Below are 54,009 nucleotides of genomic sequence, written 5' to 3'. Positions count from 1 at the left end.
CATACGTGCCCGCCGACCTCGAACCGGATGAGCGACGCCACAGACGAGTTCACGGCGGTCTTCCGGGAGTTCGCGGGAACGGGACTGCGCGATGTCTGGAGCTTCGACGTGGAGTCGGAGCGGTGTCTCTACATCCGGCGGGACGTGGCCGAACGACTCGAGGGGCACGACCCGGCGCGGTACATCGACAACGAGCGGTACGGGTTCATCACCCGGCACACGTACGACGACCTCACGTACGCCGACTACGAGTACACAGTGCGCGGGTTCGACGAGTTCACGACGTTCCGGACGTTCTTCGACGGGTTCGGCGTGCTCGCGAGCGTCGACGCCGACGCCGATATCGCGTTCGACGCGCTGTACGAGACGCTCCGAAACACGGAGTACGCTCACGGCGACGATACGGGACTCATCGACGACTACACGGCGGCGGCGGACGACTGAAAGAAATCGGGAAGTCGGGGAACTGCCTTACTCGAACAGCTCGGTGACCGTCTGGTACTCCTCTTCGACCTTGTCCCAGTTCACGACGTCGAAGAACGCGTCGATGAACGAGCCGCGGTCGGGACCGTAGTCGTAGTAGTAGGAGTGCTCCCAGACGTCGAGCGCGAGGATGGGGTGGGCACCCCACAGCGCGCCCTGGTCGTGCTTGTCGACGACGATGTTGCGGAGCTGTTTGGCCACCGGGTCGTAGACGAGCAGGGCCCAGCCGCCAGCCGCGGACGCCGCGGCCTCGAACTCGCCCTTCCAGGCGTCGTAGGAGCCGAAGTCCTCGTCGATGCGGGCCGCGAGGTCACCGTCGGGCGTGCCGCCGCCGTTGGGGTCCATGTTCTCCCAGAACAGCGTGTGGAGATAGTGGCCACAGCCGTTGTGGGTGACGTTGCGGATGGCCGACCCCGAGGAGGAGAAGTCGCCCTCCTCGCGGTTCTCCTCGAGCGTGGCCTCCGCGGAATCGAGCCCGTTCACGTACCCCTGATGGTGGGTGTCGTGATGCCACGTCAGCACCTGCTCGCTGATGGACGGTTCGAGTGCGTCGTAGTCGTACGGGAGCGGTGCGAGTTCGGGGTTGGAACGTTCGCTCATGGTATCTCCTCCGTCGGGAGACACGTCGGGGTCGCTCAAAAAGATTGAGGAGTCAGGCACCCTCCACCTCTACTGAATTTAAGTACGGTTCGTGACAGGTTTGCGCCGCGTCACTCCTCGCTGTCGCCCCGAGCGCGCTCGAACATCGCCAGCGCCTCCTCTCGGCGTTCGGAGTGGTCGACGACGGGCGCGGGGTAGTCGGGGGCGGCCGCCTCCCGGGTTTCGTCGTCGAGTTCGTGCCACGAGTGGACCGTCTCGGGGTCGACGCCCCGGAGTTCGGGCACGTAGCGGGCGACGTACTCGGCGTCGGGGTCGTACCGCTCCCCCTGGGTCATCGGGTTGAAGATACGGAAGTACGGCTGGGCGTCGGTCCCGGTGGAGGCCGCCCACTGCCAGCCACCGTTGTCGTTGGCGGTGTCGTGGTCGACGAGATGCTCGCGGAACTGCGCGTAGCCGTGGCGCCAGTCGGCGAGCAGGTCCTTCGTGAGGAAGGAGGCGACTATCATCCGCACGCGGTTGTGCATGAACCCCTCCTCGCGGAGCTGTCGCATCCCGGCGTCGACGATGGGGTAGCCCGTCTCGCCGGCCGTCCACGCGGCTATCTCGTCGGGGTCGTTGCGCCACTCGATTGGGTTCTCGTAGCTCTTGAAGTTCTCCGTCACCACCTCGGGGCTGAAGTGGAGGACGTGGTGGTAGAACTCCCGCCACGCCAACTGCGACTGGAACTCCTCGACCGACTCCCGCGCCTCGTCGTCGGGCGCGTCGGCCATCGCCGCCTCGGTGGCGGCGTACACCTCGCGGACGCCGACGGTCCCCCACCGGAGATGCGCCGACAGCCGCGAGGTGGCGCCCTCGGCCACGTCGTCGCGGGCGTCGGCGTACTCGAATATCGGGCCGTCACAGAACGACTCGAGTCGGTCGCGGGCCGCGTCCATCCCGGCCGCCGGAACGTCCGCATCGGGCTCCTCGAACCCCAGGTCCTCGAGCGTCGGTAGCTCCTCGCCCGACACGTCCGCGATGGCCGACGGTGCGTCGTGCGGGTCGGCCTTCTCGCGGTCGCGCCACTTCTTCCAGAAGTAGGTGTACACCTGGTACGGGTCGCCGTCGTTCGTCAGGATGGAACCGGGTTCGTGGAGCAGGCGGTCCGAGTGCTCGTGGACCGCGACGCCGGCGTCCTCCAGTGCCGCGGTGACCGCACGGTCGCGCTCGCGGGCCAGTCCCGAGTGGTCGGCGGCGTAGTGGACGGCCTCGACTCCATGGTCGGCCGCCAGCTCAGGTAGGACCGCCGAAGGGTCGCCCCGGGCGACGTACAGGTCGCCACCACGCTCGCGATACCACTCGCGCAGTTCCGCGAGCGCGTCGAGCATGAACGCCACGCGCGGCGGCGAGCCGTACCGGAGCACGCCGTCGTCGAACACGAACACCGGCATGACCTCCCCCTCGGCGGCCACCAGCCCCGTGTTGTCGGTGGCCCGGAGGTCGCTCCGGTGCCAGTGAATCTCCATGCCGACTCGACGGACGCCGACCGGGTATAGCTACCCCTCCGATGGCGATAGCCTCAAGCGGCCGCCCCGAGGAGTGCCTCCATGGACGAGTTCGACCTGTCCGGACGTACGGCAGTCGTGACCGGTGGCTCCCGCGGCATCGGGCGCGCAGTCGCACACGGATTAGCGGAGGCGGGCGCCGACGTCGCGCCCCTGTCCAGGTCGGAAGACGACCTGACCCAGGTCGCCGAGGAGGTGCGCGACCGCGGCCGGGAGTCGTGTGTCGTCACCTGCGACGTGTCCGACCCCGACGACGTGACGGCGGCGTTCGACGAGGTGCGCGACGCGCTCGGGCCGCTCGACGTGGTGGTGAACAACGCGGGCGTCAACCCCGACGAGGCGCTCGGCCTCCCGGAGGACATCGACGACGAGGCGCTCGACTGGGTGCTCGACGTGAACGTCGGTGGCGCGTTCACCTGCGCGCGCGTCGCCGCAGAGGACCTCGCGGAGACCGGCGGCTGTGTCGTCAACGTCGCCTCCGTCGGCGGCGTCGTCGGTCTGCCGCGCCAGCATCCGTACGTCGCCTCCAAACACGGCCTCGTGGGGCTGACCAAGAGCCTCGCGCTCGACTGGGCGCCCGACGTACGCGTGAACTGCGTCGCGCCCGGCTACGTCGCCACGGAGTTCATCGACGAGGTGACGAGCAACGAACGGCTCGCGGACTCCGTGCGCGACCGGACGCCGCTCGACCGGTTCGCGGAGCCGCGCGAAATCGCCGGCCCCGTCGCCTTCCTCGCCAGCGACGCCGCCTCCTACGTCACGGGGTCGGTGCTGTCGGTCGACGGCGGCTGGACCGCTCGCTGACGAGTAGTATTTAACACCGCCGCCGGTTCAAGCCCGTATATTTATCTGTCCGCTATTGAAAACTGTTACCGGCCACCATGGTTAACGATGGTAAGGGTACGGGCAGTAACGCTGAGACTGGAAAAGCGAGTGACGACATGTCGAACGATGAAAACGTCGGGCGGCGGTCGTTCCTGAAGGCGACGGGCGTCAGTGCCACCGCTGCTGCGCTGGCCGGGTGTACGGACACCATCGGGGGCGGCGGGGGCGGCGGCGTGCCGGAGACGATAAAGGTCGGCGTGCTGGGGCCGGCCGACTCCCCGATGGGGTCGTCCATCCTCAACACGGCGAAACTGGCGGCAGGGCAGATAAACGACGCCGGCGGCATCGCTGGCTCGGACGTCGAGGTGTTCACCAAGGACACGAAGGACGACCCCGCGACCACGCGCTCGGCGTACCAGGAGTTGACGACCGGGCAGAACGTCCACGCGACGACCGGCATCTTCGGCTCCGAGAACCTGCTGTCCATCATGGGCAACATCGCGGAGGCGGGGACCCCACACCTGACCGCGGGTGCGGCGACGCCGGAGGCGCCCCGCCGAGTGAAGGAGGACTACGAGAAGTTCAAGTACTGGTTCCGGACCGGCCCGGTCAACTCCAACTTCCTCGCGGAGTCGCTCATCCAGTTCGCCAACGACCGCTTCGAGTCGATGGGCTGGGAGAAGGTCGCGTTCATCGCCGAGGACTTCAAATGGACCGAACCGGTCACCCAGCGGATGCAGTCGGACCTCGCCTCGACCGGCGTCGAGGTGTCGTCGGTCAAACGCGTCGCGGAGGGGACGGAGGACTTCACCCCCATCTACGACGAACTCGAGGGGAACGACGTGGACGGCGCGTTCACGGCGCTTGCCCACATCGGCACCACGTCGCTCGTCCAGTGGGCGAAACAGCAGCGCTCGTTCGGCTACGGCGGCATCCACGTCCCGACGCAGTTGCCGTCGTTCTACAAGGCGACGAAGGGAGCGGCCATCTCGACGTTCTCGCAGACGACGGCGACGCCACAGTCGGAGATTACCGAGAAGACCGTGCCGTACGCGAACGCCTACCAGGAGGAGTTCGGCGGCTACCCCGTCTATACGGGCTACTCCGTGCAGGACGCGATGTACATGCTGAAGAACGCCATCGAGGGCGCGGAGTCGGTCAACGGCGACGACATCGTCTCCGAACTGGAGGGGATGTCGTACACCGGGACCGCGGGCACGGTGGAGTTCTACGGCCAGGACGCCGAGTTCCCCCACGACGTGAAGTACGGCGAGGAGTTCACTCGCGGCGTCTACTTCCAGTGGCAACAGCAGAACGACTCGGGCACCCAGCAGGTCATCTGGCCCGACAAGTACGCCACCAGCGAGTACACGAGTCCGCCCTGGGTCTGAACCATGGCCGGTCTCGCAAACCTCGCAACGCAGGTCCTGATGCTCGGGGCCCTCTACTCGCTGGTCGCCATCGGATTCACCCTCATCTTCGGGGTCGGCGGGGTGTTGAACCTCGCGCACGGCGCCATCCTCACCATCGGGGCCTACTCGGCGCTGGCCGTCGGTGAGATTGTCGCCGGCCCTGCCGGCGTGTGGGTCGGCCTCGTGGCCGCCGCCGTCGTTCCCGCCGGGTTGAGTCTCGCGTTCTACAAGGGACTCATCCGGCCCGCACGGCACAACCCGGTGACGGTGCTGATACTGACGCTCGTGATGGGGCTCATCGTCGAGCAGGTGGTGCTGGTCGTCTGGGGCGGCCAGGACATCGTCGTCTCCAGTCTCATCGCCGGACAGACCACCGTGCTCGGTCAGCAGTTGCAGTCGAACCGCATCGTCGTGTTCGTGCTGTCGTGGGTGCTCATCGGTGCGCTGTTCTACTTCGTCAACCGGACGCGGACGGGGCAGGCCATCCTCGCCACCTCGATGTCCGAGAAGGGCGCATCCCTGGTCGGCATCGACCCGGACGATGTCTACTCGTACACCTGGATACTGGCGGGCGCGCTCGCCGGCATCGCGGGCGTGTTCCTCGCGTCGTTCCAGACGGCCAGTCCGTTCATGGGGCGGTCGCCGCTGCTTTTGTCGTTCGCCATCGTCGTCGTCGGCGGCCTCGGCTCCATCCGGGGCTCCGTCATCGGCGCGTACCTCATCAGCCTGCTCGACACGCTGACCATCGAGTTCGTCAGCACGCGGCTCGCGGGCGTATCCGCACTCGTCGTGCTCGTGCTCGTACTGCTCGTCAAACCCGAGGGCCTGTTCGGGCGTGAACTCGCCGAATGACCATGGCAGGAGAAACCGAATCCGACACCAAGACGTGGGAGGACCTGTTGAACCCCCGGACGATGGCGACCCACCACCAGTTCGGCCTGCTCGGACTGGCGGTGCTGTTCGTGCTTCCGTTCGTGGCTCCCGCCATCACCACGCTCCAGTTCGCGCAGGCGCTGTTCTTCGCGACGTTCGTGATGAGCTGGGACCTCGTCTCGGGCTACACCGGCGAGATATCGTTCGGCCACGGGCTGTTCTTCGGCGTGGGCGGCTACGCCGCCGGGATGGCGAACCTGCATCTCGGCATCAACCCGTGGCTCGCCGTGCCCATCGGCGCGCTGGCGGCCGCGGCCGCCGGTCTGCTCATCGGCTTCCCGAGCCTCCGGCTCAAGGGGCCGTACTTCTCGCTCGTGACGCTCGTGACGCCCATCATCCTCATCTCGGTGTTCAAGTTCTACCCGGACCTCACGGGCGGGGAACTGGGGCTGGTGAGCGTCGGCACCGTCGACAACTTCGGCGCCATCGGCCCCATCGCTAGCCCCGCCTACGACCCGCTCTCCGGGTTCTATCTCGGGCTGGCCGTGTTCCTGCTCGCGCTGGTGGTGTTCCTCGCGGTCACGCGGTCGGACGCGGGGACCGTGTTCACCGCCATCCGCGAAGACGAGATAGCCGTCGCCGCGACTGGCAAGAACCCCGCGAAGTTCAAACTGTTCGCGTTCCTGCTGTCGGGGCTCGTCGGCGGCTTCGCCGGCGCGATGTACGGGTTCAGCGTCGGCTCGTTCACCACCTCGGAACTGCTGGCGCTGGTCGTCAGCATCGAGGTCATCGTCGCGGCCATCCTCGGCGGGATGGGAACCATCACCGGTGCCGCGTTCGGCGGCCTCTTCTTCTACATGTTGCGGACGTGGCTCCGCAACCTGGAGATAGTCGTACCGATAGTCAACCGCTCCGTCGGGGAGTTCTACTTCCTCGTGTTCCTCGTCGTGACGCTACTGTTCCTGTTCTTCCTCCCGGAGGGCATCGTCCCGCGGGTGGTGCGCTCGGCCCGCTCCAGAGTCGGTCGGACCGCCGGCGACCCGGTTCCGGACGGCGGCACCGCACCCGTCCAGCGAGTCCTGCGGAAGTGGGTCGACGAGCTACAGGCCATCCTCGGGGGTGACGACCGATGAGTAGCGAACCCCGGGAGCCGAGCGCGGACGCTCTCGACGACAGCTACGGCCCCGACGACGGCGTGCTCGTCGCCGATGGGCTGACGAAGCGGTTCGGCGGCCTCACGGCCGTCGACGACCTCTCGTTTGCGGTGCAGGAACAGGAGATTCTCGGGTTCATCGGCCCGAACGGCGCCGGCAAGTCGACCACGTTCAACTGCATCACCGGCCGCTATCCGCCGACGGAGGGAACGGTGTACTACCGCGGCGAGGACGTCACCGGCGCCGCGGCCTACGAGATGGTCGACCGCGGCCTCGCCCGCACGTTCCAGGAGTTCCGACCGTTCCGGGACCGGACGGTGCTGGCGAACCTCGAGACGGCGCTCGTGCCCGACGAGTTGTTCTCCACGTCGGGGCTCCGCGGCGAGACACGCGCACAGGCCATCGACCTCTGTGAGCGGGTCGGACTCGGTGACGACCTCTACCGGACGCCGGACGAACTCCCCCACGCGGGGATGTTGCGGCTCGAAATCGGACGAGCGATGGCGACGAGTCCCGACCTGATGCTGGTCGACGAGCCGTTCGCCGGGCTCGCGGAAAGCGAGATCGGTCAGCTCTCGGAGCTGCTGGAGCAGTTGCGCGACGAGGGGACGACGCTCGTCGTCGTCGACCACAACATGCGCGGGCTCCTGTCGCTGATAGACAGGGCTATCGTCATCAACTTCGGCGCCAAGATAGCCGAGGGACCACCCGAAGAAATCCGGCAGAACACCGCGGTACAGGAGGCGTATCTCGGCGCCGACGACGGGAGCTAACCCCGTCTCACCGCCGTCCGAGCACGACCAGCCCAGCACCGACGAGCGCGACGAGGGCCAGGAGCGTCCCGAACCCGGGCCCCTCCGCGACGGTGGGCGTGACCGGCACGCTCCCGTCGGTCGTGGTCCGACGCGCCGGGCGGTCGGCGTCCGCTCTCTGCTGGGTCGCGGTCCGGGCGGCGCCGCCCGTCGAGCCGTCGTCTGAACCGCCCGAGTCGCTTCCGCCGTCACCGCCCCCGCCACCGGCCGCGGGCTCGTCCGCCGGCGTGGCGGTGGACCGCTGTGGGGTGGGCGTGTCGCTCGACGCCGGCGTCGTCGAGCTACCGGCGTCAGGCGTCGGGGTGGGCGTGGCCGTCGCGCTCGGCGTCGCGGTCGAGTCGGGCGTCGAACTCCCGCCGCTGGACCCGGAGTCGGCGCCCGGCGGCGGCCCGAGCGTCTGGCGGGCCTCCTCGCGGCTCGAACAGTCACAGACGTATATCCACTGCGTCGCCGCCTGAATCGTGTAGTCGGTCTGCGTGTCCATCTTCGTCGACCCGTTTATCATCCCGTCGACGCGGTACCAGCCGCTCTGCTCGGGGTTGTCGTAGCAAGCGGTCTGGGCGGCGACGATCTGGTCCTCGACGTTGATACGCACGGGCCCGCCGGCCAGCGCGTCCTCCTTGTAGTAGGCTATCTGGATGGCGTTCGGTTTGGAGTTGTAGCTCTTGTAGGAGGTGAGCAGACTCTCGTCCGTCTGGGTGCCCTCGTTGTCGTTGCCGCGGTCGATGCCGAACGCGTTGGTGTCGCTCGGCTCGCAGTTGCCGAAGCCGAAGTCCGGCGAGGTGACGACGATCCAGTGGAGCCGGATGTCCTCGGTGAGCCCGACGGCGAAGTGTTTCGCCTCGCCGTCCACGTTCCCGGGCTGACGGTCGACCGGGAAGAACGTGTAGTTCAGCGGGTACTTCTGCTGTTCGTTGTCCTCCCGTCCCTCGTCGACGGAGCCGGTGTGGCCGTCGGCGACGGTCGTGTCCTCCTGGGCGGCGACCGCGGCGGCGGGCACGAGCGCCGCCGCCACCAGCAGGACCGCAAGCGCCACCGCGACGGCCGCGCGTCCGAACTGTTCGTGTTGCACGGACGGCGACTAGAAGCGGCCCAGTATCCAGTTAGTGCGGCGGATACACGGGCCTTTTTTCCATGGATCGTCGCCGTGAGCGGTAGTCGTCCGTCGTGAACGATGGTGGAGTCTGCCCCCGGCAAGGTTTACAATCTATGCGCGTCAGTCACGGACGCATGAGCAACAACACGCTCGTCCTCGACGTGGAGGACGGGGTCGCGGAGCTGACGCTGAACCGTCCGGACAACTACAACGCCCTGACCGCCGATATGTCGGCGGCCATCGTCGACGCCATCGACGAGCTCGAAGCCCGCGACGACGTGCGCTGTCTCGTCGTCACCGGAACCGAAGGCACGTTCTGTGCCGGCGGCGATATCAACGCGATGATGGAGATGCTGTCGGGCTCCGCGGAGCTCCACGAGGCCGTCGAGCGCATCCAGCACGAGACCTCGCGGGCGGTGCGGCGCCTCTACGAGTTCCACCTCCCGACCATCGCCAAGATCGACGGCGTCGCGTACGGCGCCGGCGGCAACCTCGCGCTCGCCTGCGACGTGTTGCTGGCCAGCGAGGACGCCCGCATCTCCTTCGGGTTCCGACAGGTCGGGCTGGCCGTCGACACCGGCACTTCCTACCTCCTGCCCCGCGTCGTCGGCGAGAACGTCGCCAAGGAACTGGTGTTCACCGGGGAGCAGGTGGACGCCGACCGCGCCGCCGACCTGGGGCTGTTCAATCACGTGTACGACGCCGACGAGTTCGAGACCGAGGCCGCGGAGTTCATCGAGGGGGTCGCAACCGGCCCGACCGTCGCCCTCCGGACCTCGAAGAACGTCATCAACCAGGGGTTCGACGCCTCGTTAAAGCAGGCACAGGACAACGAAGCGGCCGCGCAGGCCGCGGTGTTCGAGACGCACGACCACGAGGAGGGGGCCACCGCGTTCATGGAGGGCCGCGCCCCCGAGTTCGAGGGCGAGTAGCCCGCATATCGACGGACATACTTAAGCAGCCGACCATCGCGCGGAGAACGTTTATGCGACGCGATGCTGTCACTCGCTAGCATGAGCCGAAAGCTCCGACTGGAGCGGTCCGACCGCTCGTTCCGCTACTACCGGAACGCCGTCGAACGCCACTGGGACCCCGCCGAGATAGACCTCTCGGGCGATGCCGCGGGCCTCGTGGAACTGGACGACGACCAGTTCGACGGGTTCCGGGCCGGCATCGCCAAGTTCGGCGCCGGCGAGGAGGCGGTCACCGAGGACCTCGCGCCGCTTGCGGTCGTGCTCGACGAGCCGGAGGAGGAGATGTTCCTCACGACCCAGCTGTACGAGGAGGCGAAACACACCGACTTCTTCGACCGGTACTGGCGGGAGGTGATCCACCCGGCGGAGGACGAACGCGGCGTCGAGCGCTCCTCGCCCCACGCCGACGAGTGGTTCGACGACGACTACGTCGAACTGTTCGACCGGATGGCGGACGCGATGGACCGCCTGCTCGTCGAGGACACTCCCGAGACGCGCGCGGAGGCGCTGTGTCACTACCACCTCACCATCGAGGGCATCCTCGCACAGACCGCCTACTACGGCCTCCAGACGACCTACAGCGACCGCACCGACGAGACGCCGAACCTCGACGGCCTCTGTGCCGGGATGGACCTCATCCGGCGCGACGAGGGCCGGCACGTCGGCTTCGGGATGCTGAAGCTCAAGCAACTCGTCCGGGAGGAGGGCGTCGACCCGCAACTGCTCCACGACACGGTCAACGAACTGGTCCCGCTCGTCAACGGCATCACCACCGCCTCGTTCGACGAGGACGACGACGAGGAGATATACGGCCCGGGGCCGGAGGACCTCACCGCGTACGCCACCGGCAAGCACACCCAGCGGATGAAACAGATAACGAGCGCCTCCGCGGACATCCCCGACGTGGAGACGCTCACCCAACTCGAGGGCGACTGAGCCGGCGGCAGGCGGCGCTCACGCCTAAACCGCTTAACGACGTTCGGCTCTCGGCGATGCTTATTTAACACCGTAACGCCCACTGTCCGCCATGTCATTCAGACTCACGGCGGAGCACGACGCCGTGCGCCAGGCCGTCCGGGAGTTCGGCGAGGAGGAGATACGCCCGGTCGCGGACCACCACGACGAGAACAAGGCGTACCCCGAGGACCTCAGACGGCAGGCCGCCGAACTCGACTTCGTGGCGCCACACATCCCCGAAGAGTACGGCGGTGCGGGGATGGACCCACTCTCGCGGGTCATCGTCACGGAGGAACTGTGGCGTGCCGACCCCGGCATCGGCTCGGCGGTCGGGAGCGCCGGGTTCGGCTCCTCGATGCTCCTGGAGTACGGCGATGAGTGGATGAAAGAGGAGTGGCTTCCCCGTATCGCTTCCGGCGAATCGGCGTCCTGTTCGTGCATCTCGGAGCCCGCTCACGGTTCGAACGTCGCCGGCATGGAGACGCGAGCCGAGCAGGACGGCGACGAGTGGGTCATCGACGGCACCAAGATGTGGATAACGAACGGCACCGTCGCGGACGTGGCCGTCGTGATGGCGAAGACCGACCCCGGCGCGGGCCATCAGGGCATCACGGCGTTCCTCGTGCCGACCGACACCGACGGGTTCCAGCCCACGAAGATAGACAACAAGCTCGGCATCCGGGCGTCGGACCTCGCCGAAATCGTGCTCGACGGGGTCCGCGTCCCCGAGGAGAACGTCGTCGGCGAGGTGAACCAGGGGTTCTACCAGCTGATGGAGTTCTTCGCGTCCGGGCGGACCAGCGTCGCGGCGCAGGCCGTCGGTGCCGCACAGGGCGCGCTCGATGCGGCCCGCGAGTACGCCACCGACCGCGAGCAGTTCGACCAGCCCATCTCGGAGTTCCAGGCCATCCAGCACAAGATAGCGGAGATGGCGACCCAGGTGGAGGCGGCCCGCTCGCTGACCTACCGAGCGGCCAGCCACGTCGCCGAGAACACCGACGACGAGGCCGTCCGGCTGGCGTCGATGGCGAAGCTGTTCGCCAGCGAAACCTCCGTCGACGTGGCCGACGAGGGCCTGCAGGTCCACGGGGGTGCGGGCTACGTCACCGACCACCCGGCCGAGCGGTTCTACCGCGACACCCGTATCACCAAGATATACGAGGGGACGAGCGAAATCCAGAAGAACATCATCGCGGACCGACTACTGTGATGGACCACGAGGACTGGACGGCCGCACAGGAGACCGCGACGGTCTCCGTCGACGGCCACGACGTCGAGATGGCGTACCGTTCCGAGGGCGATGGTGAGCCGGTCGTGTTCCTCCACGGCGTTCCGACGTGGGGGTTCCTCTGGCGCGGGGTCGCTCCCCACCTCGAAGACGACTACCGTACTGTCGTCCCCGACCTGGTGGGGTACGGCAACTCCTCGTTCGCGGAGGGGTTCGACCGGTCCATCCGGGCACAGGAGGGCGCGCTCGAGGACCTGCTCGACCACCTCGGCGTGGAGTCAGCCCACGTCGTCTGTCACGACATCGGGGGCGGCGTCGCGCTCCGTTTTGCCGCGCACAACCCGGAGCGCGTCCGCTCGCTCGTCTGCTCAAACGTCGTCTGTTACGACTCCTGGCCCGTCGAGTTCATCTCGACGCTCGGGCTCCCCCGCACGGCCGACATGGACGACGAGGAGTTCGAGGGGAAACTCGACTTCGCCTTCGACGAGGGCGCCTACGGCGAGGCGGACCCCGCGTTCGTCGCGGGCATGAAGTACCCGTGGATGCAGGAGGGCGGCAAGCGGGCGCTGGCCCGGGCGGCAGTGGCGACGAACACGAACCACACGACCGAGATACAGTACGACGACATCGACTGCCCGCTGCTGTGTCTGTGGGCGGAAGACGACGTGATGCAACCCATCGCGTACGGCGAGCGACTCGCCGCCGATGTCGGTGGCGAGGTGGAACCGCTCGACCAGGCGTACCACTGGGTCGTCGAGGACCGCGCCGAGCGGTACCGCGACCGGGTGGCGACGTTCCTCGCCGAAACGGGGGGTGCCTGACCGATGCGAGAGGAGACGAACGACGCGCCGGACTGGGAGTTCAAGGAACGGGACGTGCTGGTGTTGCGCGAACTGTCCCGGGACCCACAGCTATCGTCGCGGGACTTGGCGACCCTGCTCGACGAGAAGTACGACATCCAGGTGAGCCACGTCACCGTCAGCGAGTCCATCCGCGGGATGCGCGAGCACGGCGTGTTCCGCGAGGCCATCATCCCGAACGAGGAGTACTTCATCTTCGGGCTGTTCGAGTTCAAGTTCAACGCCGAACATTTCGCCGAGGGGTGGCGCGAGGCTATGGAGTACATTCGCGACTCCCCGAACACCCTCTTCTACTTCCTGTCGGACGGCGAGTACCAGTGGAAGTCGGTGATGATGTTCTCGAACCGCACTGCGGAGTCACGGTGGATACACGAGTGCTACAAGGAACACGGCGACGTCATCGCCAACATCCGCAACAGCGTCATCCACAACGTCCTGAAGTTCCGGACGGACCCGGAGATACTGGCGACGCTCCACGACGAGGACGGCGCCTAATCCGTCTCGGCGGTCGCCGCAACCAGCATCTCCAGGGCCAACCACCACAGCACCCACCAGACGACGGTGGCGACGACCAGGGCCGTCGTCGACAGCACCCCCAGCGCGGAGAACACGTCCACGAACCAGGCGAACCCGAGATACAGCACCGCGAGGGTGATGGCCGTCCCGACGGCGCCACACGCGACGTGCTCGACGGTCGGCCGCTCCCAGATGTGGCGTGTGGTAGCGAGAGGCATATCTCACCGTACATCGCAGACAATAATTAATATTGATGCAGGTTACTCGCGTAGGGGTGGACCCTCACTCCAGGGCCGACGCCGCCCGCACGATGGTCTCCTCGCCGAACGCCGGCCCCACGAGCTGGAGTCCGACCGGTCCCTCGTCGGTCTCGCCTGCCGGAACCGAGATGGCCGGCAGGTTCGCGAGGTTCACGGGGACGGTGTTGGCGTCCGCGAGATACATCTGCAGGGGGTCGTCGAGGCTCTCGCCGAGTTCGAACGGCGGGACGGGCATCGTGGGGGACGCGACCACGTCGACATCCTCGAACGCCTCGTCGAAATCGCGTTTCACCCACGCCCTGGCGTCCTGTGCCTGCTTGTAGTACTTGTCGTGGTAGCCCGCCGACAGCGCGTACGTGCCGAGCAGGACCCGCCGCTTGACCTCCTCGCCGAACCCCTCCTCACGTGCGTTGGCGAACGACTCGTTCCAGTCGCCCTCGTAGCCGCCGCTCGTACCGTAGCGGACGCCGTCGAACCGCGCGAGGTTCGACGACGCCTCGCTCATGGCGATGACGTAATACGCCTGCACAGCGGTCTCGACGGAGGGAAGCGACACCTCCTCGTAGGTGGCTCCCTGCGCTTCGAGGTCGTCCAGAGCGTCGTAGAACGCCGCCTCGACCGCCTCGTCGGCGCCCTCGACGAGTTCCGTCGGCACGCCGATGGAGAGCCCGTCCACGTCGCCGTCCGCGGCGGCCGCGTAGTCGCTGTCCGCCGCCGTCTCATGGGCTTCGCCCGTTCGACTGTTCGAGGCGCTCCGCGCCTCGCTCGCCTCGCGGGTCGTCGCGTCGTTCGGGTCGGGGCCGGCGATGACGTCGAGCAGTTCGGCGGCCGCTTCGACCGTGGGGGCGATGGGCCCTATCTGCTCCAGCGAGTTGGCGTACGCGATGAGTCCGTACCGCGACACCAGCCCGTACGTCGGCTTGATGCCGACGACGCCGCAGAACGCCGCGGGACAGCGGACCGAGCCGCCGGTGTCGGTACCGAGCGCCACGTCGGCCTCGCCAGCGGCGACTGCGGCCGCCGAACCACCCGAAGAGCCGCCCGGGACGCGTTCGGGGTCGACCGGGTTCCGGGTCGGACCGAACGCCGACGTCTCCGTCGTCGTTCCCATCCCGAACTCGTCCATGTTCGCCTTCCCGACGATGGTGGCGCCGGCTTCTTTCAGCCGTTCGACCACGGTGGCGTCGTACGGCGGGACGTACTCCGCGAGCATCTCCGACCCACAGGTCGTGCGCACGCCCTCCGTCGAGATGTTGTCCTTGACGGCGACGGTCGTTCCCGAGAGCGGGCCCTCGCCGGTGGGCTCGATGCGCTCGCTGGTGACGAAGGCGTTGTACTCGTCGTCGGCGCTCATGAGACCTTCGGCCCCTTGAAGTAGCCGTCCTCGGTCTCGGGGGCGTTCCGTAGCGCCTCTTCCTGGGTCAGCCCCTCGCGCACCTCGTCGGGGCGGAACACGTTCGACAGCTCCGCCTCGCGCTCCGTCTCGGGCACGTCGTCGAGCGCGTCGAAGTACTCGAGGATGTCGTCGAACTGCGCCGCGAACCGCTCTATCTCCTCGTCGTCGAGGTGGATGCGAGCGAGGTCGGCGACGTGTTCGACCTCGTCGTGGTCGACCATACCCGCCGACAACCCCGCGCCGGCACTAAGGGTTTCGGATGCGACCTCGAAACCGGCGAAATCGCCCGCAAGCGGCCCCAGATTTTAAGTTGGCGCGACGCCAACAGTGAAGCGAACGGTAGTTCTACCGCTCTCGGGTCACCCCGGTATTCAGTATCATGTCCGACACCAACGTGAGACGGTTCCAGCGCGACGAGGACGAGGGGGAGCGAGCGGACGAATCGACCGACGAGAAGGAGGAACTGGTCTGTCCGGAGTGTGGCGGCAACGTGGCGACCGATACGGAACACGGCGAAATCGTCTGCGAGGACTGCGGGCTCGTCATCGAGGAGGACAACATCGACCGCGGGCCGGAGTGGCGCGCGTTCGACGCCAAGGAGAAAGACGAGAAGTCCCGGGTCGGCGCCCCGACGACGAACATGATGCACGACAAGGGGCTCTCGACCAACATCGGCTGGCAGGACAAGGACGCCTACGGCAACCAGCTATCGAACAAACAGCGCCAGAAGATGCAGCGGCTCCGGACCTGGAACGAGCGATTCCGGACGCGTGACAGCAAGGAGCGGAACCTGAAGCAGGCGCTCGGCGAAATCGACCGGATGGCCTCCGCGCTGGGCCTGCCCGACAACGTCCGGGAGACGGCCAGCGTCATCTACCGGCGTGCGCTCGACGAGGACCTCCTGCCCGGCCGCTCCATCGAGGGCGTCGCCACGTCCTCGCTGTACGCCGCCGCACGGCAGGCGGGGACGCCCCGCTCGCTCGACGAGATAACGGGCGTCTCCCGCGTCGAAAAGGACGAAATCGCTCGCACCTACCGATACGTCGTCCGCGAACTCGGCCTGGAGATTCGGCCCGCGGACCCGGAGAGCTACGTCCCCCGGTTCGCCAGCGACCTCGACCTCTCGGACGAGGCCGAGCGGCGCGCCCGCCAACTGCTCCAGTCCGCCAAGGACGCCGGCATCCACTCCGGCAAGAGCCCCGTGGGGCTCGCGGCCGCCGCGGTGTACGCCGCCTCCCTGCTGACCAACGAGAAGGTCACTCAAAGCGAGGTGTCGGAGGTCGCCAACATCTCCGAGGTGACCATCCGCAACCGCTACCACGAACTGCTGGAGGCCGAGGACAGTATCAAGACCGCCTGAGCGTGCGAACCTACGAGTACGTCTGTCCGGACTGCGGCAACACGGTCGAGCGCGACTACCGCGTCCCCTCAATCGTCCGCTCCTGCGAGAACGACTGTGGCTGGGACCACTACGTCCGCGTCGACCTGTTCGAGAAGGTCGAGCAGGTGCCGGAGTCGGCCCGTCCAGACGACTGGAACGACCTTTCGGAGAGCCGCAAGCTCCTCGTCGCAATGCGGGAGGGACTGGTCGACCTCTCGGACGTGCAGTAGGGTCCAGTTCCGCCGCGGTCGGCGAACGCTTTTCCCCGCCGCCTCGCTTCGCCGCGTATGGAGACGACCCGCCACTTCGTCGCCACCGTCTACGTCGTCAACGACGGCGCGACCCTCCTGCACGAACACGACCGCCTCGACATGTGGCTCCCTCCGGGGGGCCACATCGACCGCGACGAACTGCCACACGAGGCCGCACTCCGGGAGTGCCACGAGGAGACCGGGCTGGAGGCGGACCTCGTCGCGCCACGCGGGAGCGTCGAGAGCGACGCCGCCCGCTCGATTCCCCAGCCACAGCAGTTCCTGCTGGAGGACATCAACGTCCACGACGACGAGGTCGGTCACCAACACGTCGACTTCGTGTTCTACGGAAGCGTCGACCGACGGACGGTGGAGCCGGCGGGCCACGACGAGGCCCACCCGGAGGTCTGGGAGTGGTTCTCCGCCGCCGACCTGGAGGCGCGGGCCGACGAACTACCCGCGGACGTGGTCGAGGTGGGCCGGGAGGCCATCGCGACGGTCTCACAGTAGCGACTCGACGTACGTCCCGACGTGGTCGTCCATCCGGCGCTTGAAGCCGTTCTGCCGGGCGAGCCGGTCGAGTTCCCGCGACACGTAGGTGCCGTACTGGACGGCCTTCTTCTCGCGGCTCCGGACCGACTCCGGGAGCCAGTCGGTCGCCCGACGGAGCGCCGCCTTGCGCTCGTCGCCGTCGACCAAGAGGTCGTCGGGGAGACGGAGCGCGGCCGCGACCACCTGGTCGTGCAACAGCGGCGCGACCGGCTCGACGCCGGCCGCGCGGAGCGCCCGGACGTCGCGTTCGAGTTGGTCCGGAAGCGTCAGGACCGTCTCCCGACGCGCCGCGCGCACCGAGTCGGCGTCGACGCGGTCGTCCGACTCGTAGTTCGCCACCTTCGAGTAGCCGCCGAACAGTTCGTCCGCGCCCTGTCCGACCGCGAGCCGGTCGTAGCCGTCGGCGGCGACGCGCTCGGCGACCAGATACAGCGGGAGCGCGATGGACACGTCCATCGGGTTCGTCCGGCCGACGGCGCGGGCCACCTCCGGCGTGGCGCGCCGCAGGTCCTCGTGGGTGAGTTCGACGACGCGGATGTCGCGGCCGAGCGTAGCGGCGGCGCTCCGGGCCGCCGCGACGTCGTGACAGCCCTCGAAGCCGCCCACGTACAGCGGGCCGTCGGTGCGAGCGGCGATGGCCGCGCTGTCGAGACCGCCGGAGAACGCCACCGGCGTCGCGTCGTCCACCGCGGCGTCGATGCTCCGACGGAGCGCGTCGCGGACCGAGCCGACCGCACGCGACTCGTCGGCCACGGGGTCGGGGTCGGGAAGCGACCAGAGCCGTTCGTCGCCCGTCTCGTCGCGGGCGTGGCCCGCGGGGACGAGCGACGGCGCCGACAGGTCGTCGGGGTCGTGGCTCCATGCCGTCGGGTCCTCACGCTCGGAGTAGAGAAGTTCGCGACCGAGCACGTCCCGGACGAGGCGTCCGTCGAGTTCACCGGCGAACCCGCAGGTTCCGGGCAACGGATTCCTGGCCTCGACGGCCGCGCGAACGCGGGCGCGGTCGGCGCCCCGCACGGTCAGAACGGCGCCATGAGCGCTCGCTTCAGCCGTCGGACGACGCCGCCGCCGAACTGTCGGAGGCTGATGCGCCACGGCGTCCGTTGGCCGACGACTGACGTGCGACCCTCGGTGATGGCCTCGAGGACGGCCTCGACAGTCCGTTCGTCGGCGTCGATTTCGGTGACCGCTTGTCCGACCATCTCCGCGATGTGGGCGTCGCTCCCGGCGGTCATCGGACAGCGATGGGCGGCGGCGAACCGCTCGGCCCGGCGGTTCGACCGCCCCGTCAGCAGTCTGGAGTTGTACACCTCGATGGCGTCGGCGCCCGCGAGTTCCTCGCTGGTGACGTGGGCGGCGACGCCGTGGCGTGACTTCTGGAACGGGTGGGGGACGACGGCGATGCCACCCTGCTCGCGGATTCGTTCGAGCGTCTCGGTGAATGGGAGTCCCGCCGGCACCAGCTCTTCGACGCCGAGCGCGAGCACGTGGCCCGCCTCGCTGGTCACCTCCATCCCAGGGATGCCGACCAGCCCGTAGTCGGGGGCGCGCTTCGCCGCCGTGACCGAGGCGTCGATCTCGTCGTGGTCGGTGACGGCGATGGCGTCGAGGCCGACGGCCTCCGCCTGGCCGAGCAACAGGTCGACGGGGTCGCGCCCGTCGTAGGAGAGCGACGAGTGGCAGTGGAGCTCGGCCCGCAGCACGTCTCCGGGTAGACGCGGGGGAGAGAAAAGGCCCCCGGTTCGCGGTGTCGTCGACGAAGCGTCGCCCGGCGTCGGCCCCCCAACACCGACACATCGACGGGCAACCAAATCCCTGCCCGGACTTGGCCACCACAAAACGGTGCATCCCCCGGAACACGGCCGCGCCGCCCGGCCGTGTCGGCCCCCCCCCGGCAGTCGGGGTTCCGTTCCGAACCGCCCGCCTGCACTCGGAAGACGTGGCATCGGGATATAGCTAATCGGTCGTTAATTCGGGAGTATCCGGAGTCCAACGCGAACCGACGCCGCGCGACTGCCGGGCGCACCACGTTGCTACGGTGAGACGCTGACGGGTGATGCCGGCGCCGATAATCACGAACGTGCACATGAAAAGCGATTTATCCGGGCGAAGTCAGCAAACAGATGAATGAGCCTGTCGCCGTCGGACCGCGAACTCGTGGTCGGTGAACTCGGCCGGGAGCCGACTCCCGCGGAGGAGGAACTGTTCGAGAACCTCTGGAGCGAGCACTGTGCCTACCGGTCCTCCCAGCCCCTGCTCTCGGCGTTCGACAGCGAGGGCGAACAGGTCGTCGTCGGCCCCGGCGACGACGCGGCGGTCGTCGCCCTCGACGACTCGACGTACGTGACGATGGGCGTCGAGAGCCACAACCACCCGTCGTACGTCGACCCGTTCGACGGCGCCGCCACCGGCGTCGGCGGCATCGTCCGCGATACGATGAGCATGGGTGCGTACCCCATCGCGCTGGCCGACTCGCTGTACTTCGGCGAGTTCGACGACGAGCACGCACGCTACCTGTTCGAGGGGGTCGTCGAGGGCATCTCACATTACGGCAACTGCATCGGCGTCCCGACGGTCACTGGGTCCGTCGCCTTCCACGACGACTACGAGGGAAACCCCCTCGTGAACGTCGCCTGCGTCGGCCTGCTCGAGTCGGACCGACTCGTCACGGCCGCGGTGAAGGAGCCGGGGAACAAACTCGTCCTGTTCGGCAACGCGACCGGCCGCGACGGCCTCGGTGGCGCCTCCTTCGCCAGCGAGGACCTCGCGGAGGACGCCGAGACGGAGGACCGCCCCGCGGTGCAGGTGGGCGACCCCTACGCCGAGAAGCGACTCATCGAGGCCAACGAGGAACTGCTCGACGGCGACCTCGTCGAGGCGGCCCGCGACCTCGGGGCCGCCGGCCTCGGCGGCGCCTCCTCGGAGATGGTCGCGAAGGGTGGCCTCGGCGCGCGTATCGACCTCGAACGCGTCCACCAGCGCGAACCGAACATGAACGCGCTCGAAATCCTGCTGGCGGAGTCACAGGAGCGGATGTGCTACGAGGTGCGCCCCGGGAACGTCGACGCCGTCCGGGCGCTCGCCGAGAAGTACGACCTCGGCTGTTCGGTCATCGGCGAGGTGACCGAGTCGGGCTACGTCTGCACGTTCCAGGGGGATGTCGTGGTCGACGTGCCCGCGGAGTACCTCGCCGACGGCGCGCCGATGAACGACCTCGACCACGTCGAGCCGCCCGAACCGGAGCGGGACCTGCCCGACTCGGACCTTCGCGAGGCGTTCGAGACGGTGCTCGAACACCCCAACACCGCCTCGAAGCGGTGGGTGTACCGCCAGTACGACCACGAGGTCGGCACGCGGACGGCCTTGCGACCCGGCGACGATGCCGCCCTGATGGCGATTAGGGAAGCGAACACGGGGCTGGCGTTCTCGTCGGGCGCGGACCCCAACTGGACGACTGCGGCGCCGTACGACGGCGCCCGCGCCGTCGCGCTCGAGAACGTCACGAACCTCGCGGCGGTGGGCGCGACGCCGCTCGCGGCCGTCGACTGTCTCAACGGCGGTAACCCCGAGAAACCCGACGTATACGGCGGCTTCCGCGCCATCGTCGACGGTCTCGCCGACATGTGCCGCACGCTCGACACGCCGGTCGTCGGTGGTAACGTCTCGCTGTACAACGATTCGGCCGCGGGCCCGGTGCCGCCGACGCCGACGCTCGCAGTCACCGGCACGAAGGACGGCTACGACGCGCCGGGGTCGGCCGTCGAGGGCGACGCCACGCTCCTCTTGGTCGGCGCATCGAGCGGTTCGCTCGGTGGGTCGCAGTATCTCGCCTCGCACGGTGGCTCCGACGCGTTCCCGGACCTCCCCGACGAGCCAGGGGCCGTCGTCGAGGCCATCGCGGCCGTCGCCAACGACGAATCGACGACGGCGGTCCACGACGTCTCCCACGGCGGGCTTGCGGTCACGCTCGCCGAGATGGTGAGCGGGGACGCCGGCCTCGCGGCGGCGCTCGACGCCGACGCCCGCCCCGAGGAACTGCTGTTCTCGGAAGCCGTGGGCCGGGCCGTCGTGGAGACCACCGACCCCGACGCGGTGCGCGAGGCGGTGGGCGAGGCCGCCCCCGTCACGGACCTCGGGACGACCGACGACTCGGGAACGCTGTCGCTGTCGGTCGGTGACCTGTCGCTCGAATACGACGCCGGCGATATCGCCGCGGCCCGCGCGACCATCGAGCGCGAGATGGCGTAGTCAGAACGCGACCGTCTCGCCCGCGTCCGTTTTCTCGGCCCGTTCGCAGAGGTGGGCGGCCGTCGCCGCGTCCAGCACCGCCGAACCGACGCTCTCGACGACGAGCATCTCGTCGGCCGATTCGCGGCCGGTCCGTCCCTCGAACACCTCCGAGAGCGCCACCGGGTCGTCGACGCCCGCCGCGAGCAGGTCACCGGTCTCGGTCGCCTCCTCGGGCACGTCGGCGAACACGCGGGGGGCGCGGTCGAGGACCGCGGCGTCGAGTTCCTGCATCTCCGGGCTGTAGGCGCCGACGGCCACGACGAGCGTGCCGTCCGCGAGCGCGTCGGCCGGAAACACCGGCTCCGTCGCCGTCGTCGCGGTCACGACCACGTCCGCGTCCGAGACGGCCGCGCGCGCCGACCCAACGGCCTCGGCGTCGATGCCCCGCTCGCGGAGTTCCGCCGCGCACCGTTCGCGTGAGTCGCTCGGCGAGAAGATACGTGCGGTGGCGACGCCGCGTGCGGCGTCGATGGCGCGGGTCTGCCAGCGTGCCTGCTGGCCCGCGCCGACGACGCCGAGGGTGACGGGGCCGGAGCCGACCGCGAGGTCGCGGGCCGTGAGGCCGCCGATACAGCCGGTGCGTGCGTTCGTGACCCGCTCGCCGGCGACGAGTGCCAGCGGGTCGCCGGTGGCGGCGTCGGTGACGGCCACCTGCGCTTGCACGGTCGGGCGGTCCGGTGGGTTCGCCTCGTGGACCGAGACGAGTTTCGTCGCGTACGTCGCTTCGCCGTGGAGGTACGCCGGCATGACGAGCCCGGTGCCCGCCGGGTCGTTCCCGTCGTCGTCGGTGCCCACGGGAAAATGCGGCCGCTCTGGGCGCTCGACGGCGCTGCGGCCCTGCCGCCGGAAGGCGTCCTCGACGACCGGGAGCAGTGCGTCCAGCGAGAGGAGGTCCGCGACCGCCCCGTCCGGGAGGATACGCACGCTTACAGCGTCAGCGCCAGCGGGACGCCGAACACGACGGCCATCCCGACCAGCGCGACGACGAATCCGACCGCCACGTCGCGGCCCGTGTAGTCGGACTGGGGGGCGGTCGTCCGCTCGGTCGCGTACTCGCTGTCGTGCTCCTCGTCACCGTGGTCGGTCATGTCCGGACGTACCCCGAGCGGGCCCTTTGCTCTGTCGGACCGTCGCCACACCGGTTATGTCGGTCGCCGTCGTAGTAGCTCGCCCCGATGCGAGGGTCCATCCCGTCCCTCTGGCTGGTCGTCGTCGTCGCCACCGGACTGGTTGGCGGCGGCGCGGCCACCGCACAGGCCCCCGCCGGCGCGCTCACCGATGGCCCCGTCTACCTCGGTACCGCCGCCGGCGAGAACGGCCCCGTCGAGGGGTACGCGTTCGTGTTGACCGAGGACGAACTTCGGCAGGTCGACGAGGACGAGGCGGCCGACGACGACTGTTATGAACTGTTCGCGGCGGGCGTCCGCTGGCGCACCGTCGAGCCGTACCGGTTCGATGCGACGAACGACGAGGGGCTGGACGCGACCGTGCTGGCATCGAACTTCGCCGGCGCCATCGCCCGCTGGGAGCGGGCCGCGGGGACGGACATCCTCGGCGGTCCGCTCGCGCCGGGTGACGACGTGACCGTCGACCGGGACGGCCCGGACGGGCGAAACGAGGTCGTCTTCGGGTCGGTGGCCGCACAGGACGCGGTGGCGGTGACGGTCATCTGGGGCGAGTTCAGCGGCCCCGAGGAGCGCCGCGAGATAACGGAGTGGGACATGGCGTTCGACGCCGACGACTACGACTGGTCGCTGACGGGCGCCGAGGGGACGCTCGACTTCGACAGTGTCGCCACCCACGAACTCGGGCACGCGATGGGGCTGGCCCACCCGGACCCGGACTGCACCGAGGAGACGATGTACCAGTTCACCGAACCGGGGACGACCAGCGCGCGGTCGCTGGAAGACGGTGACCGCACCGGCATCAGGGCGCTGTACGTGACGGACGACGGCGAGGAGGACGACGACGCGGGGCCGTGACGCGTCGGCGGTCGAAACCGTGAAACCCCGCGTGTGCCAAGCGTGGGGCACCGAATGACGCTCACCAAGCGGATCATCCCCTGCATCGACGTGGACCTCGACGAGGACGGCAACGCCGCCGTCTACACCGGGGTCAACTTCGAGGACCTCGAGTACACCGGCGACCCCGTCGAGATGGCCAAGAAGTACAACCGCGCGGGCGCCGACGAGTTCGTCTTCCTCGACATCACCGCCAGCGCGGAGGGCCGCGAGACGATGCTCGACACCGTCTCGGCGGTCGCCGACGAGGTGTTCATCCCGCTCACCGTCGGCGGGGGAATCCGCACCCGCGAGGACATCAAGGAGACCCTGCGCGCCGGTGCGGACAAGGTCTCTATCAACAGTGGCGCCATCGCGCGCCCCGAACTCATCGGCGAGGGTGCCCGTTCGTTCGGGTCGCAGTGCATCGTCATTTCCGTGGACGCGCGCCGGCGGTTCGACGAGGGGGGCGAACACTACGTCGAGGTGGACGGCGAGTCCTGCTGGTTCGAGTGCACCGTCAAGGGCGGCCGCGAGGGGACCGACCTCGACGTAATCGAGTGGGCCGCGGAGGCCGAATCTCGGGGCGCCGGCGAACTGTTCGTCAACTCCATCGACGCCGACGGCACGAAGGACGGCTACGACATCCCGCTGACGAAGGCGGTCTGTGACACCGTCTCGACGCCGGTCATCGCCTCCTCCGGCTGTGGTGGTCCGGAGGACATGTACGAGGTGTTCACCGACGCCGGCGCCGACGCGGCGCTCGCGGCGTCCATCTTCCACTTCGACGAGTTCGGCATCGGCGAGGTGAAGCAGTATCTCGACGAGCGGGACGTGCCGGTCCGTCTGTGAGCCCCGTGGGCGAAACTGAACGTCCCCGGTAACTACCCGGTAGGGAGCCGACGCCGGGGAACCCCGCCCGAGTATAGTTTCACTTTCACTCCGCGGTAGGCCGCACCTTTTGCGTGACTGGGACCGAGTAACGGCGTCTCCGGGCCCGCCCGACGGGCCGGAGCGAGAGCATCCCATGAAACGACACGCTCTCCCGCAGACGACCGGGCCGCGTTCGGCCCAGAACCGAGACGGTCGACACGACTCCAGGCGAGGCGCGTCGTGGCGGCCAGCGACGACCGACCCGGCGCGGAGGTGGTCGCGTGCCGAGTGACGGCGACACCCCGAGCGGTGGCTGGAAGGCGGTGTATGCGGCGATGGATGCCGCTACTGGGACAGAAGAGTCATCCCCGGGGACCCCCGAGGCGACGGAACGGGTTGACGGCCGGCGGGCGACCCCGCCCGACCACTTCGCACCCGCCGACTGAGTTACGCGGCCTCGAACGCGTCGCGGAACGCGCTCGTCTTGTCCTTCACGTTGCCGGTCGCGGCCTCCAGCGCGTCCAGCGGCGCGGTCCCGTCCTCGGTTTTGATGGCGAGGATGGGGTCGGTCTGACCCCCGGACTGCTCGGGGTTCATGTCGTAGGTCGCGGCGGCGACGCCCTCCGTCTCCAGGAGCGCGCCCTTGAGGACGTTCATGAACGTGTGGTCCTCGCCGGCTATCTCGATGGAGAGTTCGGTCTCCTCGTTTTCGATGACGCGAAGGTCCATTACCGTTCAGTAGCCCGAACGCGGGCAAGAACCTTACGACACGGGGAGCGGCCGTATGGGGATGCCGCTGGTCGCCGGGGAAGAACTATGGTGTGGCCTTCGCTGTCGTAGGCCATGCAGCCCACTCTGCGTGACATCCTCGAGTCGTCGGCCGAGAAGTTCCCCGAGAAGGACGCCATCGTCTACCCCGAGCGGGACCAGCGGTGGACGTACGCCGAGTTCGACGAGAAGGCGAACCGACTGGCGAACGCGCTCGCCGAACGCGGCATCGGCCACGGCGACCGGGTGTCGACCCTGCTGTTCAACGGGAGCGAGATAATCCTCACCGTGTTCGCCTGCGCCAAGCTCGGCGCGGTGTTCAACCCGCTGAACTTCCGGCTGAAGGCCGGCGAGGTGGAGTACATCCTCAACGACGCCGACTCGAAGGCGCTGGTGTTCGAGGGGGCGACCCGCGAAGCCGTCGAGGGCGCCCGCGACGACCTCGACACCGTCGAGACGTTCGTGAGCATCGACGACGCCAGCGACGACGAGGCGGACTTCTACGAGTTGCTCGAGTCGGGCAGTCCCGACCGCCCGGAGACGGCGGTGGCCGAGGACGACGTGTACGCGTTCATCTACACCTCGGGGACGACGGGCCGGCCGAAGGGCGTCGTCCACGAACACCGCGACATGATGGAGCACAACCTCATCTGCATCTCGGAGGGCGGCTACCGCCGCGACGACGTGGGGCTGTCGGCGCTTCCCCTCTATCACTGCGCCGAGTTGCAGGCCGCGCTGTTCCCCCGCATCCAGTTGGGGGCGACCAACGTCGTCGTCCACGAGTTCGAGCCGGGCGACGTGCTGGCGGCCATCGAGGAGCACGACGTGTCGCTGATGTTCGCCGCGCCGACGGCGTGGAACGCGCTGGCGCTCACGCAGGCGAAGGCCGACGCCGACGTCTCCTCGCTTCGCCTCGGCCTGTACGGTGCCGCACCGATGCCCGCCGACGTGCTCGACAACTGCATGGAGCAGTTGTGCGAGAACTACCTGCAGGCGTACGGGATGACCGAAATCGGCCCCTGTGGCGCCTTCCAGCATCCGGAGGAACAGCGCCCGAAGCAGGGCTCTGCGGGCCTGCCGGCCCTGAACCACCGCATCCGCATCGTCGAACCCGACGCGGACCCGGACGCGACGGTCGAGCAGGGTGAGGTCGGCGAGATACTGTTCGCCGGGCCGTGTACGATGCGTGAGTACTGGAACCGACCCGACGCGACCGCGGAGTCGCTCCGTGAGGCCGACGGGAAGGAGTGGTACTACACCGGCGACCTGGGCTACCGCGACGAGGACGGCTACCTCTACGTCGTCGACCGGAAGGACGACATGATAATCTCCGGCGGCGAGAACATCTACCCGACCGAGGTCGAGGACGTCCTCTTCTCGCACCCGGACGTGACCGAAGCCGCTGTCGTCGGCGAACCGAGCGACGAGTGGGGGGAGGCCGTCGTCGCGTACGTCGTGGGCGATGTCACTGCCGAGGAACTGGACGATTTCTGCCGACAGAACGACGCACTCGCCGACTTCAAGCGCCCCCGCGAGTACAGTTTCGTCGAGGAGCTACCGAAGAACCCCAGCGGCAAGGTCCAGAAGTTCAAACTGCGCGACGAGTAGTCGTCGACCCTGCATTTTACAGCGATAGCGGCACCCCGGTATTGACCTAACATCGCTAAAGAACGGCGGTGGAGTTAAGGCGCTTCCAGCGACAGTTCCCGTCGCATGAACGTCGACGACATCGACCGCGTCGCGGTGCTGGGCGCAGGGAGCATGGGTCACGGAATCACGGAGGTCGTCGCGCTCGCCGGCTACGAGGTCACGATGCGCGACATCGAGCAGGAGCTCGTCGACGAGGGGTACGAGAACATCGAGTGGTCGGTCGAGAAGCTCGCAGAGAAGGGCCTGGTCGACCAGAGTCCGGACGAGGTGATGGCACGAATCGACACCGAGGTGGACCTGGAGACCGCCGTCGAGGACGTCGACATGGTTATCGAGGCGGCCCCCGAGAAGATGGACCTGAAGAAGGACATCTTCGGCGACCTCGACGAGTTCGCACCCGAGGAGACCGTCCTCGCGTCGAACACCTCCTCGCTGTCCATCACGGAGATAGCGAGCGCCACCTCGCGCCCGGAGCAGGTCGTCGGGATGCACTTCTTCAACCCGCCGGTGAAGATGGACCTCGTCGAGGTCATCTACGGCGACGAAACCTCTGACGAAACCGCCGAGTGCGCCTACGAGTTCGTCGAGGCCATCGACAAGACGCCCATCTACGTCCGCAAGGACGTCAACGGCTTCGTCGTCAACAGCGTGCTGGGGCCGTTCGGCGACGAGGCGGCGTGGATGGCAAGCGAGGGCGTCGCCACCGTCGAGGAGATAGACGCCGCGATGGTCCACGGGCGCGGCTACCCGATGGGGCCGTTCGAGCTGTCGGACATGACCGGCATCGACATCGGCTACCACGTCCGCAAGGAGGCCGGCCAGCCCATCCCGCCCATCGTTCAGGAGAAGGTCGACAACGACAACCTCGGGCAGAAGACCGGCAAGGGGTACTACGACTACGAGGACGGCGAGGGGACCACCTACGAGGCCGGGCAGGGCGAGAGCGTCGACACGCTCCGCATCGAGGCGCGCATCGTCAACGAGGCGGCGAAGCTCATCGGGAACGACGTGGCCACCGCCGAGGCCATCGACACGGGGATGCGTCTCGGTGCGGGGTTCCCCGAAGGCCCCTGTCGTCGCGCGGACAAGACGGGTCTGGATACGGTCCTCGACAAGCTCCGCAAACTCCACGAGGAGTACGGTGAGGACCGCTACGAGCCCGCGGCGTATCTGGTCGAACTCGTCGAGGCCGGCGACACCGGCGAGGACGCCGGCGCCGGCTTCTACGACTACGGCGGCGAGGACGGCGAGCGCGACTACACGACGCTCAACTACTCGCTGTCCGACGAGGGGCTTCTCGAAATCGAACTCGACCGGCCCGAGCGGCTCAACGCGCTCAACGAGGACCTGATGGACGAAATCGTCCACCTGCTGGAGACGACCGACGAGGACGACGTGCGGGCGGTCACCTTCGAGGGTGCCGGCGACCGCGCGTTCTCCGCGGGCGCGGACGTGACCGGGTTCGCGGGCATCCAGCCCCACGAGGTCGAGGTGACGCCGATGTTCAAGACGGTCGCGGAGTACCCGCGGCCGACGCTCGCGAAGATAGACGGCTTCTGTCTCGGCGGCGGTCACGAACTCGCGCTGGCGTGTGACCTGCGTATCGCCACCGAGGGGTCGGAGTTCGGCTTCCCCGAGATAGACCTCGGGCTCATCCCCGGTGGTGGTGGCACCCAGCGGGCCATTCGGATGCTCTCCGATGCCCGGGCGAAGGAACTCGTGTTCCGCGGGGAGCGCATCGACGCCGAAACGGCCGAGGAGTGGGGGCTCATCAACCGCGCCGTCACGGACGACGAGTTCGACGACACCGTCGAGGCGTTCGTCGACGACCTCGTGTCCGGGCCGCCCATCGCACTCCGGAAGGCGAAACAGGTGATGAACGCGGGCCGCGACCAGGACCTCTCGGCGGGGTTGGAACTCGAATCCCAGGCGTTCGGCCTCCTGCTGTCGACCGACGACATGATGGAGGGCGCATCGGCATTCATGGAGGACCGCGAACCGGAGTTCGAGGGCAAATGAGCTCCGACCCCGTAGAGGAGGAGCTTGCCGCGGGCCTGCGCGAGCACGGCCTGTTCCAGTGGCTCGACCTCGACATCGAGACCGCGGAGCCCGGCCGGGCCGTGTTCCACCTCCCGTTCGACGAGAAGTTCGCCAACCTCGCGTCCGGCACCGTCCACGGCGGCATTACCGCGACGGTCATCGACACCGCGTCGGGGTTCGCGCTCCGGTCGACGTTCGACGACCCGGCGGCCGCGGCGCTGACGACGACGGACCTCAACGTCCGCTACGTCCGCCCCGCCACCTCCGACGTCAGGGTCGAGGCCGAGGTGGTCCGTGCGGGCGACTCGATGGGCGTCACCGACTGCGAGGTGACGAGCGTCCACGAGGGCGACCGGAAGGTGGTCGCCACCGGCGGCACCACCTACCGGCTGTTCCGCGACCGGACGTTCGGCGGCGAGACCACCGAGGAGGGGTCGGCATGACCGACGAGAGCGACGAGAGCGACGCCTCGGTGTACGACGACATCGAGGTGGGCGACACCACCGTCACGGGCGGGCGCACCATCACCGAAGCGGACGTGGTCAACTTCGCCGGCGTCTCGGGCGACTTCAACCACATCCACCTCGACGACGAGCGGATGGAGGAGTCGATGTTCGGCGAGCGCATCGCCCACGGAATGTTGGTGCTGTCAGCGGCGACCGGTTTGCTGTGGCAGTCCCGGACGCAGGAGGAACGCGACGCCGTCGTCGCGTTCTACGGCATGGACGAAGTTCGCTTCCGTGCGCCCGTGTTCTTCGGCGACCGCATCCACGTCGAACTGGAGGTCGTCGAGAAGCGGGAGACGGACAGCCCGATGGGGAAAGGCACCGTGAAGTACGACGCCGAGGTGAAGAAGCAGGACGGCTCGACGGTCATCTCCTGTTCGATGCTGTCGCTTTTGGAGTAGCTCCCCAACGCTTAGTTGCTCCCTCCGTCTGCCGTCGCACATGGGTTTCGTGGAGCTGTGGGGACTCGACTCGCTGTGGCTTCCCCGCCTCCTGCTGAAACGCGGCGTCGCCGTCACGTACCTGCTCGCCTTCCTCGTCGCCGCGCGCCAGTTCCGCCCGCTCGCCGGCGAGGACGGCCTGCTTCCCATCGACCGCTACGTCGAACACGCGACGCTCCGCGAGGAGCCGTCGCTGTTTTACCTGTATCCGAGCGACCGCGCCATCGGGGCGGCGGCGTGGGCCGGCGTCGCACTCTCGGTCGGCGCCCTGGTCGGCGTTACGGAGGCGTTCGGCACGCCCGTCTCGATGCTCGCGTGGACCGCGATGTGGCTGTTGTATCTCTCGTTCGTCAACGCCGGCCAGACGTTCTACGGCTTCGGCTGGGAGTCGCTACTGCTCGAAACCGGCTTCCTCTGCATCTTCCTCGGGGCGGGCACCACCGCGACGCCGTGGGTCGTGATGCTACTCCTCCGGTGGGTCCTCTTCCGCAACGTGTTCGGCGCGGGGCTCATCAAACTTCGCGGCGACGACTGCTGGCGCGACCTCACCTGTCTGGACTATCATTACGAGACGCAACCGATGCCCAACCCGGCGTCGTGGTTCGCCCACCACCTCCCCAAGCGGGTCCACCGCGCTGGCGTCGTCGTCAACCACGTCGTCGAACTCGCGGTGCCGTTCCTCTACTTCGCCCCACAACCGATAGCGGGCGCCGCGGGCGCCGTGACCATTGCGTTCATGGGGTGGCTGATGGTGACGGGCAACTTCTCGTGGCTGAACTCGCTGTCAATCGTGCTCGCGGTCTCGGCGTTCTCCGACCCACTGCTCGCGCCGCTGTGGCCGCTGGACCTGCCGGCCGTCGCGCCCGCCCCGGCATGGCTGTGGGGTCTCGCGCTCGCGCTCGCCGCGCTCGTCGTCGCCCTGAGCTACTACCCCGTCCGGAACCTCGTCTCGGACCGGCAGGCGATGAACGCGGCGTTCGACCCTCTGCATCTGGTGAACACCTACGGCGCGTTCGGCTCTATCACGCGTGACCGCTACGAACTCGTCGTCGAGGGAACGCGGGACGACGACCTGAGCGCCGCCGACTGGGAGCCGTACACGTTCCCGGGGAAGCCGACCCGCGTGGACCGGCGACCACCGCAGGTGGCGCCCTACCACCTCCGACTCGACTGGCAGATGTGGTTCGCGGCGATGCCGACGCGGCGCCGCCATCCGTGGCTCCATCGACTCGTCGCACAACTGCTGGAGGCCGACGAGGGGGCGCTGTCGCTGTTGCGGTCGGACCCGTTCGACGGCGACCCGCCCGAGTACGTCCGCATCGAGCGGTATCGCTACGAGTTCACCGACCCCGCGGAACGGCGCGAGACGGGCGACTGGTGGCGACGCGAGAAACTGGAGACGGTGGTCCAGCCGGTCTCGGCTGAGGAGATACGGCGGTATGGAGTCGCCGGTCAGCGCTGGTAGGCGAGATTCATCAGCCACTGCGTGAACTGGTCCGAGTTGGGGTCGACCTCCTCGTCGCCGACGAACGGCGAGAGCATGTCGCCCGCCATCAGAAGCGAGAAGTCGAGTTCCTCCGGCTTCACGACCGGTTCGACGAGGTAGGTGTTGTGCCCGTCGTAGACGGTCTCCGACCGCTCGACGTACCCCTTCTCCTCCAGCGACTCGATGATGCGGCTCCCCTTCCGGGAGTCGACGTCCATCTCCTTCCAGAAGTCGCTCTGGTGGATGCCCCCCTGCTGGCGGATGAGTTCCAGTCCGCGCATCTCGTCCTCGGAGAGATCCTCGGCCATACCTCTACTCCGCGAGTCGGGCGTTTAAATCTTGGTTGTCCGGCTCACAGCGACCCGGCCGGCTCGTAGGGCGTCTCGCAGGGGGGACCGTCCGCGTAGCGGTAGCTCCGGGTTGTGCCCAGACGAATCAGCGAGGACGACTTCGTTCCGAACCCATCACCGTGTACGCATACGCCGTACGAGTGGTCAGAGAGCACGTCCGCGCCGGCATCGAGCCACGCCGTCGCCTCGTCGGCAATCCCCGCGGCCTCGACCAGCGCGTCGAGTACCTCTCGGTCGTTCTCGGCCTGCTGTCGCCCGACGTCCGGCCGGCGGCCCGGCACGAAGAACGTCTCCGTCCGCTGGCGCTCGGTCGCATCCGCCGGCCCGTCTCGAACGCCACACCAGCCGGTGTTGCCGATGACGTACACGCCGGGGGCGAGTACCGTCTCGCTCGTGGCGGTGTCGTGTTCGAACAGCACCGCCCGGTCGGTATCCGCGACGAGCAGGTGGAACGGTTCGTACGTCCGGTCCGACAGCTCTCCGCGGACGAACTCGGTCGCGGCGGCCGCCGTCTCCCGGTCGAGCGTCTCACGGACGAGTAGGCCCCGCGACCGGTCGCCGTCGCTCGGGGTCCGTGTCCAGCGGTTCGTGATGGCGACGAACACGCCGGCGTCGTTGTAGCCGACCCACGTCCCGCCGGCCTCCTCGTCGCGCGGTGCAAGCACTCGCGGCTCGTCGCCGCGAACCACAGGGGACGACGACGGCCGGGCCAGCATCTCGTCGCGATTGGTGGCGACCGCGAGGTAGTCCTCGAAGGCGTGCCACGCGAAGGTGAGCGTACACACGCCGCCGGCTACGCGACCCCGGCAGTTAACCGTCCCGCAGGAGGGCGCGGGCGGCCTCCCGGTCGACCGTATCGGAGGCGGTTCGGGGGAGTTCGTCGACGACGGCCCACTGGCGTGGGAGTTTGAACCCCGCGAGTGACTCGCGTGCCTCTGCTTCCAGGCTGTCCACGGTCACGTCGCCCGCGACGACGGCCGCGACCCGCTGGCCGAACTCGTCGTCGGTGAGTCCGGTGACGAACGCGTCTTCGACGCCCGGGCAGTCACGGAGGACGGCGGCCACTTCGCCCGGATCGACGTTCTCGCCACCGGTGACGATGCGGTCGTCGAGACGATTGAGAACGTGGATACGGCCCTGGTCGTCGCGGTAGCCGGCGTCGCCGGTGTGGAACCCGTGCTGGCCGAACGCCTCGTCGGTCGCTTCGGGGTCGCCGTAGTAGCCCGGGGTGAGCGTCGGCCCCGATACGACCAGTTCGCCCACGTCGCCGTCGGGAAGTTCGGCGCCCGCTTCGTCGACGACAGTGACCGAGGTGAACATCAGTGGACTGCCGACGGTGCCGGGGTCGATTGCCGCGTCCTCGGGCCGTGCGGTCGCTATCTGTGAGGCCGTCTCTGTCATGCCGTAGGTGGGACACACCGGTACGTCTCGGTCGACTGCGCGCTCGACGAGCGACTCGGGGGCGGCCGCGCCGCCGAGCAGGACGAACCGTAGCGGCTCCGGGAGCGACCCGGCATCGAGCAGGCGCCGGAGCGTCGTCGGGACCAGCGACACGCCGGTCGCGCCGTGGTCGTCCATCTCCGTGAGAACGCGCTCGGGGTCGAAGCTCCCGGGTGTTGCAGTCACCACGGTCGTACCGTACAGCATCGACCGATACACCGGTGCCAGGCCGCCCATATGCGACATCGGGAGCACGCAGTACCAGCGGTCGGTCGGGAGCACGCCCAGTCGCCACGAGGAGGCGGCGGCCGAACACAGCAGGTTCCACGAGGTGAGCGTCACGAGTTTCGGGTCGCCGGTCGTTCCGGACGTCGACAGCAACAGCATCGGGCGGCCCCGGTCCCAGGCGGGCACGTCGAACGTCGCTGGCTCCCGGTCCGCTACCGGTGTCGCGCCCGCGGTCGGAGCGTCGACGGTTGCCACGGTATCGAACGCCTCGACGGCCGCGGGTTCGTTCGCGGCGTCACACACAATCGCAGAGAGGTCGGCACGGTCGGCACGGTCGGCGAGTTCGGCCGGCGTGAGCCGCGCGTGGAGGGGGACGAGCACCGCGCCGAGCCGCATCGACGCGTGCGCGAGTTCGACGAAATCGGGCCCGGTCTCCGCGACGACGCCGAGGTGGTCGTCGACGCCGATGCCGAGCGCGGAGAGTCGGCCGGCGAGCTCCTCGACCCGGCTGTCGAGGGCGGCGTACGTCAGGCGTTCGCCGGAGGAGGCATCGACCAGCGCCGTCGCCGTCGGCGTCGCGCGCGCTCGCTGGGCCAGCCAGTCACGCATAGTCCGCCGGTGATGTGGCGGCGGTATTTCCCTCTTTCTGTGGCACGTCGGCGAACCCGTTCCGCACGGGAGCGGGGTCGTCGATGAAATCCGTGCGGATGCGGTCGCCGGTCGCCAGCCCGCAGGGGCGGACGTCCGGAACCGCCGCGGCGACGTGGACCGCGGCGGCGCGCGCGAAAGCGCCGTCTATCGTCGTCGTCACCACGGGGTCGATGCCCGCGCCGCGTGCCAGGACCGCCGTCTCGACGGCGATGTCGGGGCCGCCGAGGACCATCGGTTTCAACACGAGCACGTCGGCGGCACCCGCGGTCAACACGGCATCGAGGCCGTGTTCGCACAGCGCCTCGTCGAGGGCGACGTCCACGCCACGGCCACGGAGCGCCGCGTGGCCTTCGAGGTCCGCCGAATCGAGCGGCTGTTCGACGTAGCTCACTCCGTGGGCGGCGAGTCCATCGAACGCGCGTTCGGCCTCCGGGACGGACCAGGCGCCGTTGGCATCGGCACGCAGTTCCACGTCGGGGGCGGCGTCGCGGGCGGCGGCGATTCGGCTCAGGTCCGCGTCTAACGACCGTGCGCCGACTTTCAGCTTCACCGCCGGGAACCCCGCTTCGGCGGCGCGTTCGACCCGTCGTGCGGTCGTCTCGTCGTCGGCGTCGCCGACGGTTGCGTTCACCGGCACCGTCTCTACCGTCCGCCCGGTACCGAGATGCTGGTAGAGTGGAACGCCTTCGTGGCGCGCCTCCGCGTCGAGGAGCGCCAGCGCGACGCCGTGGCGCGCCGCGGGCGGGAGCGCGTCGAGGTCGTTCGGGTCGGCGTCCCGGAGCGCGGCCTCACAACTCTCCAGCGATTCGGTCCACCCCGGCAACGGCGTCGCCTCTCCGATTCCGGGTGCCGGGTCGTCGACGGTGACCAGATAGCCCGTCCGGTCGGTGATGTCGCCGTCGGCGGTGGCGAGGGGACTCGAAAGCGGGAGCGAGAAGTAGTCGACGTTCATGCCGGCAGGAGCGGGTGGCCGTAGTCGATAGCCAAGCCGACGGCGAACAGCACGCTGTGGGCGAACAGCAACTGGCCGGTCCGTTCGAGCGCCGGGTTGAGCGCCGAGCCGTCCCGTTCGGTCAGGACGGTCCGGGTGACGCGGACGGCAAGCGGTAGCGTGAGCAGTGGCAGAAGGGCATAGGTCGTGTACCCGTCCGCAAGCGCGAACACGAGGGGGACGACGTACGCCATCCCGACGAGAAGCAGGAACTCGACGCGCGAGGGGCCGTATCCGAGTATCACGGCGAGCGTCCGCTTCCCGGCCGCGCGGTCCGTCTCGATGTCCCTGATGTTGTTGACGACGAGGATGGCCGTCGAGAGACCGGCTGCCGGGAGTGCTGCGACCACGGCGTCGAGCGGGACGAGTGCGAGGAGTGCGTCGACGGCAGGCAAGCCGCTGACGGCGGCGGCCGCCTGGACGTAGTACGTGCCCGTCACTGCGACGAGTCCGAAGAAGACGAACACGAACAGGTCACCGAGACCACGGTAGCCGTACGGCGCGGGGCCGCCGGTGTAGGCGATGCCGGCCGCGACCGACGAGAGGCCGACGACGACGATGACCGGCCCGCCGACGTACACGAGGTAGGTGCCGAGCAGGACAGCGAGGCCGAAGGTGGCGTACATCGCCTGCTTGACCCGCCGCGGGTCGATGATTCCGCCAGCAGTGACCCGAGTGAACCCCTCGCGGTCCTCGGTGTCAGCGCCCCGCACCGCGTCGTAGTAGTCGTTGGCGAAATTCGTCCCTATCTGGAGGAGGAGCGCGCCGACCAGCGCCGCCAGCGCGGGCAAAGCCGCGAAGACGCCGTCGTGGACGGCCAACCCCGTCCCGACGACGACCGGCGACGCTCCGGCCGGAAGCGTCTGGGGCCGCGCGGCCATCACCCACGCCTTCGTCTTCGAGACGTTCGCCGTGTCGCTCATTGCTCGCAGTTGGGACGGCGGGGCCTAAGCGGTGGTGGTTCGGGGGCAAGCAGACGGGCCGTGGGAGCGTCCCAGTGGCCACGATGGGCGGCCCGCGCAACTGCCGTGACCCATCGCCGCGGCGTTCAGGTGATGGGACGTGTGGTCGCGTTCCCCTACTTGAACCTTCGGGGGGCGCTCGGCGCGCATTCCGGGTCGTCCAGAACGTGGATTAGTAGTGCCAGGGGAACTCGCTAAAGTCGGGCTCTCGCCCTTCGTTGAACGCGTCACGGCCCTCCTGTGCCTCGTCGGTCATGTAGCCGAGTCGCGTCGCCTCGCCGGCGAACACCTGCTGGCCGACCAGACCGTCGGTGTCCATGTTGAACGCGTACTTCAGCATCCGCATCGCCGTCGGCGACTTGCTCATAATCTCCTCGGCCCACTCTAGCGCGCGCTCCTCCAGTTCCTCGTGGGGGACCGCCTCGTTGACCATCCCCATCTCCTCGGCTTCCTCGGCGGAGTACGTCTTTCCGAGGAAGAACACCTCGCGGGCCTTCTTCTGGCCGACCTGGTGTGCGAGGTACGCGCTCCCGAATCCCGCGTCGTAGGACCCCACGTCCGGGTCGGTCTGGAGGAACTTCGCGTGGTCGGCCGAGGCGAGCGTCATGTCGCAGACGACGTGTAGCGAGTGGCCGCCGCCGACGGCCCACCCAGGCACGACCGCGACGACGGGCTTGGGCATGTGGCGGATGAGCCGCTGGACTTCGAGGATGTGGAGGCGCGGGGCGCTGTGTTCGCCCTGTCCCGGTCTCCCCTCGTCGTCCCGGTACTCGTAGCCGGCTTCACCCCGGATGCGCTGGTCCCCGCCCGAGCAGAACGCCCAGCCGCCGTCTTTCTCCGACGGACCGTTCCCGGTGATGAACACACAGCCCACGTCCGTCTGGCGTTTCGCGTGGTCGAGTGCGTCGTACAGTTCGTCGACCGTCTCGGGCCGGAAGGCGTTGCGCACCTCGGGTCGGTCGAACGCGATGCGGACCGCGCCGACGTCCGTCGCTCGGTGGTAGGTGATGTCGCGAAAGTCGACCCCGTCGACGGGTCGCCACGCGTCGGCGTCGAAGATGTCCGAGACCATACCTCGCCTGCGGGTGGCCGGAGCAAAACGGTGGCGGGTCCCGATGGAGTCTTCCGGGTGGGGCGGCGAGGGCCGGTATGGAGAACCTCGACGACACGGACATGCGCATCCTCGAACTGCTGGCCGAGGACGCGCGCCGTCCGTTCTCGGCCATCGGCGAGGAGGTGGGGCTCTCGGGGCCAGCGGTCTCGGACCGCGTGACACGGCTCCGCGAAGCGGGCGTCATCAGGCGGTTCACGGTCGACGTCGACCGGTCGACCCTCCGGGGCGGCGTTCCGGTGCTCATCGAGGCGACCATCGGCCCCGGGGAGGCGGGGTCGGTCCGGGAGACGCTCGCCACGACGGAGGCAGTCGAACACGTGTTCACGGCCGCCGACGGGACGGTGACGGCGCTCGCTCGCGTGCCGGAGGGCCGGGTCCGCGACTGGGTGGCCGAGCGACTCGGCGACGCGACGGTCGAGTCGCTCGACGTGACGCTCGTCGACGACGTCCGCTGGACGCCCAGCGTCGGCGGCGGCGAGTTCGCACTGGAGTGTGCCGAATGTGGCAACACCGTCACCGCCGAGGGGACGTCGACGCGTCTCGGGGGAGAGGCCTACCACTTCTGTTGTTCCTCCTGCGAAGCGAAGTTCACCGACCGCTACGAACGACTCGAGGAGGGCGCTTGACAGTTAACACCACCGCTGGCCGGCCGGTTCCGGCGTCCGGCGCCTCGGCCCATCCGCTGGTGGGCCTCGGCGATGCGCTCGACCGCGAGTAGGAACCGGTACAACTGGCCACGGCTGGAGGACTGAAGCGGCCCGACGACGAGCGCCTGCGGAGGGAGACGACGCGGGCTCAGTGGCGTGGACCGCCACGGCGGCCAAAACCGTGCGAGACTTTTTGCCATGGAGCGCCGAAACGCCGCGTAGTGGGGGAGTCGTACTACGAACTGCTCGGCGTGTCGCCGGACGCGTCCAGAGCGGACATCGAGGCGGCGTTTCGCGAGCGGGCGAAGGAGACACATCCCGACCGCTCGGACGCACCCGACGCCGCCGAGCGATTCCAGGCGGTCCGCCGGGCCCGGGAGGTGCTGACCGACCCGGACGAACGGGCCCGCTACGACCGTCTCGGCCACGCGGCGTTCGTCGGTGACGCACCGGTCGGGTCACACGAGGCAACCGCCGCCACCGACCCCGGCCGCGGCGGGCACGACGCCGGCGAGGGCCACACAGCGACGGCCGACTCGGAGGCCCGCACCGACGGCCACGGCGGTACCGAGGAGTGGTGGCGCGAGTACGAGACCCGGTTCGACCGCGACCACGCCGCCGAGAACCGGAGCACCTCCTGGTATCGGCCGGGGGCAGACGGCGGCGAGGACGGCTACCGCGTATCGCCCGCCACCCACCGGGGCATCCGATTCACGACCGAACGCATCGGCTTCGCGGTCGTCGCACTGGCGCTGTACCCCGTGCTCGTCGGGAGTGCGTTCCTGCCGGCCTTCCCGGTGTTCGTCAACGTTCTGCTGGGACTCTGTGCGCTCGCGCTGACGGTGACGCTTCTGTCGGTCCCGGAAGCGGGCGTCCTCGTGTTCGGTGGGTGGACGCTGTTAGCGCCGGTCGCGCTGTCGATAGCCGGGGTCGGTCTGCTGTCTATCCTCGGGACAGTCGTCTGGGCGTTCTGCTGGATTCCGTTCGCCATCGCGGCCGCGAACCTACTGTTCCAGCGCGCCTAGTTCGCGCTCGACCCGCTTGTCGAGGCGCTCGCGGTCGGCGTGACTCGCCGCCGAGTCGAACGGCACCTCGATGACCTGGGTGCCCTCGCGGTCGACGCTGTCGGCGAACGCCTCGCGGAACGCCTCGCGGGTCGGCGTCCGCGCAAACTCTAGCCCGTAGAGCTCTCCACTCGGCGCGAAATCGAGGCCGTGAGGGGTTCGGAACTGCCCCTCGAACGTCTCGTGGCCCTCGATGGGGAGCAGATGGAAGATGCCGCCGCCGTCGTTGTTCACGAGGACGATAGTGGCGTCGACGCCACACCGACCGACCGCGAGCAGGCCGTTCATGTCGTGATAGTACGCCAGGTCACCGGTCACGAGGACGAGCGGGTCGTCGGTTGCGCTCCCGGCGCCGAGCGCCGTCGACGTGATGCCGTCGATGCCCGACGCGCCGCGGTTCGCCAGCACCGTCAGGTCCGCCTCGCGCGGCCGTCCGAACCGGTCGAGGTCCCGGACCGGCATCGAGTTGGAGACGAACACGGTCGACGGGTCGGGCGCGAGCGCGGCTACCTCGCCCACGAGGCGGCCCTCGAAGAACGCGTCGGCGTCCCCGAGATAGTCCCAGTAGTCGGCTTCCAGCGCCGCGAGTCGGTCCGCGTACGCCGTCCCTCGACGGTCGACCTTCGCCGCCAGGTCCCGCGCCAGACGCGCGGGGTCCGCGACCAGGAGGTCCGTCGCCCGGAACTCCGCCTCCCGCCAGCCGCCAGCCGGGTCGACGACGAACTGGCGGGCGTCCGCCTCCCCGAGCCAGTTCCGGAGCCGTTTCGACGTGGGGGAGTTGCCGAACCGGATTACGACGTCCGGCGGGTCGTCGAGTGCGGGGAGCCAGCCGTCGTAGCCGCCGAGGATGGGCAGGTCGGCGGTGTGTGGACCGAACCGGAACCGGGAGACGGGGTCCGCGAGCACGGGGAACCCCGTCGCCGCCACGAGTGCGTGGAGCGCGTCCCGCTCCGGACGGGGGGTATCGACCGGGCCACAGACGATGAGGCCACGGTCGGCGGCCGCGACTGTCGCGGCAACCGAGTCGAGCTCCCCGTCGGTGAGCGTCGGCTCGCCCCGCGTCGTGCGGACGAACGGCCCGTCCCGTCCTTCGGCCGCGAGCGGATGGTCCCGCTCCCAGCCGTCGGGCACCTCCGACGTGTCGACGGTGGGCTCCAGGGGTTTGCGGAACGGGCAGTCCAGGTGGACCGGCCCGGCCGGCGTCCCCCGCGAGGTGGCCACGGCCCGCGATAGCGCCGTTCGGAGGCTCCGGAGCTTCCGGTCGGCGGCCTCTGGCTCCGGCAGTTTCCGGTACTGTCGGACGGCATCGCCGTACAGTTTCTCCTGGTCGACGGTCTGGTTGGCTCCGCTGTCCTGTAGTTCCGGTGGCCGGTCGGCCGTCAGCAGGAGCATCGGCACGCGGGCCTGGCTCGCCTCGATGACCGCCGGGTGGAAGTTGGCCGTCGCGGTGCCGGAGGTACAGACCAGCGGCGTCGGCGTGCCGGTGCGTTTCGCCCGCCCCAGCGCGAAGAACGCCGCCGACCGCTCGTCGAGATGCGAAAACGTGGCTATATCCGGATGCTCGGCGAACGCGACGGTCAGCGGCGTCGAGCGGGACCCGGGAGCGATAGCGACGCCGTCGACGCCGTTTTTCGCCAGTTCGTCGGCGACCACCTGTCCCCAGAGCGTGTTGACGTTCGGTGCGGTCATTCGAGTTCGTCGAGTATCGGCCGGTATTTGAGTTGGACCTCGTCCCACTCGGCGTCTGGGTCGGAGTCGGCGACGATACCGACGCCAGCGAACAGCGTGGCCGCCTCGCGGTGGGCGACGGCCGACCGGAGCGCGACGGCGAAGGAGCCGTAGCCGGCGGCGTCGAACCAGCCGACGGGCGCGGCGTACCAGCCGCGGTCGAACGGCTCCGTCTCGCGGATGGTGTCGAGTGCGGCTTTCGGCGGTAACCCCCCGACTGCGGGCGTCGGATGGAGCGCCTCGACCAGCGTCAGGACGTGCTCGTCGGCCGCGAGTTCGGCGGTGATGGGCGTCTCCAGATGCTGGACGGTCGCCAGTCGTCGGACGCGGCGCTCGCCGGTCGACACGCTCGACGCGTACGGCTCCAACTGGTCGCTGATGGTGTCCGCGACGATTTCGTGTTCGTGGATGTTCTTCTCGTCGTCGAGTAGTTCCCGGGCGAGCCACTCGTCTTCCGCAGGGGTGTCGCCGCGGCCGGTCGTCCCCGCGAGCGCGCCCGTCGAGACGGTGCGGCCCCGCAGGTGGAGCAGACGCTCGGGGGTCGCGCCGAAGAACGCCGGCCGGTCGTCCCCCGCCGCAGGTTCGACGAGAAAGCGGAAGCAGTCGGGGTACGTCTCGCCGAGGCGGGCGAGCAGGTCGGGTACGGCGAGCGTCTCCTGAAGCCGGGTCTCGAGCGCCTGTGCCAGCACTACCTTCCGGAGTTCGTCGGCGCGGATGCGCTCCGTGACGCGCTCGACGGTGGCACGCCAGTCGTCCTTGGCGGTGGTGCGCTCCCGGCCGACGACGCCCGGCGGCTCCGACACCGGGCCGGGGTCCGGGAGGCTCGTCAGTTCCTCGCGGGCCGCGTCCAGACGGCGCTCGACGGTTTCGGCGCCGCCGTCGGGAGCGACCGCGTTGACCGTCAGCCACGCGCCGTCGTCGGTGTAGGTCACCTGCACCCGCGGGAGGACGAACTGCGCGCCGGGGAAGTTCGTCCACGGGTCGGTTCCGCTGTGGTCGTCGTGGAACGCGAACCCGCCGAACAGGCGGGGTCTGGCCGCCTCCGTGCCGGCGTGGACATCGCCCGACGAAAACAGGTCAGCGGCGGCCTCGCGAACCGAATCGAACCGGCCGGCACCCGACGCCGACAGCACAGCCGCGGCGCCGGAGCCGACGACGGTGGGTTCGTCGGGGGCGCTCCAGACCGTCCGCGGGGCCGACGCGTCCCGCAGGACGCTCCGGGGTGCCGGTGCGGACACGGGCGTCGCCCGCGTGACGACCTCCTCCGACATCTCGTCACCGAGCGGTTCCATTGACGACCCTTGGGGTGCCTCCGGTTTATGCGTCCCGTTCCCGAGCGGGTGGCCTACGCGTACCGCTCCTCGTTCCAGGGGTTCGCGGTCCGCGAGTAGCCCCGCTTCTCCCAGTAGCCCCGCTCGGAGTCGGTGAGAAACTCGACGCCGTTCACCCACTTTGCGCCCTTGTACGCGTATCGGTGGGGCGTGACGACCCGCAGGGGGCCGCCGTGGTCGGCGGGCAACTCCTCGCCGTCGAGCGCCCAGGTGAACAGCACCTCGCCCCGCATGCAGTCGTCGAGCGGCAGGTCGGTCGAGTAGCCGTCCATCGCGTGGAACATGACGTGGACCGCGTCGTCGTGGACGCCGGCCCGCTCAGCGAGCGCCGGGAACGGGACGCCGGTGAACTCGCAGTCGAACCGCGACCAGCCAGTCACGCAGTGGAAGTCCTGTCGCTGGGTCTCGCTGGGCAGGTCGGTGAACGCCTCGAACGACAGCGACAGTTCCTCGTCGACAGCGCCCCACACGTCGAACGTCCACTCCTCGGGGTCGAACGACGGCGTACCGGACTTCGAGAGCACCGGAAACCGCTCGGTCTCACGCTGGCCGGGGGGGAGTCGCTCGCCCCCGAACTCCTCGTGGAGGTCCGTGACGTCCTTCATGTGCGGCCATTGTGAGGGCACCACCGTCAGCGTACCGCTCTCCGAACGCGCTCGTTTCCGCTTCACGACGTAACTCTTTCGGGAATTGAAAGTGAGTGAGGCATACAGGAAAGATAATTTTCCCCTTCCGAAGTCACAGGTCCCAGCAGGTGAAAACCCCCACAGGAACTAAATACCCTACTGTCGAACCTCGAACCGAGGATGCCGAAGGTAGAACTGACCATCCCGGAGCATCTGGAGATGCAGATCGCCCAACTGGTCGAGCAGGGCGAGTTCGTCAACCGTGAGGAGGCCATCGAGGACCTGCTGGCGGCCGGGATTCGCGCCTACAAGACAAGTGGGCCGATGGACGAGGAGGAACCGGAGTTCGAGGACGACGGGATGATGGGACACGACGACGAGTACGTCTTCTGACCCGCCCGCCGGGTCCCGTTCGAGCGCGTCGCTCGGCGCGACCCGCCAGTCGAGGCTCGTGTGCAAGCGGCCCCCACGCAAGCCTTAACGTCGCGGCAGAGTACCCACAGGTATGCACAAGGACGAACTCCTCGAGCTCCACGAACACATGGTGCAGATAACGGAGACGTTCAGGGGGATGGAGGAGGTGGACGGCTCCGTGTTCGACCCGTACGACGAACTCGACGTGACGCCCGACGACGTCCACAAATCCAAGAGCGAGCACAAACACGCCGTGTTCGTGCTCGGCAACGCCCTGGCGACGGTGATGAGCGAAGACGAGTTCTCCGACGCCGGCCGCATCGGCAAGCGGATGGAGGAGCTAGCCGACGACGCCGAGTCGAAACTGTAGCGGTTTCTCTCGAACGCCCGAAACCTCTTGTCGTACGCGACGTTACAGTCGTGGCGATGCCCTCCAGACGAAGCGTCCTCACGATAGCGACGGGAACAGCCGCCGCGCTCGCCGGGTGTGCCGGTCTCGCCACGACCGGCGACGGTCCGGAACCGACTGCGACGCCGGCGGGCGAGTCGTTCGTGACCCGACTCGCCGGCCCGGAATCCACCCGACACCTGTTCGACGGGACCGACGTGGCGACCGTCGGCGAGGTGAACACGGCCCAGGGTGGCCCCTACCTCCCGGTGACGCTGACCGAGACGGCGACGACCAGCGTGAGCGAGACGTTCCGCGAGGCCGGGGTGGCCGACGACCCCGACGAGTTCGAGGTGACGCTGTCGTTCGGGAGCGACGAGCGCTCGCGGTTCGGGGTCAGCCCCGGGCTGGCCGACGCCATCGCCTCCGGCGAGTGGGACGGCGAACTCCGACTCACCGTCGCCACGGAGACGAAGGCCGAGAAGCTCCGGGACGCCGTGACCGACGACGAACGCGGGTGATCGGCCCCGCGCTGGATGGCGGGATTTTTGACGGTCGCTACCGCAGTCACCGCCAATGAGCGAGTACGACTACGAGGAACTCGGGCTGGTCGCCGGGCTGGAGATACACCAGCAACTGGACACCGCGACCAAGCTCTTCTGTAACTGTCCGACGACGCGCCACGAACCGGAGGAGTCCGTCCGGTCGTTCACCCGATATCTCCACCCGACCCGCTCCGAGCTAGGCGAGATAGACGAGGCCGCCCTCGAGGAGTCGCGGGTCGACCGCGAGTTCACCTATCTGGCGTTCGAGTCGACGTGTCTCGTCGAGGAGGACGACGAGCCGCCCCACCGACTCGACGAGGAGGCGCTGGAGACGACCCTCGAAATCGCGGAACTGATGGAGATGAGCGTCGTCGACCAGGCGCACGTGATGCGGAAAATCGTCGTCGACGGCTCGAACACGACCGGGTTCCAGCGGTCGACGCTGGTGGCAAACGATGGTGTCATCGAGACGAGCGAGGGGCCGGTCGGCATCGAGGACCTCCTGCTCGAAGAGGAGTCTGCCGCCCGCATCGAGGAGACGGACGCCGGCGTCACGTTCGGGCTCGACCGGCTGGGCATCCCGCTGGTCGAAATCGGGACCAAGCCGGACATTTCCTCGCCCGAGCAGGCCCGCGAGGCGGCCGAGCGTATCGGGATGCTACTGCGCTCGACGGGCAAGGTGAAACGCGGCCTGGGCACCATCCGGCAGGACGTCAACGTCTCCATCGCCGAAGGCGCCCGGGTCGAACTCAAGGGCGTCCAGTCGCTCGACGACCTGGAGGACATCGTCCGCAACGAGGCCGGCAGGCAGGTCGAACTGCTGGACATCGCCGACGAACTCGACGCACGCGACGCGTCGGTCGGCGACTCGCGGGACGTGACCGAGGTGTTCGAAGACACCGACTCCGGCGTCATCGCCTCCGCGTCGACCGTGATGGCCGTTCCGCTGTACGGGTTCGAGGGACAGGTGGGCCGCGAGATACAGCCCGACCGTCGGCTCGGCACCGAACTGTCGGACCACGCGAAGCGTCACGGCGCGGGCGGTATCTTCCACACTGACGAACTGCCCGCCTACGGCGTCACCGACGAGGAAGTCGACGCGCTGAAGGAAGCCGTGGGGGCGGGCGAGGGCGACGCCGTCGCGCTCGTCGCCGCGAGCGACGAGGTGGCCCACCAGTCCATCGAGGCCGTCGCCGAGCGGGCCGGAGTCGCGCTGGAGGGCGTCCCCGAGGAGACCCGCGGCGCGAACGAGGACGGCACCTCCCGCTACCTCCGCCCCCTGCCGGGTGCGGCACGGATGTACCCCGAGACGGACGTGCCGCCCGTGGAGCCGGACCCGAGCGACGTGGAGACGCCGGAACTGCTCACCGAGAAGGTCGACCGCTACCAGGCCGAGCACGGACTGGACGCGGGGCTGGCCGAGCAGGTCGCGTACGGCGAGTTCATGCCCACCTTCGAGACCGCGGTCGAGCAGGGGGTCGACCCGACGTTCGCCGCCTCGACGCTGGAGTCGTCGCTGACCGAACTCCGGCGGGACGACGTGGCCGTCGACCGACTCACGGAGGCCCATCTGCTCGCCGTCATGGAACTCGTCGAGGCCGGCGACCTCGCGAAGGAGGGCGTCGAGGAGGTGCTGGCGACGCTGGCCGCCGACCCCTCGCTGTCGGCGAGCGAGGCCGTCGAGGAGGCGGGGCTGTCGGGCGTCTCCGAGGCCGAGGTCCGCGAGGCCGTCGTCGAGGTGGTAGAGCGCAACGCCGACCAGATCGAGGCCGAGGGGATGGGCGCGTTCTCCGGCCTGATGGGCGAGGCGATGGGCGCGCTCCGCGGCAAGGCCGACGGCGAAGTCGTCTCGGACGTGCTCCGCGAGGAGATACAGAAACGGGCCTGAGATGGTGAACGAGCGGGCACTACAGGCGCTCGAGTGGGTGGTCCGGGGCGTCGGCGTCGTCGTGTTCCTCGTCGGCTCACTGCTCGCCCGGTCGGTACCCGTCTACGGCGTGCCCGTCGCGCTGTTGGGCCTCGCGCTCGCGGTGTGGCCGGCGGTCGTCGGCGAACTGCTGGGTCTCGTCGCGGACCTGCTGTAGCTACAGCCTGCGCCGCAGTCGGGGGACGAACGGGCCGGTCGTCAGCCGGTAGCCGACGAACGCGGGCACTGCCGCGACCAGCAGAAACGCGACGACGAACAGGAGGTCGACGACGGACAGCAGGTGGGCCAGCGGCCGTTCCGTCCGAACGAGGACGTGGAGTTCGTACACGACCGGCGTGGCCGCCACCAGCGCCGCGAGCGAGTAGCACGCGCCCGCTACGACGGTCCGACGCGTCGACTGCCGGTACAGCAGGTAGCCGAGCGACAGCGCCGTCACCGCGAACGCGAGCGTCCGGACGCCGAAGTCGGCGGTCAGCCACGAGGCGTACAGCCCCAGCACGGCCGCGGCGACGACGACGATACCCGTGGTGACGGCGTCGTGGGTGTGCTCGAACAGCGGGACCAAGCGGTCGACGAGCGAATCGGAGGTCGCCATCAGTTCTCCCTCCGGACCGCCTCTCGCGGCGGCGTCTCCTCCGGGTCGGGCATCGACTCCAGTTCGTCGAACGGCGGCTCCGGGGCGGAGGTCCAGTCGCCGTGGGGCGCGCTCCCGGCGTCGAGTTGCGCGTACTGTTCGAGCAGGACCATCGTCACCCAGGGGTCGCCCTCGACGAGCGAGCCACTCCCACCGAGGCCGGCGGGCCGCGAGGAGTCGGCGTCGTTGTTCCGGAAGCGGTTGCCGCCGGCCTGCGGTGCGCCGACCGCGAGGTCCGCGCGCCCGGAGTTCTCGACGACGTTGTCCGCAAACAGGTTGTCAGCCGGGGGGTAGACGTTCTCGTCGATCATCGGCACCGCGACCAGCCCGAAGTTGTCGTGGTCGCGCACCTCGTTGCCGACCACCTCGTTGTTGATGCCGCCGGCGACGTTGATGCCGGTGCCGAACGCGGCGTAGCCGAACGCCTCGTCGGGCGCGTTCGCGTTGTTGTTCGACTCGACGAGGTTGTTCTCGATGCGCGCGCTGTCCTGTGGCGGGTCCGCCTCCGAGTCCAGCGAGTTCGGCACGATGCCGGCCATGTTGTGCCGCCACTCCGAGTCGCGGACGGTGAGGTAGCCGCCGGCGTTCGTCCCCGAGTAGCCGATGGCGTTGTTCTCCGAGCGGACGTCCTCGATGATGGCGTGACAGGGCTTGCACTGGCCGATGTAGAACCCCGAGTCCGTGTGCCCCGACGCGTAGCTGTTGTCGTAGCGACCGTGCATCGAGTCGATGTTGTAGATGCCGTACAGCCGGTTGTTGTACGCCGTGAGGTACGACCCCCGCCAGCCCGACACCGACGACCAGAAGAACCCGTTGCGGACGTAGTGGCGCGCGGTCATGTTCTCGACGACGACGTCGTCGACGGTGGCGAACACGCCGTCCTGTCGCTTGAACTCCCCGTCGAGTACCACCTCGTTGCGGTCCGTGCCGCGGATGGTGAGCCGCGGCGTGTCGACCACCTCGACCGCCTCCGTGTACGTTCCGGGACCGACCAGCACCAGGTCCTCCGGTTCGGCGGCGTTCACCGCCGCCTGTATCGTCTCGTACTGTTCGGGGACGTGGTGGACGGTGTACTCCTCGTACGGCCGGGGCTCCTCGCGGTCGGGCTGGGCGGCGGGGAACCCCGCGCCGTCCTGCCGGGTTGCGGCCGCCGTCGCTCCGACCGCACCGGCCGCGACGCTCGCAGTGCCGACGGCCTTCAGCACGTCGCGTCGCCGGACCATCACCGCATCACCTCGACACTCGTTGACATACCTCGCCGTCGCTCGTAGCTCGCATTAAAAACATCGCCTGTGATAGAGGGGTCGCGCCTACTCGACGCGGACGCCGCCCTTCATCCCCATCGACTGGTGGGGCTGACAGAAGTACGGGAACACGCCCGTCTCGTCGAACGTCCGCTCGTACGTGGCGCCCTCCGTCTCGTGGTACTCGCTCTCGAACGCGCCGTCGCGCTCGACGACGTTGTGGCGTCCACCTTTCCCGGTCCACGTCCACCGGACGGTGGTGCCGCTGTCGACGACGATGGCCGCCGGGGCGAACGAGAGGCCCCCCTCCGCGCCCACGGTCACCTCCACCGTCGACTGCCCCGTCCGGTCCAGTTCGCCGTCGTAGTTCTCGACGTTCGAGAACCAGTCACCGTACCCCTCGGTCCCGCCGCCACCGCCGGTACAGCCGGCGAGCGACGCGAGCGTCCCCGCCGATGCGGCCAGCAGCGTCCGTCGTTGCATGCTCGGGGACTGCGCCCGGCGCTGTTTAGGGGTTGTCCCCCACATCGACGGCACAACCCCTTTTACCGCACACCGCCGGGTCCCCCGTATGCGCCGTCGTCGGTTCCTGCGTGCCGCCGGGTCAGCCGGACTGGTCGCCACAGGCGGCTGTCTCGGCCTCGCTGGGGCCGACGAGTACGCGGTCCCCCCGGTCCCCGCGGACCGCCCGGCCGGAGTCTATCGCCCCGGCCACGGTGCCGCTGCCGAGGTGGTCGGAGTCGCGGACGCCGGCCCGTTTCGGCTGGGGCTCGTCTACTCGTACCCCGACCGGTTCTGGGAGTTGACCGGCCGGAAGACGTACCTCCGGGGGGTGGAGCCGGACGACGAGGTCCACCTGATGGCGCTGGCGTGGGACCCCGAGACGGGGACCGTCCTCCCCGAAGTGGGGCTGACCGTGACCGTCCGACGGGACGGCGACCTGCTCGCCCAGGAGGCGGTGTACGCGATGCTGTCCCAGCGGCTCGGCTTCCACTACGGCGACAACTTCGCGCTCGACGGCGACGGAACGTACGAGGTGGAGGTGAGCGTCGGCGGCCTCCAGATGCGGACCACCGGCGCGTTCGTCGGCCGGTTCGGCGACCCCGCGAGCACCACGTTCACGTTCGACTACGCGCGGCGCGACCGGAACGACCTCGCCACCTCGCGCCCCGAGGGTGCGGGCGCGGCGGGCGCGATGTCGCCCGCGGACCTGCCAGGGGTGCCGAACGCCCGCGCGCCGGAGCGCCTGCCGGGCGACCGACTCGGCGCCCCGACGGTCGACGACGCGGTGCTCGAAACGGTGCTATTGCGTGGCGAGGCGGCGGCGCGGTTCGACGCGGACCGCTATCTCGCCGTTTCGCCACGCACGCCGTACAACCGAATGCTGTTGCCGGCGATGGGACTCCGGGTGCGGCTGGTCCGCGACGGAGGGACGTCGTTCGAGCGCATCCTCGCGCGGACGCTCGACCCCGACCTGGCGTACCACTACGGGACCGCGGTGCCGGAGTTCCGGTCGGGCGACGAACTCGTTGTGGAGACGCTGACGCCCCCGCAGGTAGCCCGCCACGAGGGGTACGAGACGGCGTTCGTCGAGATGGAGTCCGCGCGACTACCGCTGTGACTCCTCGCCGGGCGGGGACGCGAAGTTCGCGGCCCGCCGGAACACGCCACGCAGGGTCCGCGCCTCGCGGTCGGTCGGATGGGCGCGGCCGACGAGTCGGCGGAACAGCCGGCCGGTCTTCGCGCGCTTCTCCTCCGGGTGGTTGACTGCCTCCAGCACCGCGTCGAACTGGTCGTACAGCCCCTCTATCTCGGCTTCGCTGGCGCGGTCGATGGCGTCGGGATGCTGGGTCTCGTCGAGGGTCAGGTCGCGGAGTTCGTACATGACGACCGTCGCCGCCTGCCCGAGGTTCATCGTCGGGTACTCCGCGCTGGCAGGCACCGAACACACCTCGTCGAGTCGCGCCATCTCCTCGTTCGTCAGCCCGATGTCCTCGCGGCCGAACACGAGGCAGGTGTCCGCCTCGGCCTCGCGCAGGGAGTCTGCCAACTCGGCGGGCGTGGTGAACGGGTAGCGGACGTGCTTGCGGGCGTCCTCGTTGGTGACCGCGGTCGTCCCGACCGTGTGGAAGTTCTCGACGAGGTAGTCGAACTCGACCTCCCGGGCGTTCGGAAGCACGTCCTCGCGGGCGTGGCCGGCGTAGCCGTACGCCTCGCCCTCGGGGTCGAGTTCGGGTGGGTCGACCAGATACAGCTCCGAGAGGCCGAAGTTCTTCATCGCGCGGGCGATGGTGCCGACGTTGCCCGGCGTCTCCGCGTCGACGACGGCGACCGAAATCATACGTCCAGGTCGTCGACCTCCTCGCTATCGAGGTCGATGTCGAGGTCCGAGAGGTCGACGCCGAGCGCGTCCAGTTCCTCGTCGTCCATCCGTTCGAGTTCCTCCTCCAGGGACGGCATCTCGACGGTGCCCGAGTGGTCGGGGACGGCGTCGGGGTCGGTGTCGACGTGCTCGAGGCCGCCGTAGCCGTCGGGCGCGCGGTTGCCGGCCTCGAACCAGTCGTAGAACGCCTCGTCGAACTCGCTCGGTTCGTCGGCGTGGGCGGCACCGCCCTCCTCGCGGAACCAGTAGAGGAAGTCCGCCTCGTGTCGGTCACACACCACTACTTCGTGGAGCGGTTCGCCGTAGACGACGCGTGCGACCTTGCACTGCTCGATGTTCTCGTCGCCGTGAATCAGCCAGCAGGCGTCACAGGGGTTGCCCGTGATGACCGCCAGCCGGACCAGCCGCTCGCGGGTGTCCTGTTCCATCTCGTCGATGGGTCGGAGCTCCCCGCTGTCGTCGAACACCGTCTCCTCGTCGAACCGCCAGCCGCGGAGGGCGATGGAGACTTTTGCCATGGGAGAAGGTAGGCGCTGGCGCACAAAAGGGCCCCGACACGCGGCCGCGACCCGGCAAGGCCGGGGTCGGACGGCACCTGTCGGCAGGTAAACCATGAACTCCGCGCAGATTCCCGGTGTTCACGTACCGTTAAGTACGAGGTATGCTATCAGGCGTGTATGACCGACTGGCGAGAGGTCGAACGACAGTACACTGACGAGGTGACCGGGGAGACGACCATCCCCCGGCTCCTGTTCGACTCGGTGGAGCGGAACGGGCCGCGGGACGCCCAGCGGTGGAAGGGGGGCGCGTACGACAGTTCGCTGTTCGGGACGGTGCTGGAGGACAACCCCGACGGCGAGTACGGCGGCATCAATTACGAGAAACTGGGCGACATCGTCCGGAACCTCGCGACCGGGTTCCGCGAACTGGGCGTCGAAGCCGACGACCGCGTCGGTATCTACGCCGACACGCGGATGGAGTGGGCCCACGCCGACTTCGCCATCCAGTCGGCACAGGGCGTCGTCACCACCGTTTACACGGAGTCGGCGGCGCCACAGGTGCAGTACCTGCTCGACGACAACGACGCGATGGGCTGTGTCGTCGAAAACGAGGCCCTGCTGGAGACGCTGGTGTCGGTCGAGGACGACCTCGACCTGGAGTTCATCGTCACTATCGACGAGGTGAGCGACGAACACACCGACCGCGAGGACGTCCACACGCTGGCGGACGTCCACGAACTCGGCGCCGAGGCGTACGACGACGAGCAGTTCGAGTCGTGGCTGGCGGGCCGGGACTGGGAAGAACTCTGCTCGCTCGTCTACACCTCGGGGACGACGGGCGCGCCGAAGGGCGTCGAGTTGACGCACAAGAACTGGCGTACGTCGCTCAATCAGATACGCAAGCGCATCGGCCCCCGGCCGGACAAAGGTCCCGACGTGCCGACGCTGGAGGCGGGGATGAAATCGCTGTCGTTTCTCCCGCTGGCTCACGCGTTCGAGCGCATCAACCACTTCATCCAACTCGGGTCGGGTATCACCGTCTGCTACGCCGAGTCGCCCGACACGGTCGGCGACGACATCGAGCAGGTCCAGCCGGACAGCGCCGCCTCCGTACCCAGGGTGTACGAGCGCATCTACAACCAGATGCGCGAACAGGCCTCCGAGTCGCCGGTCAAGAAGCGCATCTTCGAGTGGGCCGTCGACGTGGCGGGCGAGTACGACGACGCCGACGACCCCGGTCTCGTCCTCGAGGCCAAGCGGTCCGTCGCGGACAGACTCGTCTACTCGCAGGTGCGGGAGGCGCTGGGTGGGAACATCAAGATGTTCATCTCCGGCGGCGGGTCGCTGTCGAAGGAACTGGCCAAACTGTACCGGGCGATGGGACTCACGATTCTGGAGGGGTACGGGCTGACCGAGACGGCGCCCGTGCTCACGCTGAACCCACCCGAGGACATCCGGCTCGGGACGATGGGCATCGCGTTCTCCGAGGTGGACCTGAAGCTCGACGACAGCGCCGTCGCCGAGGAGACGAAGCGAACCGCCGACGGCGAGGTGGGAGAACTGCTGGCGAAGGGGCCGAACATCACGCGGGGCTACTGGAACAAGCCGGACAAGACCGCGGAGGCGTTCACCGACGACGGCTACTTCCGGACCGGCGACGTGGTCGCTCGCGACGAGGACGGCTACTACACGTTCGTCGACCGCGTGAAACAGCTCATCGTGCTCGACACCGGGAAGAACGTCGCGCCCGAACCCATCGAAGACGAGTTCGCTACCTCGGCGCGCGTCGACCAGATAATGGTCGTCGGCGACGACGAGAAGTTCATCGCCGCCGTCATCGTCCCGAACTTCGACGAACTCCGGTCGTGGGCCGACAGCGAGGGCATCGACGTGCCCGACGACCCCGAGACGGCCTGCACCGACGAACGCGTCATCGAGTGGGTCGGCGAGGAGGTCGAACGGGTCAACGAACGGCTGGGCCACCACGAGACCATCAAGGAGTTCCGGCTCGTCCCCCGCGAGTGGACCGCCGAGAACGACCTGCTGACGCCGTCGATGAAGAAGAAGCGCCGCAACATCCGCGACGCGTTCGACGAGGCCATCGCGGACATCTACGGGAAGGACCCGGCCGAGGTCCGGTAGCGCGGCCTGCCGGAACTGCCGCCTTTTTCGGGTGCCGGCCCCTCCGTCCGGTATGCAGAACGTCGACGCCGCGGGTCTCGGCATCGGGGACGACTACCCCGCCCGCATCATGGGCGTGCTCAACGTCTCGGCGGAGTCGCCGTACGACCCGAGCGTGTTCTCCGACCCCGGCGAGGCGGCGGCGTACGTCGACACGGAACTGATAGACGAAGGCGCGGACATCGTCGACGTGGGGCTCGAGTCCGCGAACAAGAAGTTCGACGTGCTGTCCGCGGAGGGCGAACTCGACCGGCTCGACACCGCCGTCGAGACGCTGGAATCCGTGTCCGGCGACGCCGTCTTCTCCATCGAGACGCGCTATCACGAGGTGGCGGAGGCCGCGCTCGACGCGGGCTTCGACATGGTGAACGACATCTGTGGGTTCGCCGACCCGGAGATGCCCCGGGTCTGCGAGGAGTACGACGTGGCGGTGGCGAAGATGGCCTCGCCGCCGGACCTCGAACGCCCCGGCGCCATCGAGGACGTCGACGACATCTACGACGCCCTCGCGCTGAACGGGCTGACGGACAAGACCATCCTCGACCCTGCCTTCGGCGGCTGGTCGGAGGCGAAGGCGCTGGCCGACGACCGCGAGACGTTCGAACGCCTCCGAGAGTTCCGCGCGTACGGCCAGCCGCTCCTGGTGTCGATAAACCGGAAGAACTTCCTGCGGGAACTCGCGGGCCGCTCGACCGAGGCGGCGCTTCCGGTGTCGCTTGCGGCCACCGCGATGGCCGTCGAGCGGGGCGCTCACGTCGTCCGCACCCACGACGTGGCGGAGACGCGCGACGCGGCCATCGTCGGCGACCGGTTCACCCGCGAGCGGGTTGACGACCCCGAAGCCGGCGTCGAGGAACTCGACGTAACGACGGCCCGCGAGGCCGCACGGCACCTCGACCGCATCGGCGCCGAGGGCGACCCCGAAGCGGCCGTCTCACGGGTGTTCGCGCTCGCCGGGCTTTCGGACGGCGAGCGGGCGGCGCTCGGGTCGCTCGTCGCTACGCATCCGGGCGTGGGGCTCGCAGGCGGCACGGAGCGGACGCTGGTGTTCGGGAGCGTCGCCTCGCTGCGGAGCCTCGCGGACGACGCCGACAACGACGCGTTGCGCGACCGACTCGCCGTGGTTCGGGGCGCGTTGGGGTGAATGCGTCATGCGCAGAGCCGACGCGCGTCGTTCCGTCACGAGAAAACTTATGCGGGATGCGTGGGAAGCGCCGCCCGAAGCCCGAAGGGCACACCGGGTAGGGGTACTTGGTGGCCTTCGGGTCCGTAATATATTATCCGGGTAGCTATGCAGTTCGACACCTGGGAGCCCGTCTACCGTCGTATTCTCGCCGATTTCGGGTACGACCGCGAGAGTGACGAGCGGGCCCGTGACGTGCTGGCTGACCTCGTCGGCCCGTTCGACCACGCGAGACTCGAGTTCCTCGACGG

General features: G+C 68.8%; 59 protein-coding genes (1 of these 59 running past the window's edge). 34 read left to right on the top strand and 25 right to left on the bottom strand.

The genetic code is table 11. The annotated features are described in order from the left end of the window. The first annotated feature begins 27 nt into the window (after positions 1-27). On the top strand, positions 28-444 hold the full coding sequence (locus tag NL112_RS16465) for a DUF7522 family protein (RefSeq protein ID WP_255149941.1): 417 nt from the start codon (positions 28-30) through the stop codon (positions 442-444). 27 nt (positions 445-471) lie between these two features. Here NL112_RS16465 and sod read toward each other — a convergent pair whose 3' ends face one another. Next, positions 472-1,083, bottom strand: a complete 612-nt coding sequence (gene sod / locus NL112_RS16460; protein WP_255149940.1) for a superoxide dismutase [Mn] — start codon at positions 1,081-1,083, stop codon at positions 472-474. 110 nt (positions 1,084-1,193) lie between these two features. Then, a complete protein-coding gene (locus NL112_RS16455) occupies positions 1,194-2,588 on the bottom strand; it encodes a cryptochrome/photolyase family protein (RefSeq protein WP_255149939.1) in 1,395 nt (464 codons plus the stop codon). A gap of 81 nt (positions 2,589-2,669) precedes the next feature. Between NL112_RS16455 and NL112_RS16450 the strand changes: the two genes are divergently transcribed. The 5 genes from NL112_RS16450 to NL112_RS16430 all read left to right on the top strand — a co-directional run bounded on the left by NL112_RS16450 (position 2,670) and on the right by NL112_RS16430 (position 7,664). Further along, positions 2,670-3,431: an SDR family NAD(P)-dependent oxidoreductase gene (locus NL112_RS16450; RefSeq protein ID WP_255149938.1), complete on the top strand. Its 762-nt coding sequence runs from the start codon at positions 2,670-2,672 to the stop codon at positions 3,429-3,431. Positions 3,432-3,568: 137 nt separating this feature from the next. After that, positions 3,569-4,843 (top strand): ABC transporter substrate-binding protein, encoded by a 1,275-nt coding sequence (locus NL112_RS16445; RefSeq protein ID WP_255149937.1) that lies wholly within the window; start codon positions 3,569-3,571, stop codon positions 4,841-4,843. A 3-nt stretch (positions 4,844-4,846) separates the two neighbouring features. After that, complete coding sequence (locus NL112_RS16440) at positions 4,847-5,716, top strand: branched-chain amino acid ABC transporter permease (protein ID WP_255149936.1); 870 nt, start codon at positions 4,847-4,849, stop codon at positions 5,714-5,716. A gap of 2 nt (positions 5,717-5,718) precedes the next feature. After that, complete coding sequence (locus tag NL112_RS16435) at positions 5,719-6,870, top strand: branched-chain amino acid ABC transporter permease (protein ID WP_255149935.1); 1,152 nt, start codon at positions 5,719-5,721, stop codon at positions 6,868-6,870. Further along, a complete protein-coding gene (locus NL112_RS16430) occupies positions 6,867-7,664 on the top strand; it encodes an ABC transporter ATP-binding protein (RefSeq protein ID WP_255149934.1) in 798 nt (265 codons plus the stop codon). The genes NL112_RS16435 and NL112_RS16430 overlap by 4 nt, the downstream gene beginning before the upstream one ends. Positions 7,665-7,671: 7 nt before the next feature. On the opposite strand, the gene NL112_RS16425 is transcribed toward NL112_RS16430, so the two are convergent. Further along, a complete protein-coding gene (locus NL112_RS16425; protein WP_255149933.1) occupies positions 7,672-8,775 on the bottom strand; it encodes a hypothetical protein in 1,104 nt (367 codons plus the stop codon). Between the two features lie 158 nt (positions 8,776-8,933). On the opposite strand from NL112_RS16425, the gene NL112_RS16420 reads away from it, so the two are divergent. From NL112_RS16420 to NL112_RS16400, 5 genes are all read left to right on the top strand, one after another. Beyond that, on the top strand, positions 8,934-9,731 hold the full coding sequence (locus NL112_RS16420; RefSeq protein WP_255149932.1) for an enoyl-CoA hydratase/isomerase family protein: 798 nt from the start codon (positions 8,934-8,936) through the stop codon (positions 9,729-9,731). 81 nt (positions 9,732-9,812) lie between these two features. Beyond that, positions 9,813-10,709, top strand: a complete 897-nt coding sequence (locus tag NL112_RS16415; protein WP_255149931.1) for a ribonucleotide-diphosphate reductase subunit beta — start codon at positions 9,813-9,815, stop codon at positions 10,707-10,709. 91 nt (positions 10,710-10,800) lie between these two features. Continuing rightward, the gene (locus NL112_RS16410; protein ID WP_255149930.1) at positions 10,801-11,940 is read left to right on the top strand and encodes an acyl-CoA dehydrogenase family protein; all 1,140 of its coding nucleotides are present in this window, start codon (positions 10,801-10,803) and stop codon (positions 11,938-11,940) included. Continuing rightward, positions 11,937-12,779, top strand: coding sequence for an alpha/beta fold hydrolase (locus NL112_RS16405; RefSeq protein WP_350356132.1), 843 nt, complete (start codon positions 11,937-11,939; stop codon positions 12,777-12,779). The genes NL112_RS16410 and NL112_RS16405 overlap by 4 nt, the downstream gene beginning before the upstream one ends. A 3-nt stretch (positions 12,780-12,782) precedes the next feature. After that, entirely contained in the window at positions 12,783-13,313 is a 531-nt protein-coding gene (locus NL112_RS16400; protein WP_255149928.1) for a winged helix-turn-helix domain-containing protein, read from the top strand. Here NL112_RS16400 and NL112_RS16395 read toward each other — a convergent pair. The 3 genes from NL112_RS16395 to gatC all read right to left on the bottom strand — a co-directional run bounded on the left by NL112_RS16395 (position 13,310) and on the right by gatC (position 15,223). After that, on the bottom strand, positions 13,310-13,552 hold the full coding sequence (locus NL112_RS16395; protein ID WP_255149927.1) for a hypothetical protein: 243 nt from the start codon (positions 13,550-13,552) through the stop codon (positions 13,310-13,312). The genes NL112_RS16400 and NL112_RS16395 overlap by 4 nt on opposite strands. A gap of 64 nt (positions 13,553-13,616) precedes the next feature. After that, the gene (gatA, locus tag NL112_RS16390) at positions 13,617-14,948 is read right to left on the bottom strand and encodes an Asp-tRNA(Asn)/Glu-tRNA(Gln) amidotransferase subunit GatA (protein WP_255149926.1); all 1,332 of its coding nucleotides are present in this window, start codon (positions 14,946-14,948) and stop codon (positions 13,617-13,619) included. After that, positions 14,945-15,223, bottom strand: a complete 279-nt coding sequence (gatC, locus tag NL112_RS16385) for an Asp-tRNA(Asn)/Glu-tRNA(Gln) amidotransferase subunit GatC (RefSeq protein WP_255149925.1) — start codon at positions 15,221-15,223, stop codon at positions 14,945-14,947. Before gatC ends, gatA begins: the two co-directional genes overlap by 4 nt. Before the next feature lie 146 nt (positions 15,224-15,369). On the opposite strand from gatC, the gene NL112_RS16380 reads away from it, so the two are divergent. Genes NL112_RS16380 through NL112_RS16370 form a run of 3 tightly spaced genes read left to right on the top strand, consistent with a single transcriptional unit; the run spans position 15,370 to position 17,132 of the window. Beyond that, positions 15,370-16,350 (top strand): transcription initiation factor IIB, encoded by a 981-nt coding sequence (locus NL112_RS16380; RefSeq protein ID WP_255149924.1) that lies wholly within the window; start codon positions 15,370-15,372, stop codon positions 16,348-16,350. Between the two features lie 2 nt (positions 16,351-16,352). Beyond that, complete coding sequence (locus tag NL112_RS16375) at positions 16,353-16,601, top strand: FmdB family zinc ribbon protein (protein ID WP_255149923.1); 249 nt, start codon at positions 16,353-16,355, stop codon at positions 16,599-16,601. A 57-nt stretch (positions 16,602-16,658) separates the two neighbouring features. Continuing rightward, on the top strand, positions 16,659-17,132 hold the full coding sequence (locus NL112_RS16370; protein WP_255149922.1) for an NUDIX hydrolase: 474 nt from the start codon (positions 16,659-16,661) through the stop codon (positions 17,130-17,132). On the opposite strand, the gene NL112_RS16365 is transcribed toward NL112_RS16370, so the two are convergent. Together NL112_RS16365 and NL112_RS16360 are read right to left on the bottom strand one after the other, a co-directional pair. Continuing rightward, entirely contained in the window at positions 17,124-18,191 is a 1,068-nt protein-coding gene (locus tag NL112_RS16365; RefSeq protein ID WP_255149921.1) for an asparagine synthase C-terminal domain-containing protein, read from the bottom strand. The genes NL112_RS16370 and NL112_RS16365 overlap by 9 nt on opposite strands. 2 nt (positions 18,192-18,193) lie before the next feature. After that, positions 18,194-18,877 carry a PHP domain-containing protein gene (locus NL112_RS16360; RefSeq protein WP_255149920.1) on the bottom strand — a complete coding sequence of 228 codons (684 nt, stop codon included), beginning with the start codon at positions 18,875-18,877 and terminating at the stop codon, positions 18,194-18,196. A 424-nt stretch (positions 18,878-19,301) separates the two neighbouring features. Between NL112_RS16360 and purL the strand changes: the two genes are divergently transcribed. Then, complete coding sequence (gene purL / locus NL112_RS16355) at positions 19,302-21,422, top strand: phosphoribosylformylglycinamidine synthase subunit PurL (RefSeq protein ID WP_255149919.1); 2,121 nt, start codon at positions 19,302-19,304, stop codon at positions 21,420-21,422. On the opposite strand, the gene NL112_RS16350 is transcribed toward purL, so the two are convergent. Continuing rightward, on the bottom strand, positions 21,423-22,388 hold the full coding sequence (locus NL112_RS16350; protein ID WP_255149918.1) for an ornithine cyclodeaminase family protein: 966 nt from the start codon (positions 22,386-22,388) through the stop codon (positions 21,423-21,425). Between the two features lie 2 nt (positions 22,389-22,390). After that, on the bottom strand, positions 22,391-22,552 hold the full coding sequence (locus NL112_RS16345; RefSeq protein ID WP_255149917.1) for a DUF7550 family protein: 162 nt from the start codon (positions 22,550-22,552) through the stop codon (positions 22,391-22,393). Positions 22,553-22,639: 87 nt separating this feature from the next. Between NL112_RS16345 and NL112_RS16340 the strand changes: the two genes are divergently transcribed. From NL112_RS16340 to NL112_RS16330, 3 genes are all read left to right on the top strand, one after another. Then, positions 22,640-23,446, top strand: a complete 807-nt coding sequence (locus NL112_RS16340; protein WP_255149916.1) for a matrixin family metalloprotease — start codon at positions 22,640-22,642, stop codon at positions 23,444-23,446. Between the two features lie 54 nt (positions 23,447-23,500). Further along, positions 23,501-24,316, top strand: coding sequence for an imidazole glycerol phosphate synthase subunit HisF (gene hisF, locus NL112_RS16335; RefSeq protein ID WP_255149915.1), 816 nt, complete (start codon positions 23,501-23,503; stop codon positions 24,314-24,316). 302 nt (positions 24,317-24,618) lie between these two features. Further along, complete coding sequence (locus NL112_RS16330; protein ID WP_255149914.1) at positions 24,619-24,783, top strand: hypothetical protein; 165 nt, start codon at positions 24,619-24,621, stop codon at positions 24,781-24,783. 1 nt (position 24,784) lies between these two features. On the opposite strand, the gene NL112_RS16325 is transcribed toward NL112_RS16330, so the two are convergent. Then, positions 24,785-25,066 carry a DNA-directed RNA polymerase subunit L gene (locus NL112_RS16325; RefSeq protein ID WP_255149913.1) on the bottom strand — a complete coding sequence of 94 codons (282 nt, stop codon included), beginning with the start codon at positions 25,064-25,066 and terminating at the stop codon, positions 24,785-24,787. 114 nt (positions 25,067-25,180) lie between these two features. On the opposite strand from NL112_RS16325, the gene NL112_RS16320 reads away from it, so the two are divergent. The 5 genes from NL112_RS16320 to NL112_RS16300 all read left to right on the top strand — a co-directional run bounded on the left by NL112_RS16320 (position 25,181) and on the right by NL112_RS16300 (position 31,206). Beyond that, entirely contained in the window at positions 25,181-26,713 is a 1,533-nt protein-coding gene (locus tag NL112_RS16320) for a long-chain-fatty-acid--CoA ligase (protein WP_255149912.1), read from the top strand. Between the two features lie 105 nt (positions 26,714-26,818). Next, positions 26,819-28,774 (top strand): 3-hydroxyacyl-CoA dehydrogenase/enoyl-CoA hydratase family protein, encoded by a 1,956-nt coding sequence (locus NL112_RS16315; RefSeq protein ID WP_255149911.1) that lies wholly within the window; start codon positions 26,819-26,821, stop codon positions 28,772-28,774. Continuing rightward, positions 28,771-29,238 (top strand): PaaI family thioesterase, encoded by a 468-nt coding sequence (locus NL112_RS16310; protein ID WP_255149910.1) that lies wholly within the window; start codon positions 28,771-28,773, stop codon positions 29,236-29,238. Before NL112_RS16315 ends, NL112_RS16310 begins: the two co-directional genes overlap by 4 nt. Further along, on the top strand, positions 29,235-29,702 hold the full coding sequence (locus NL112_RS16305) for a MaoC/PaaZ C-terminal domain-containing protein (RefSeq protein ID WP_255149909.1): 468 nt from the start codon (positions 29,235-29,237) through the stop codon (positions 29,700-29,702). Before NL112_RS16310 ends, NL112_RS16305 begins: the two co-directional genes overlap by 4 nt. A 40-nt stretch (positions 29,703-29,742) precedes the next feature. Beyond that, the gene (locus tag NL112_RS16300) at positions 29,743-31,206 is read left to right on the top strand and encodes a lipase maturation factor family protein (protein ID WP_255149908.1); all 1,464 of its coding nucleotides are present in this window, start codon (positions 29,743-29,745) and stop codon (positions 31,204-31,206) included. Here NL112_RS16300 and NL112_RS16295 read toward each other — a convergent pair. From NL112_RS16295 to NL112_RS16270, 6 genes are all read right to left on the bottom strand, one after another. After that, positions 31,194-31,535, bottom strand: a complete 342-nt coding sequence (locus NL112_RS16295; RefSeq protein WP_255149907.1) for a helix-turn-helix transcriptional regulator — start codon at positions 31,533-31,535, stop codon at positions 31,194-31,196. The two genes, NL112_RS16300 and NL112_RS16295, sit on opposite strands and share 13 nt — an antisense overlap. 44 nt (positions 31,536-31,579) lie before the next feature. After that, positions 31,580-32,362 carry an NRDE family protein gene (locus tag NL112_RS16290; protein ID WP_255149906.1) on the bottom strand — a complete coding sequence of 261 codons (783 nt, stop codon included), beginning with the start codon at positions 32,360-32,362 and terminating at the stop codon, positions 31,580-31,582. A gap of 25 nt (positions 32,363-32,387) precedes the next feature. Continuing rightward, positions 32,388-33,854, bottom strand: a complete 1,467-nt coding sequence (locus NL112_RS16285; RefSeq protein ID WP_255149905.1) for a class I adenylate-forming enzyme family protein — start codon at positions 33,852-33,854, stop codon at positions 32,388-32,390. Then, positions 33,847-34,848 (bottom strand): mandelate racemase/muconate lactonizing enzyme family protein, encoded by a 1,002-nt coding sequence (locus tag NL112_RS16280; protein WP_255149904.1) that lies wholly within the window; start codon positions 34,846-34,848, stop codon positions 33,847-33,849. The genes NL112_RS16285 and NL112_RS16280 overlap by 8 nt, the downstream gene beginning before the upstream one ends. Further along, entirely contained in the window at positions 34,845-35,810 is a 966-nt protein-coding gene (locus tag NL112_RS16275) for a 1,4-dihydroxy-2-naphthoate polyprenyltransferase (RefSeq protein ID WP_255149903.1), read from the bottom strand. Before NL112_RS16275 ends, NL112_RS16280 begins: the two co-directional genes overlap by 4 nt. 211 nt (positions 35,811-36,021) lie before the next feature. Next, positions 36,022-36,921, bottom strand: a complete 900-nt coding sequence (locus NL112_RS16270) for a 1,4-dihydroxy-2-naphthoyl-CoA synthase (RefSeq protein ID WP_255149902.1) — start codon at positions 36,919-36,921, stop codon at positions 36,022-36,024. Positions 36,922-36,998: 77 nt separating this feature from the next. On the opposite strand from NL112_RS16270, the gene NL112_RS16265 reads away from it, so the two are divergent. After that, on the top strand, positions 36,999-37,589 hold the full coding sequence (locus tag NL112_RS16265; RefSeq protein WP_255149901.1) for an AsnC family transcriptional regulator: 591 nt from the start codon (positions 36,999-37,001) through the stop codon (positions 37,587-37,589). A 242-nt stretch (positions 37,590-37,831) separates the two neighbouring features. Further along, on the top strand, positions 37,832-38,635 hold the full coding sequence (locus NL112_RS16260; RefSeq protein WP_255149900.1) for a DnaJ domain-containing protein: 804 nt from the start codon (positions 37,832-37,834) through the stop codon (positions 38,633-38,635). Here the strand turns inward: NL112_RS16260 and menD are convergent. The 3 genes from menD to NL112_RS16245 are packed head-to-tail and all read right to left on the bottom strand — an operon-like array spanning position 38,615 to position 42,338. After that, a complete protein-coding gene (gene menD, locus NL112_RS16255; RefSeq protein WP_255149899.1) occupies positions 38,615-40,363 on the bottom strand; it encodes a 2-succinyl-5-enolpyruvyl-6-hydroxy-3-cyclohexene-1-carboxylic-acid synthase in 1,749 nt (582 codons plus the stop codon). The two genes, NL112_RS16260 and menD, sit on opposite strands and share 21 nt — an antisense overlap. Continuing rightward, complete coding sequence (locus NL112_RS16250) at positions 40,360-41,694, bottom strand: isochorismate synthase (RefSeq protein ID WP_255149898.1); 1,335 nt, start codon at positions 41,692-41,694, stop codon at positions 40,360-40,362. Before NL112_RS16250 ends, menD begins: the two co-directional genes overlap by 4 nt. Positions 41,695-41,747: 53 nt before the next feature. Beyond that, positions 41,748-42,338, bottom strand: a complete 591-nt coding sequence (locus NL112_RS16245) for a sulfite oxidase-like oxidoreductase (protein WP_255149897.1) — start codon at positions 42,336-42,338, stop codon at positions 41,748-41,750. Positions 42,339-42,539: 201 nt separating this feature from the next. Here NL112_RS16245 and NL112_RS16240 point away from each other — a divergent pair, with 201 nt between their 5' ends. From NL112_RS16240 to NL112_RS16220, 5 genes are all read left to right on the top strand, one after another. Continuing rightward, positions 42,540-42,752 carry a ribbon-helix-helix domain-containing protein gene (locus NL112_RS16240; protein ID WP_255149896.1) on the top strand — a complete coding sequence of 71 codons (213 nt, stop codon included), beginning with the start codon at positions 42,540-42,542 and terminating at the stop codon, positions 42,750-42,752. 112 nt (positions 42,753-42,864) lie between these two features. After that, complete coding sequence (locus NL112_RS16235) at positions 42,865-43,143, top strand: UPF0058 family protein (protein ID WP_255149895.1); 279 nt, start codon at positions 42,865-42,867, stop codon at positions 43,141-43,143. 56 nt (positions 43,144-43,199) lie between these two features. Then, positions 43,200-43,682 (top strand): preprotein translocase subunit SecD family protein, encoded by a 483-nt coding sequence (locus NL112_RS16230; RefSeq protein WP_255149894.1) that lies wholly within the window; start codon positions 43,200-43,202, stop codon positions 43,680-43,682. A 55-nt stretch (positions 43,683-43,737) separates the two neighbouring features. Next, positions 43,738-45,594, top strand: coding sequence for a Glu-tRNA(Gln) amidotransferase subunit GatE (gene gatE / locus NL112_RS16225; protein ID WP_255149893.1), 1,857 nt, complete (start codon positions 43,738-43,740; stop codon positions 45,592-45,594). 1 nt (position 45,595) lies between these two features. Then, positions 45,596-45,790, top strand: a complete 195-nt coding sequence (locus NL112_RS16220) for a hypothetical protein (RefSeq protein WP_255149892.1) — start codon at positions 45,596-45,598, stop codon at positions 45,788-45,790. Here the strand turns inward: NL112_RS16220 and NL112_RS16215 are convergent, their stop codons facing one another. The 3 genes from NL112_RS16215 to NL112_RS16205 all read right to left on the bottom strand — a co-directional run bounded on the left by NL112_RS16215 (position 45,791) and on the right by NL112_RS16205 (position 47,994). Next, a complete protein-coding gene (locus NL112_RS16215; RefSeq protein WP_255149891.1) occupies positions 45,791-46,228 on the bottom strand; it encodes a hypothetical protein in 438 nt (145 codons plus the stop codon). Beyond that, the gene (locus NL112_RS16210; RefSeq protein ID WP_255149890.1) at positions 46,228-47,490 is read right to left on the bottom strand and encodes a right-handed parallel beta-helix repeat-containing protein; all 1,263 of its coding nucleotides are present in this window, start codon (positions 47,488-47,490) and stop codon (positions 46,228-46,230) included. Before NL112_RS16210 ends, NL112_RS16215 begins: the two co-directional genes overlap by 1 nt. An 87-nt stretch (positions 47,491-47,577) precedes the next feature. Beyond that, complete coding sequence (locus tag NL112_RS16205) at positions 47,578-47,994, bottom strand: halocyanin domain-containing protein (protein WP_255149889.1); 417 nt, start codon at positions 47,992-47,994, stop codon at positions 47,578-47,580. A gap of 88 nt (positions 47,995-48,082) precedes the next feature. Between NL112_RS16205 and NL112_RS16200 the strand changes: the two genes are divergently transcribed. After that, positions 48,083-49,132 (top strand): iron transporter, encoded by a 1,050-nt coding sequence (locus NL112_RS16200; RefSeq protein WP_255149888.1) that lies wholly within the window; start codon positions 48,083-48,085, stop codon positions 49,130-49,132. On the opposite strand, the gene NL112_RS16195 is transcribed toward NL112_RS16200, so the two are convergent. Further along, positions 49,121-49,852 (bottom strand): RNA methyltransferase, encoded by a 732-nt coding sequence (locus NL112_RS16195; RefSeq protein ID WP_255149887.1) that lies wholly within the window; start codon positions 49,850-49,852, stop codon positions 49,121-49,123. The two genes, NL112_RS16200 and NL112_RS16195, sit on opposite strands and share 12 nt — an antisense overlap. Next, complete coding sequence (locus NL112_RS16190) at positions 49,849-50,412, bottom strand: DUF8114 family protein (protein WP_255149886.1); 564 nt, start codon at positions 50,410-50,412, stop codon at positions 49,849-49,851. The genes NL112_RS16195 and NL112_RS16190 overlap by 4 nt, the downstream gene beginning before the upstream one ends. Positions 50,413-50,571: 159 nt before the next feature. Here NL112_RS16190 and NL112_RS16185 point away from each other — a divergent pair, with 159 nt between their 5' ends. The 3 genes from NL112_RS16185 to NL112_RS16175 all read left to right on the top strand — a co-directional run. Then, on the top strand, positions 50,572-52,536 hold the full coding sequence (locus NL112_RS16185) for an AMP-dependent synthetase/ligase (RefSeq protein WP_255149885.1): 1,965 nt from the start codon (positions 50,572-50,574) through the stop codon (positions 52,534-52,536). A 52-nt stretch (positions 52,537-52,588) separates the two neighbouring features. Continuing rightward, entirely contained in the window at positions 52,589-53,719 is a 1,131-nt protein-coding gene (gene folP / locus NL112_RS16180; protein WP_255149884.1) for a dihydropteroate synthase, read from the top strand. A 147-nt stretch (positions 53,720-53,866) separates the two neighbouring features. Continuing rightward, positions 53,867-54,009, top strand: partial view of a 6-hydroxymethylpterin diphosphokinase MptE-like protein gene (locus NL112_RS16175; protein WP_255149883.1) — the beginning only. The gene runs 556 nt beyond the window's last position; the window shows 143 of its 699 coding nt (coding positions 1-143); the start codon lies at positions 53,867-53,869; the stop codon falls past the right edge of the window.

This window comes from Halorarius halobius, from assembly GCF_024298865.1.
Taxonomy (GTDB): domain Archaea; phylum Halobacteriota; class Halobacteria; order Halobacteriales; family Haloarculaceae; genus Halorarius; species Halorarius halobius.
The sequence above is the reverse complement of the archived record's forward strand: the minus strand, read 5'-3'. Positions and strand labels throughout refer to the sequence as shown.

Excerpts from the sequence above, each read along its gene's own strand:
- NL112_RS16295 (WP_255149907.1), bottom strand. The coding sequence starts at position 31,535 with ATGGCCGAGGATCTCTCCGAGGACGAGATGCGCGGACTGGAACTCATC.
- NL112_RS16420 (WP_255149932.1), top strand. The coding sequence starts at position 8,934 with ATGAGCAACAACACGCTCGTCCTCGACGTGGAGGACGGGGTCGCGGAG.
- NL112_RS16320 (WP_255149912.1), top strand. The coding sequence starts at position 25,181 with ATGCAGCCCACTCTGCGTGACATCCTCGAGTCGTCGGCCGAGAAGTTC.
- NL112_RS16430 (WP_255149934.1), top strand. The coding sequence starts at position 6,867 with ATGAGTAGCGAACCCCGGGAGCCGAGCGCGGACGCTCTCGACGACAGC.
- NL112_RS16410 (WP_255149930.1), top strand. The coding sequence starts at position 10,801 with ATGTCATTCAGACTCACGGCGGAGCACGACGCCGTGCGCCAGGCCGTC.
- NL112_RS16440 (WP_255149936.1), top strand. The coding sequence starts at position 4,847 with ATGGCCGGTCTCGCAAACCTCGCAACGCAGGTCCTGATGCTCGGGGCC.
- NL112_RS16275 (WP_255149903.1), bottom strand. The coding sequence starts at position 35,810 with ATGAGCGACACGGCGAACGTCTCGAAGACGAAGGCGTGGGTGATGGCC.
- NL112_RS16465 (WP_255149941.1), top strand. The coding sequence starts at position 28 with ATGAGCGACGCCACAGACGAGTTCACGGCGGTCTTCCGGGAGTTCGCG.
- NL112_RS16315 (WP_255149911.1), top strand. The coding sequence starts at position 26,819 with ATGAACGTCGACGACATCGACCGCGTCGCGGTGCTGGGCGCAGGGAGC.
- NL112_RS16250 (WP_255149898.1), bottom strand. The coding sequence starts at position 41,694 with ATGGAACCGCTCGGTGACGAGATGTCGGAGGAGGTCGTCACGCGGGCG.
- NL112_RS16340 (WP_255149916.1), top strand. The coding sequence starts at position 22,640 with ATGCGAGGGTCCATCCCGTCCCTCTGGCTGGTCGTCGTCGTCGCCACC.
- NL112_RS16300 (WP_255149908.1), top strand. The coding sequence starts at position 29,743 with ATGGGTTTCGTGGAGCTGTGGGGACTCGACTCGCTGTGGCTTCCCCGC.
- NL112_RS16310 (WP_255149910.1), top strand. The coding sequence starts at position 28,771 with ATGAGCTCCGACCCCGTAGAGGAGGAGCTTGCCGCGGGCCTGCGCGAG.
- NL112_RS16185 (WP_255149885.1), top strand. The coding sequence starts at position 50,572 with ATGACCGACTGGCGAGAGGTCGAACGACAGTACACTGACGAGGTGACC.
- NL112_RS16455 (WP_255149939.1), bottom strand. The coding sequence starts at position 2,588 with ATGGAGATTCACTGGCACCGGAGCGACCTCCGGGCCACCGACAACACG.
- sod (WP_255149940.1), bottom strand. The coding sequence starts at position 1,083 with ATGAGCGAACGTTCCAACCCCGAACTCGCACCGCTCCCGTACGACTAC.
- NL112_RS16305 (WP_255149909.1), top strand. The coding sequence starts at position 29,235 with ATGACCGACGAGAGCGACGAGAGCGACGCCTCGGTGTACGACGACATC.
- NL112_RS16380 (WP_255149924.1), top strand. The coding sequence starts at position 15,370 with ATGTCCGACACCAACGTGAGACGGTTCCAGCGCGACGAGGACGAGGGG.
- NL112_RS16210 (WP_255149890.1), bottom strand. The coding sequence starts at position 47,490 with ATGGTCCGGCGACGCGACGTGCTGAAGGCCGTCGGCACTGCGAGCGTC.
- NL112_RS16230 (WP_255149894.1), top strand. The coding sequence starts at position 43,200 with ATGCCCTCCAGACGAAGCGTCCTCACGATAGCGACGGGAACAGCCGCC.
- NL112_RS16445 (WP_255149937.1), top strand. The coding sequence starts at position 3,569 with ATGTCGAACGATGAAAACGTCGGGCGGCGGTCGTTCCTGAAGGCGACG.
- NL112_RS16450 (WP_255149938.1), top strand. The coding sequence starts at position 2,670 with ATGGACGAGTTCGACCTGTCCGGACGTACGGCAGTCGTGACCGGTGGC.
- NL112_RS16280 (WP_255149904.1), bottom strand. The coding sequence starts at position 34,848 with ATGAACGTCGACTACTTCTCGCTCCCGCTTTCGAGTCCCCTCGCCACC.
- hisF (WP_255149915.1), top strand. The coding sequence starts at position 23,501 with ATGACGCTCACCAAGCGGATCATCCCCTGCATCGACGTGGACCTCGAC.
- NL112_RS16400 (WP_255149928.1), top strand. The coding sequence starts at position 12,783 with ATGCGAGAGGAGACGAACGACGCGCCGGACTGGGAGTTCAAGGAACGG.
- NL112_RS16240 (WP_255149896.1), top strand. The coding sequence starts at position 42,540 with ATGCCGAAGGTAGAACTGACCATCCCGGAGCATCTGGAGATGCAGATC.
- purL (WP_255149919.1), top strand. The coding sequence starts at position 19,302 with ATGAGCCTGTCGCCGTCGGACCGCGAACTCGTGGTCGGTGAACTCGGC.
- NL112_RS16435 (WP_255149935.1), top strand. The coding sequence starts at position 5,719 with ATGGCAGGAGAAACCGAATCCGACACCAAGACGTGGGAGGACCTGTTG.
- NL112_RS16270 (WP_255149902.1), bottom strand. The coding sequence starts at position 36,921 with ATGGTCTCGGACATCTTCGACGCCGACGCGTGGCGACCCGTCGACGGG.
- NL112_RS16395 (WP_255149927.1), bottom strand. The coding sequence starts at position 13,552 with ATGCCTCTCGCTACCACACGCCACATCTGGGAGCGGCCGACCGTCGAG.
- menD (WP_255149899.1), bottom strand. The coding sequence starts at position 40,363 with ATGACCGCACCGAACGTCAACACGCTCTGGGGACAGGTGGTCGCCGAC.
- NL112_RS16220 (WP_255149892.1), top strand. The coding sequence starts at position 45,596 with ATGGTGAACGAGCGGGCACTACAGGCGCTCGAGTGGGTGGTCCGGGGC.
- NL112_RS16235 (WP_255149895.1), top strand. The coding sequence starts at position 42,865 with ATGCACAAGGACGAACTCCTCGAGCTCCACGAACACATGGTGCAGATA.
- NL112_RS16200 (WP_255149888.1), top strand. The coding sequence starts at position 48,083 with ATGCGCCGTCGTCGGTTCCTGCGTGCCGCCGGGTCAGCCGGACTGGTC.
- gatA (WP_255149926.1), bottom strand. The coding sequence starts at position 14,948 with ATGAGCGCCGACGACGAGTACAACGCCTTCGTCACCAGCGAGCGCATC.
- folP (WP_255149884.1), top strand. The coding sequence starts at position 52,589 with ATGCAGAACGTCGACGCCGCGGGTCTCGGCATCGGGGACGACTACCCC.
- NL112_RS16205 (WP_255149889.1), bottom strand. The coding sequence starts at position 47,994 with ATGCAACGACGGACGCTGCTGGCCGCATCGGCGGGGACGCTCGCGTCG.
- NL112_RS16265 (WP_255149901.1), top strand. The coding sequence starts at position 36,999 with ATGGAGAACCTCGACGACACGGACATGCGCATCCTCGAACTGCTGGCC.
- gatE (WP_255149893.1), top strand. The coding sequence starts at position 43,738 with ATGAGCGAGTACGACTACGAGGAACTCGGGCTGGTCGCCGGGCTGGAG.
- NL112_RS16245 (WP_255149897.1), bottom strand. The coding sequence starts at position 42,338 with ATGAAGGACGTCACGGACCTCCACGAGGAGTTCGGGGGCGAGCGACTC.
- NL112_RS16285 (WP_255149905.1), bottom strand. The coding sequence starts at position 33,854 with ATGCGTGACTGGCTGGCCCAGCGAGCGCGCGCGACGCCGACGGCGACG.
- NL112_RS16345 (WP_255149917.1), bottom strand. The coding sequence starts at position 22,552 with ATGACCGACCACGGTGACGAGGAGCACGACAGCGAGTACGCGACCGAG.
- NL112_RS16215 (WP_255149891.1), bottom strand. The coding sequence starts at position 46,228 with ATGGCGACCTCCGATTCGCTCGTCGACCGCTTGGTCCCGCTGTTCGAG.
- NL112_RS16195 (WP_255149887.1), bottom strand. The coding sequence starts at position 49,852 with ATGATTTCGGTCGCCGTCGTCGACGCGGAGACGCCGGGCAACGTCGGC.
- NL112_RS16370 (WP_255149922.1), top strand. The coding sequence starts at position 16,659 with ATGGAGACGACCCGCCACTTCGTCGCCACCGTCTACGTCGTCAACGAC.
- NL112_RS16415 (WP_255149931.1), top strand. The coding sequence starts at position 9,813 with ATGAGCCGAAAGCTCCGACTGGAGCGGTCCGACCGCTCGTTCCGCTAC.
- NL112_RS16325 (WP_255149913.1), bottom strand. The coding sequence starts at position 25,066 with ATGGACCTTCGCGTCATCGAAAACGAGGAGACCGAACTCTCCATCGAG.
- NL112_RS16190 (WP_255149886.1), bottom strand. The coding sequence starts at position 50,412 with ATGGCAAAAGTCTCCATCGCCCTCCGCGGCTGGCGGTTCGACGAGGAG.